A 57135-nucleotide genomic window follows, 5' to 3' on the forward strand; every position below is an offset into this window, starting at 1 on the left:
AGGCCGCCGCGATCAGACCCGTGCGCGCCGCCAGCCGGGCCAGCCGCTCCTGTTCCGCCTCCGCGGTCTCCGACATGGCCCGGAAGTGCCGTAGCAGGAACGGGCCGACACCGTGTACGCGGATCTCGGGCGCGGCCTCCGGCTCGGTGAGCAGATTGGCGATGAGATGTCCGGCGCGGGCGTGCTGCACCCAGGTGTGGAAGGACTCGTAGCGGCGTCGGGCGTTGGTCAGCGCGCCCCACGCGCTGGGCAGGGTCATGGTGATCAGCAGCGGCAGCAGCGCCGGGTGCAGCACGGTCAGCACGCCGGCCGCGGCGATCAGCGAGATCACGGCGTTCACCACCCGCGTCCCGTACATGATCATGCGGCGGGCGGACTGGGCGCCGTACTGCGCGGTGTCCAGCAGTTTGTGGAAGGCGTGGTCCTCGATGGCGGACAGTTCCACGGCTGCCGCCCGCTCCAGGTAGAGCTCGGTCGCCACCCGTTCCACCTTGGGTTCCAGGCGGCCGGTCGCATACGTCGACGCGGCCCGCAGCAGCGCGGCCACCAGCGTCACCGCGGCCATGGCGATCAGGGCCGGCAGGGCGCCGCGCAGCCGTTCCTCGATCGGACCCGTGCCGATCAGCCGTCCCAGCACGCTGTTGACGGCCAGCAGGCTCACCGCCTGCGCCGCGCCCCGGGCCGTCTCGGCGGCGAGCACCGTCCGCGCGGCGCGCGGATCGGCCCGCCTGGCCAGCCGGAAGCTGGACGCCAGCATTCCGGGCAGGCGGGTCACCATGGCCCGGAAGTCCAGTTCCAGGAAGGCGTCCCGGTGCTGGTTCCATCCCATGTCGTAGCGCAGCGGCCCCCCGAACAGCAGTCGCTCCGAATCGGACACCTCCGGCGTGATCCGATCGCGCGTCTTTCTCACCGACGACCTCCCCCGGACGCGGACGGACGGCCACTATCGCGGGACCGTCCGTCGCCGGGCAGAGCGCGGACAGGGAGACAGGGAGCACACGGGCGTACGCCGCCGCGGGCACACCGCGGCCCAGGTCCTGGGCGGGGTCGCGGAGTCGGGGCGGGCGCGCGTCCGGCGGATCGCGGCGGCCGGCGTCCGGATCCGGAGCCGGACCTGGGGTTACGCGCTGAGCCGGCGGGACCAGTCCGGGGTGGTCCCCGTCACCCGGCACAGGGCCAGGTAGAGCGGAATCGGCGGGGTGTACGGGACGGTGTCGTCCGGCCGGTGGATGAGGCGGGTGGCGGAGGGGAGGCGCGCGCCCGGCGCATAGTGCACGGGGGCCGGCCACACCAGCGCGTAGTCGGAGTCCGACGGCACGATCCACCACCAGTGCGACCCGTCGGCGTACACACAGCCGAGCCGCGGCAGCCGCGGGACGACGAGAGGACCGAACCGGGCGGGCACCGCGACCGCGTCGCAGCCCAGCGGCGTCGTCATGCCCTCGGGCAGCACGAGCGGCCCGCTCGCACCGGCCGTACCCGGTGAGCGCTGCTCACGCTGCAGGCGCACGAGGGTGTCGAGGCCGCGTACCTGACCGGGTTGGCAGCGCACCGCACCGGACTGGCCGCCTACGTGACCAGATTGGCTGCTTGCATGACCTGCTTGGCCTACAGGACCTACTTGACCTTGTTGGCCGCCTACATGACTGGACTGGCTGTTCGCTTGACCGGATACGCCGTACACAGGGCCGGACTGGCCGCGTACCTGGCCGGGTTGGGGGACACCGCTCACAGCCATTCGCGCCTCACAGACTGTCGTGTCTCCGGCTCGGACGTCCTGCGGTACTGCTTGCGCACCCGCTCCTCCTCACCGGGGCTCCGGGCGGTGCCCGGTTGCGGGCGGGCGCCCCAGCCCAGGTCGTTGCGCGGATCGTCCGTGTCCAGGGTGGTGTCCGCCTGACACGCCAGCTCGGCCCAGACCAGCAGGCCCGGCCCGTGCTCCTGGGCGCCCCAGGCCCGGCACATGGCCTCGACGAGGAGCAATCCCCGCCCGTGCTCCTCTTCTGCCTGCCGGGGGGACGGGTGGGGCGTACCGGGCGCGCAGCCCTCGTCACGCACCGCTATGCGCAGCACGTCGTCGTGGTCGTGCAGCTCGCAGACCACCAGGCGGCTTGCCGTGTGCACGATCGCGTTGGTGACCAGCTCGGATATCACCAGGACTGCGGTATCGCAGGTGTCCGCGCTCACCGACCAGCCGGACAGCCGGTCCCGCGTCAGGCGTCTCGCCTGGGCGGGGGAGCCCGGATGTGCGGCAAGCTCGAACCGGAACCGGCGCTCGGCAGCGGCCTGACCTGCGGCTGCTCCGGCGTCGGCGCTAAGACCCGGTGGGTCTGCGGCGGCCTCTGCTCCTAAGGGCACGGACGGAATCACGCTTGCCACTATCGCCCCGCCGTGAACACTTGGCAAGTGTCACTATGAAAATTGCAGAGTGCTGTATGACTCGGCCGAGGGCCGTGGCACACTGCTCGCAACAGCACGGCCGACGGCGCCAGTTCGGATCATCGGTGATTGAGTGGATCACCGATCGCTTCTTCGAATGGCGCCGTAGAACTGTCCGGATTCATACGTGTGCAGACGTGGAGGTCGAACGTGAGCGAACCGCGGTCCGCGCCGACCGTGGGCCAGGTGGTTCTTGGTCGGCGCCTGCTGGACCTGCGGGAACGCGCCGGTCTCAAGCGCGACGAGGCCGCTCACATTCTCCGGGTGGCTCCTGCCACCGTCCGTCGCATGGAGATGGCCGAAGTCACCTTCAAGATCCCCTACCTCCAGCTCCTGCTGAAGGCGTACGGGGTCACCGACGGCGAGGCCGAGCAGTTCATGCTGCTGGCCGAGGAGGCCAACAAGCCCGGCTGGTGGCAGCGGTTCCACGACATCCTGCCGGGCTGGTTCTCGATGCACGTGAGCCTCGAAGGCGCGGCCGGCCTGATCCGCTCGTACGAGCCGCACTTCGTGCCCGGCCTGCTGCAGACCGAGGACTACGCGCGCGGTGTCCTGGTGGCCGGGGCCATAGGCCAGGCTCAGCCCGAGGACATCGAGGGCCACGTCGCGCTGCGCATGCAGCGTCAGGACCTGCTCACCCGTACCGATGCGCCCCGTTTCTGGGCGGTGATGGACGAGACCGCCCTGGTGCGTCCGGTCGGCGGTCCCGGGGTGATGCGCGCGCAGATCGAAAAGCTGCTGGAGGCCGCCGAGCTCCCCAACGTGACCCTCCAGATCGCCCCGCATGCCAACGGGCCGCATCCGGGCACATTCGGGCCGTTCGTGCTGTTCCGATTCGCTATGTCGGAATTGCCGGACATGGTTTACAGCGAGTACCTGACCGGCGCCGTCTACCTGGACGCGCGCTCTGAGGTGGCGACCCACCTTGAGGTCATGGACCGCATGGCGGCGCAGGCCGCCACAGCACATCGCACCAAGGAGATCCTCCGGGATCTTCGCAAGGAGTTGTAATGGAACGTTTCAAGCCCCAGTCCAAGTCGCTGCTGCGTGGGCAGTGGATCTACAACGGCATGCCTGCGCGCGAACTGGGCAGCGAGGGCTGGCGCAAGCCGTGGAGCGGCGGCAACGGAGGCAACTGCCTGGAAGCCATGAAGCTCGCCGACGGCCGGATAGCCGTCCGTCAGTCGACCGACCCGGACGGGCCGGCGCTCATCTACACCTCGGACGAGATGACCGCCTTCATCGAGGGCGCGAAGGCAGGAGAGGCGGACTTCCTACTGTCCTGAAACCGGCTCGTTGATTTTTATCTGACCCGACTTCCCCTTCTTTGGCACGGACTTGGTACGGACTTGATCATTCACCGCGTCAGACACTTATGGAGTGCCGTATGACCGGGCAGGACCGCACGGCCGCCGAGATCGACACCAGCAGGCCACACCCCGCACGGATGTACGACTGGTACCTCGGGGGTAAGGACAACTACCCCGTCGACGAGGAGATGGGCCGGCAGATGCTGGCACTCGAACCCCGGGTGCCGGTGATGGCCCGGGTCAACCGCGCGTTCATGCACCGGGCCACCCGCTGGCTGACCCGGCAGGGCGTACGGCAGTTCCTGGACATCGGCACCGGCATACCCACCGAGCCGAACCTGCACCAGGTCGCCCAGGCGATCACGCCCGACGCCCGCGTCGTGTACTGCGACAACGACCCGATCGTGCTGGCCCACGCGGCGGCTCTGCTGCGCAGCACACGGGAGGGCGTCACCGAGTACCTCCAGGCCGACGTGCGTGATCCGGCCGCGATCATCGAGGGAGCCAGGCAGATCCTGGACCTCGGCCGTCCCGTGGCGCTGTCGCTCGTCGCGCTGCTGCACTTCGTCTCCGACGAGGACGGCGCGCACGAACTGGTCGGCCGGCTGCTGTCGGAACTCCCTTCCGGCAGCTACCTGATGATGACCCACGCCACCGCCGACTTCACCCCGGAGGAGTCGGCGGCGGCCACCGAGAAGCTCAAGGGAGCGGGCGTGACACTCGCGCTGCGCTCCCGCGAGGAGTTCAGCGCCTTCTTCGGCGGCCTTGACCTGGTGGAACCCGGGGTCGAGATCGTCCACAAGTGGCACCCCGAACTGGGCGAACCGGTCGCCGGTCAGGACGACGGCGTCATCCCCGGATACGGTGCGGTGGGTCGCAAGCGCTGACGGCCACCGACGGTCGCTGACGGCCATGGGTCACCATCGACGGCCGTTGGTGACCGCCGACGGTCATCGGCGACCATCGATGGTCATCGGCAACCGTCGACGGTTGTTGATGGCCAGTGCCGGGCACCGACGACCTCCGGCACTTTCTGACCAGCTCCGACGAGCGCCGGCGGGCTCTGACGGAACGGCCGCATCGGTCGCGGTCCGGCGGCCACCCTCGGCCGCCGGACCGCTCGCCTCGCCCGGGCACCCAAGCACCACGTACTCCCCAGACCTCACGCGGTCATCGGCCGGTCGTACGCGGATATCGGCGCCGGCAGCTGCGAACTCCCCGTCAGATACCGGTCGACCGCCGCCGCCACCGCCCGCCCCTCCGCGATGGCCCACACGATCAACGACTGCCCGCGCGCGGCGTCCCCCGCGGCGAACACGCCGGGAATGTTGGTCGTGAAACCGGCATCCCGGGCGATCGTCCCCCGTGGCGACATCGCCAACCCCAGCTGATCGACGAGCCCGTCCGTCCGATCGGGCCCGGAGAAGCCGAGCGCGAGCAGCACGAGGTCGGCCGGCAACGTCCGCTCGGTACCCGGCTGCGGACGTCGTGCCGTGTCCACCTCCATCAGCTGCAGCGCCCGCACATGTCCGCTGCTGTCCCCGATGAAGTGCAACGTCGATGCGGCGAACAGCCGCGCGTCCGCGTCCGCCGCCGGTGCCGTCACCAGATCGCGCGCCTCCTCGTGCGCAGCCGACAGCCGGTAGATCTTCGGATATATCGGCCAGGGCTCGATGTCCTCGTCCCGCTCGGCGCCGGGCTGGGCATAGATGTCCAGCTGGGTCACGGACGCGGCACCGTCCCGTACCGCGGTGCCCAGGCAGTCGGCCCCGGTGTCGCCGCCCCCCACGATGACGACGTGCTTCCCCGCCGCGGACAGCGGCGAGACCGGCAGGTCGCCTTCGCCCACCCGGTTGGACAGCGGAAGGTACTCCATCGCCTGGTGGATCCCCGCCAGCTCCCGCCCCGCCACCGGCAGTTCCCGCCACGCCGTGGCCCCCGTCGCGACCACCACCGCGTCGTACCGTGCCCGCAACTCGTCCGCTCCGACATCCCGCCCGACCACCGTGGAGGTGCGGAACCTGGTCCCCTCGGCCCGCATCTGCTCCAGCCGCCGTTCCAGATGCCGCTTCTCCATCTTGAAGGAGGGGATGCCGTACCGCAGCAGCCCGCCGATCCGGTCGTCCCGTTCGTACACCGCGACCGTGTGTCCGGCCCGGGTCAGCTGCTGTGCCGCGGCGAGTCCCGTCGGGCCCGACCCGATCACCGCCACCGTCCGACCGGACAGCCGGTCCGGCGGCCGGGGCGGTGCGAAGCCCTCCTCCCAGGCCCGGTCGGCGATGGCGCACTCGACGTTCTTGATGGTCACCGCCGGCTGGTTGATCGCGAGCACGCACCCCGCCTCGCACGGCGCCGGACACAACCGCCCCGTGAACTCAGGGAAGTTGTTCGTGGCGTGCAGCCGGTCGCCGGCTGCCCGCCAGTCCTCGCGCGACACCAGATCGTTCCACTCGGGTATGAGGTTCCCCAGCGGACAGGCGTCGTGGCAGAACGGTATGCCGCAGTCCATGCACCGGTCGGCCTGCCTGCTGATGATGGGCAGCAGCGCACCCGGGACATACACCTCGGCCCAGTCCCGGACCCGCTCCTCGACAGGCCGACGTGGCCACTCCTCGCGCGGCGTGGTCATGAAACCCTTGGGATCGGCCATGGTCGTCTTCCTTGCCTGCACGTACGACGGGCCATGCGTCGTCAGGTGGCGCCCTTCCGGCCACGATACGTCTCCCCAGCCGCCCGCGCAGAGCTGCCGACAGCATCTTTCCCGGGCCCTGACTCACCTCCCTTCCCGACTGCATCCAGCTCTCTGACCTGCTAAGAAGCCCGCCGTGAGACGCTCAGCTGAGCGCCAGTAGATACACCAGCGCGGCGGCGGCCGAGGCGACCGTACGGACGTGATTCCACAAGGTCCACTCGCGCACGTACGTCGGCCAGTAGGCGGCGGCCTCCGGAGTGCCCGGCTCCAGTCTGGCCAGGGCGTCGTTGCGCGGCACGTTGGCGACCAGCGTCAGCCCGAACGAACCGAACAGGAACAGCGCGCTGCCCAGGAGCAACTCCACCTTGCCCTCGTCCGGCCAGAGCACGAACGTCACCACGGCGATCATCGCGCACAGCACCGCGGTGCCCGCGAACACCAGCATGAAGGCGGGGGTCACGGCGGCCACGTTGATCGCGTTCATCGCGGCGACCCCCTGCCCGGGCGGCAGCGCGGCCAGCCCGCGCATGACGAACGTCGAGAACCCACAGAACACCCCGGCCACCATGCCGGTGCCCAGTACCCCCACCACGACCAGTACGAAGTACGGTCCATCGATCAGGTACACAACGCTCCCCCCTTGTACCGGGCTCAGCCGGCACCCTCCGTCACCTCAGTGCATGCCCCCGGCAGAACCGCGATCATCTCCCGAAGCGTGAACCGCGATCCCCCCGACTTGGGAGAGCCCTCGCGAGTACCCGCGCAAGAGCCAGGCCCGTCTGCCGTTCCCGTCTGCCGACTCGGTCCGTCGGCCCGGTCTGTCGTACCCGTCTACTGACCCTGTCTGCGATCCCGTCTGCCGGCCCGGTCTGCAGAGCTGTTCTGGTCGGCCTCACCCCACGTCCTTCGCTGCCTCCCGCCATCCGCACAGCACCATTTCCACGGCCGGTGTGATCCGCCGTCGCGCCTCATGCCGGGGCACGCCGCTCATCAGCAGCCGGTCGTACGGCGTGTCCAGATGCCGCACGGCCGCCACGACCGCCGACACCACAGCCCCCTCGGACAACGCCCGTCCCGCCGCGCTGCGCCCCACCCGGCCGCTGCCCCGCACCGACGCGTGCGCTGCGATCGCCTCCGCCCGGTGGGCCGGGCACCCGGGAAGCAGCCGCCGGATCTCCGCCGCGAACGCTTCGGCGAACCGCGCGTCCTGGACCACCCGGCGCCGTGCGTCCCGTGCCCGGCGCCGCCGCCGCGCCTCCGTGTCGGCAAGGCAGCGCTCCTCCGCCCGGGCGAAGCCACTTCCTCTACCAGGACGCCCTGCCGCTCGTACCGGCTCCTGCGCCGGTTGAACCGCACCACCACCGCCGACAGCCCGCTCTCCTCCCTCGATCTGCGCGTCAGCGCCGTGTCGCCGCGCGGCAGAAACACCAGATGGCCCAGGTCGGCACAGTCGAGGCAGCGCGGCGCCCCGTCCTCGAAGACGAGCAGCGACAACGGCCCGCGACGGCATGCGCCGCACTGCTTCTGCCGTAGCGGTTGGATGACCACAAGTCCGGTGTGGGACAAGTGGGTTGAGGGACGCGCCATACCTCGTACCTTCCCCGCGCGACCTCCGTTCTCCCGTCTGCAGCTGCCGGCCCGCGGCCGGGCGGCAATCGAACACTGCCCGACCGTCCGCCCGGCCCGCGGCCCCTGCGGCCACCGCAGTCCTCCTGTCCCCCGTAGCCGTGGCGAGGGTGTCGCCCGACTGGCTGGAGCCACGGATATCGGCGGGCGGCGGCGTGGGGCGATGGGCGTGCTGTGGCGTCGGCCGCTCCGTCGGGGCGGCCCGGGGGCCGCGGACCTCAGTGGCGCGGGTGCACTGGTCGGGAATGGCGCCCGCCGGCCCCGGACAGCCCCGGTCGGCGGGTCGGCCCTGGACCGCTTGACCGGCGGATCGATCCTGGAGCGCCCGACCGGCGAGCATGCTCCGGACGGCCCCGCGTCCGTGCACTCGGTGCCGCGCGGCATCATGGGGCCGTGCGACTCGAAGCGATCACGTGGGACCGGCTCGGCGAGCTGCTGGCTGACCGGTTGCTTGAGGTGCAGCCTGCGGACGGCGGCTCCGTGCCCCGTGTCGCCTTCGACGGTGCCCCGGCCGCCCGCCCGGGCGACCTCGCGGAGCGGGTTGCGCAGGCGCTGCAGGTGCGCGGGCGTCCCTCGCTCGTCGTGGGCGCGGAAGGGTTTCTGCGTCCGGCCTCGCTCCGGCTGGAGCACGGCCGCCGGGACGTGGAGTCGTACTACAGCGGCTGGTTCGACATCGCCGCACTGTGGCGCGAGGTCTTCGGCCCGCTCGAACCCGGCGGCGACGGCCGTGTCCTGCCCGACCTGTGGGACCCCGCCAGCGACCGCGCGACCCGCAGTTCCTACGTCCAACTCCCGCCCGGCGGAATACTGTTGCTCCACGGTCCCCTCCTCCTGCGGCACTGGTTTCCTTTCGACCTGACCGTTCACCTGCTCCTCTCGCCGGGCGCCCTGCGCCGCCGCACCCCCGAGGCTGAGCACTGGACGCTGCCCGCCTTCGACCGGTATGTGGACGAAACCGACCCCGCCACGACGGCCGACATCCTGGTACGCGCCGACGACCCCCTGCGCCCGGCCTGGAACGGCTGACCCCGCTGCCCTCCGGGTAGGTGTCCACACCACGCGTGGCGACCCGTGGTCCGCACCGCCTGCGGGTGCGGACACCGTCCCGCGCGCGGGACAATGAAATCGCCGGGACCCAGCGGTGTTTCCCGCGCCGCGCCGGCCCATCCGGTACCGGGAGGTGCACCATGACCACCGCCGGAGACATCATGCACCGTGGCGCCCAGTGGATACCCGCCCATGAGACCCTGGACCGCGCCGCCCAGTTGATGCGCGAGCTGAACGTAGGAGCGTTGCCCATCAGCGATGAGAACGATCGACTCTGCGGCATCCTCACCGACCGCGACATCGTGGTCGGCTGCGTGGCCATGGGCCACGACCCCGCCAAGATCACCGCAGGGGAGCTGGCCCACGGCACACCCCGCTGGATCGAGGCGAGCGCCGATGTCACCGAGGTGCTCCAGGAGATGCGGGAGCACCAGATCCGTCGCCTGCCTGTCATCGAGAACAAGCGCCTCGTCGGCATGATCAGCGAGGCCGACCTCGCCGAGCATCTGGAGGACGACCAGATCGCCGCCTTCACCGAGAGCGTCTACGCCCGGACCTCGCCGCCCCTCCACTGACCCCCCGTGATGCCCATCGCCGGGCGGGTCACAGCCAGCCGTTGCGCCTGAACCCGCGGTACAACGCCAGACACGCGATCGATATCACCCCGATGACCAGCGGATAGCCGTATCGCCACTCCAGTTCCGGCATGTGCTTGAAGTTCATGCCGTATACGCCGCACACCATGGTCGGTACGGCGACGATCGCCGCCCAGGCCGTGATCTTCCGCATGTCCGAGTTCTGCGCGACGGTCACCTGTGCCAGATGGGCTTGCAGGATCGAGTTGAGCAGTTCGTCGAAGGAGGCGATCTGTTCCCTGGCCCGTGTCAAGTGGTCGAGGACATCCCTGAAGTACGCCTGTATCTCCGGGTCGACCACCCGGATCGGGCGTGTGGCGAGGTCCTCGACCGGGCGGGCGAGCGGTACCACAGCCCGCTTCAGTTCCAGGAGTTCACGCTTGAGCTGGTAGATCCGCCCGGGGTCGGCCCGCGCCCCGTTCTCCGTGAACACATCCGTCTCGACCTGGTCGATGTCGGACTGCACGGCGTCCGTGACGTTCAGATACTCGTCCACCACGTGGTCCGCGATCGCGTGCAGTACGGTCGCCGGGCCCTTGGCCAGTTGCCGCGGCTCCGACTCCAGCTCCTCACGCAGCGGCCCCAGCGAGCCGTGCCGGCCGTGCCGGACCGTGATCACGAAGTCCTGGCCGAGGAACACCATGATCTCGCCCGTGTCGACCACCTCGCTGGTCGCCGTCAGCTCCTCGTGCTCCACGTAGCAGACCGTCTTGAACACCGCGAACAGCGTCTCCCCGTACCGCTCCAGCTTCGGGCGCTGATGGGCCTCCACTGCGTCCTCGACCGCCAGCGGGTGCAGGTCGAACAGCTCGGCGATGCCCGCGAACTCGTCGTCCGTCGGCTCGTGCAGCCCGAGCCAGACGAACCCGTCCCCGGTCTTGCGCACCCGCTCCACCGTGTCGACCAGGTCGCCGCAGCCAGGGACCCGGATGCCGTCCCGGTATGTGACGCAGTTGACCACCGAGGAGCCCAGGGGCGAGCGGGCGGGATGGCTCAGGTCGACGCGCGGGCGGCGCTGGGCCAGCCGTGCCACCTTGCGCAGACCCCCGACCCTGCTCAGGTCCTTGACCTTGCGCAGATTCCCTGCCATGGACATGCAGATCCCCCCTGCGTGGAACTTCTCGCGTCGTGCTGCCGTGCCTTGGTCAGAGAGTCTGCCAGCCCGGCGCAATGTGCGGGCAAGCCTGTGGGAACGAACTGTTCCGTTTGGTTCCCGGCTGTGGACAAGTCGGTTCCCGGCTGTGAACCGGCCGTCCGCCCGCCACGCTGCGGACCGCTCGTCAAGCCGGAGCGTCGCCCGTCCCCGGCAGACGGTACAACTGGGATGATCGCGGCATGACGCGATCCGACGGGTATCTCCTCGACAACCAGCAGACCGAGGCGGGGCAGCGTTTCGACGCCTTCGCCGCCCTCTTCGACCCCACCACCTTCCGGCACCTGGCAGGTTTCGGGCTGGGAGCCGGCTGGCGCTGCTGGGAGGTCGGCGCCGGCGGTACCTCCGTGGTGTCCTGGCTGGCCAAGAAGGTCGGCCCGACCGGCACGGTCGTCGCGACCGACATCGACACCTCGCTGCTCACCGAGGTCTCCCGCGCGCCGGTCGAGGTGCGCGTGCACGATGTCGGCGCGGAGGAGCCGCCCGGAGACGGCTTCGACCTGGTGCACGCCCGGCTGGTCCTGGTGCACGTCCCGGACCGGGAGCGGGCGCTGCGCTCGATGATCCAGGCGCTGCGGCCCGGTGGGCGGCTTCTGATCGAGGACGCCGATCCGGCCCTCCAGCCGCTCATCTGCCCGGACGAGTCCGGCCCCGAGCAGCAACTGGCCAACCGGCTGCGGAAGGGGTTCCGCAGCCTGCTCGCCGAGCGCGGCGCGGATCTGTCCTACGGCCGCAGGCTGCCACGCCTGCTGCGCGAGGCCGGCCTGCACGATGTGCAGGCCGACGCGTACTTCCCGCTCACCTCGCCCGCCTGCGCAGCCCTGGAGTCCGCCACCGTGCGGCAGATCCGGGACCGTCTCGTCACCGCGAAACTGGCCACCGACGAGGAGATCGATCAGCACCTCGCCAACGTCGCCGCCGACGGCATGGATCTGGCGACGGCACCGATGATCTCGGCATGGGGGCGCAAAGTGTAAGCAGAGGTACGTCCCCTTGGCGCGGTCATTTCCGTGCCGGCGGCCGGCCGCCTGTCAGCTCCACCGCCCGGGCGCCCGCCCGGCATCCCTGCGCCGCCGCGTCCTCGACGCCCGCGCCTGCGACGAGAGCGGCCAGGAACGCGCCGGTGAACGCGTCGCCCGCGCCCGTCGTGTCCCGGGGCGTCGCGGGTACGGCGGGTACGCGGGCGAGGACATCGCCGGACCGGGCCAGCAGCGCCCCGTCGGCGCCCAGCTTGGCGACCACCAGCGGAACGAAGCGGCTCAGCGCGGCCGCGGCGTCCGCCGGATCGGGCAGCCCGGCCAGCAGACACGCCTCGTCCCGGCTGGGCAGCAGGACGTCCAGCCCCTCGGCGAATGCCAGGAAGCGTTCCGTCCCCAGGGCCCGGAGGAATCCCGTCGACGCCGGGTCCAGGCTCACCGGCACGCCCCGTGCGCGAGCCGCCCGCAACGCCACCGCCGCCAGCGCCCGGCTCGACTCCGAGAACAGCAGATAGCCGGACAGATGAAGCCGGGCGACCCCGTCGAGCAGGGTGTCCGACCAGTCGGCGGGTTCGAGCCGCAGCGCGGCACCGCTGTCCGTGAGGAAGGTGCGTTCGGCCGCGGCGTCCATGTCCACCAGGCAGATCACCGTCGCGGTCGCCACCTCGGCGTCGAGCACGAGCCGCGGGCGCACTCCGGCCGCCACCAGCTCCCGTCTCTGCCACTGGGCGGTGTCCGCCCCCACCCGGCCCAGCAGCCGCACGTCGCAGCAGCCCGCGTGGGCGGCCCAACAGGCCACGTTGGCGCCCGCGCCGCCGGGCAGCGTCCGGATCACGGCCGCTGTGTCGGTGCCGGGTGCGAGCGGTCCCCGGTGCCGTGCGACGACATCGGTGACGACGTCCCCGACGACCAGCAGCGCTCCCGTCCGGTCAGCGGTCACCCCCGGGCCCAGGCCGCGGCGATCCTCGCGGCGAGCCGCACATTGCCACGGACGGCCGCCAGGTTGGCGCTCAGCGAGGCACCGTCGGTGTGCCGGACCAGGTAGTCCAGCAGGAAGGGCGTGACCGCCTGGCCCGTGATCCCCTCCGCCTCGCAGGCGCCCAGCGCCTCATCGAGCACGCGCGCGTGCAGCGCGGGATCAAGTTGCTCCTCCTCGGGCACGGGGTTCGCGACGATCAACGCCGACTCCGGTCCGTCCAGCGAGTCCTGGGCCCGCATGACCCCGGCCACCTCTTGCGGGCTGTGCAACGTCCAGTCGACAGGATGTCCGGAATCGGACAGGTAGAAGCCGGGGAAACGGTCCGTGCCGTACCCGGCGACCGCTACCCCCAGCGTCTCCAGACGCTGCAAGGTGGCCGGAACGTCCAGGATCGACTTCACCCCTGCGCACACCACCGTGATCCGCGTCCGTGCCAGCAGGCCCAGGTCCGCGGACTCGTCCTGCGTCACCGTCCACTGCCGGTGCACGCCGCCGAGCCCGCCCGTCGCGAACACCCGGACGCCGGCCAGGGCCGCCAGCAGCGCGGTCGCCGACACCGTGGTCGCCCCGCTCGCCCCGGCTGCCACGGCGAGCGGCAGGTCGCGATGGCCCAGTTTGCGGATCCCCTCCTCGCTCGCGATCCGCTCCAACTGCTCCTTGGCAAGGCCCACATGCGGCCGCCCGTCCAGCACGGCGATGGTCGCGGGCACGGCTCCCTCCCGCCGGACCGCCTCCTCCAACTCCTGCGCCACCCGCAGATTGCGCGGACGCGGCAACCCGTGCGCGATGATCGTGGACTCCAGGGCCACCACGGCGCGACGCGCGTCGATCGCCTCCCGCACTTCCTGCGACACCACCAGCACCACGCGTCAGCCTCCTGTCACTCGCTCTCCCCTCATACCTGGCGTTCCGCGTCCCGGGACAAACGCATGCGGGCCCGGGCACCCCGAACCGCGGCCGGGACCCGCCAAAGAACGCTCAGAACAGGGGCTCGGGCAGCACGCCCTCCAGAGCAAGCAGCTTCCGCTTGGTCTCCAGACCGCCCCCGAAGCCGCCGATGCCGCCGTCGCTCTCCACGACACGGTGACAGGGCACGACGACGGGCAGCGGATTCGAGCCCATGGCCACGCCCACCGCCTGCGCTGCGCCCGCCTGGCCGGCCCGCCCGGCCAGGTCGCCGTACCCGACGACCGTGCCGTACGGGACGCCGGACGCCAGCTCGCGCAGCACCTGCCGGTTGAACCCGGAGACCAGCGACCAGTCCAGCGGCAGCCGGAAGTCGTGCCGCTTCCCCGCGAAGTAGCCATCTACCTGGCGTATCGCCTCGGTCAGCAGCGGTGAGCCGGGATCTTCGACGGGCTCGGTGCCCAACCGGGTCGCGAGCCGCTCCAGTGCCCGGTCGCGCACGGTGCCGGTGGCGTGGAAGACGACGTTGACCAGGCCGTCGCGGGTCGCCGCCAGCAGCAACGGACCGATGTCGGTCGTCACGACGGCCCACACGACCCGCTGCTCGTACTGCCCATGGCTGTCCATGCGCCAACCGTACGACCCGTCACTGACAACGCCATGGCGCCGGTCCGCCGGGCCCGTTCCGCGGCCGGGGGCCAGCACCCGGGCTCAGGGCGTGCTCAGTGCCTCCCGCACCAGGTCCGGTCTGTTGGTGATGACGCCGTCCACGCCGTAGGAAGCCGCCTTCCGCGCGGTGGGCGCGTCGTCCACGGTCCAGGTGAAGACCCCGAGCGGCCTGCCGTGCGGCCCGTCACAGGCGTGGACTGCGGCGACGTAGTCGCTGGAAACGGACCGATAGTCGGGGTTGATCAGGTCCGTGAAGTTCGCGTACGCGTGCAGATCGGCCACCGGTGGCGCACCGAGGTAACCCGTCGTGAGGCCCGGCTTCAGGCCGTGCACGATCCGCAGGCTGTCCGCGTCGAAGCTCTGCACGACGAGCCGGCCGACGTGCCGCGGGTCGAGCCAGCCCTGGTCGCCCAGGAGCTTGAGGATCTCCCGCTCGATGCCCGGGTACAGTTCGGGGCTCTTGATCTCCAGGAGGAGTCTTTCGTGGTCGTGCTCGACCCGGTGCATGTATTCCTTGAGCGTCGGCACGCGCGTGCCCGCGTAGGAGGTCCGGAACCAGCTGCCCGCGTCCAGGCGGGCGATCTCGGCCGTGGTGAAGTCCTTCACCTTCCAGGGGGCACGGCCGGGGAACACCTCCTTGACGTTCGTGGTGCGCGTCAGGCTGTCGTCGTGGATGACGACCAGTTCGCCGTCCTTGGTCCGCTGCACGTCGTTCTCGACCCACGTGAAGCCCCTTCGGGCCGCCTCGTCGACGGCGGGCAGGGTGTTCTCCGGTGCGTAAGCGGAGGCTCCCCGGTGGGCGACGACCGTGACCCGTCCGCCGACCGCGCCGGCCTGTGCGTCGACGTCGCCGGCCCGTGCGCCGAGGGCGAGGGCGGCCAGTGCGGCGGCCGCCAGAAGCGCGGTGGTCGTGGCGGCAATGGCACGCACGCGCATGCGTACTCCTCACGTCCTGCGAAGTCGGGTGAATGCGGATGAGCACGGACGGCGTCCGAGTACGGAAAGCATCGGACGGACAGCAGAGAGTAGGTGATGGCGGGGTACGGGATGAGCACAGTTTGAACGGAGTTGCCCGCGGCCGCTCACTGATGCCGCACAAGTGGGGCAAGGGCGTGTTTCTTTGCCGGAAAATCGTTCGACCGTTCCGATGGGGGTCATACTCTCTGCGAAACCCTGACCGCCCGAGCGGTCCTGGGGCGGGGGCACGGTTCAGGTAATCCGGGACTTGAGAGGGCGGGAGGGCAGCCGGGCATGCAGGGCACGGTCGAGGAATTCAGTTACGGGGCCGTCACCCCGTTGGTGGGCTTCGTGATGGCCTGCCTCGGGGCTGCCCTCGGACTGCGCTGCACCGCCAGATCCCTGCTGGTGTCGCACTCCAGACGGCCGGCCTGGCTCGCCCTGGGTTCGGCCGCCATCGGCTCCGGCATATGGACCATGCACTTCGTCGCCATGATGGGGTTCACCGTCGCGGAGTCACCGGTCGACTTCGACATCCCGATCACCTTCGCGAGCCTCGGCATCGCCATCGTCATGGTGGGCGTCGGGATCTTCATCGTCGGCTACCGCGGGGCCACCGGAACGGCACTGTTCACCGGTGGAACGATCACCGGGTTGGGCGTCGCCTCGATGCACTACCTCGGCATGGCGGGCATCCGCCTGGACGGACGGCTGACGTACAACACCTTCACCGTCGCCGCCTCCGTGGTGATAGCGGTCGTGGCCGCCACGGCCGCCCTGTGGGCGGCGGGGCAGATCCGCGGCTTCCTGTGGAGCGTGGGCGCGAGCCTCGTCATGGGGCTCGCGGTCAGCGGCATGCACTACACCGGAATGGCCGCCCTCACCGTCCACCTGCACGGCGCCGAGGCCGCCACCGGCGACTCCACGGCCGCCGCCACGCTCGCGCCCATGCTGATCGGCCCCCTCGTCTTCCTCCTCCTCGCCGGTGCCGTCGTGATCTTCGACCCGCTGATGATCGCGGGCAGGCCCGTCCAGGTCCCGCAGGAGCGCAAACCAGGCATTCCGGCCGCCGCCGTCATCCCGCACCCGCACCGCCGCCCCGAGGTCACGGCCGGCCCGCCGCGGATCGGCCAGGGGGCTCATCCGGCATCCCACCACGGCTCACGCACCCCGCAGAACCGGTGAGCGGAGTCCGTTGTCAGTGCGGGGTCGTACGGTGGATGACATGCGGCCCGTTTCCCACATCGAACGCACGGTGGCGCCTTTCGAGGTCGTCAGCCCCTACCGGCCCAGCGGCGACCAGCCGACGGCCATCGCCGAGCTGGCCAAGCGCATCGAGGCAGGTGAGAAGGACGTCGTCCTGCTGGGCGCGACCGGCACCGGCAAGTCCGCCACCACGGCGTGGATGATCGAGCAGCTCCAGCGCCCCACACTGGTGATGGCACCGAACAAGACACTGGCCGCCCAGCTGGCCAACGAGTTCCGTGAGCTGCTCCCGAACAACGCGGTCGAGTACTTCGTCTCGTACTACGACTACTACCAGCCCGAGGCCTACGTCCCGCAGTCGGACACCTACATCGAGAAGGACTCCTCGATCAACGAGGAGGTGGAGCGCCTGCGGCACTCCGCCACGAACTCGCTGCTCACCCGGCGTGACGTCGTCGTGGTCGCCTCGGTCTCCTGCATCTACGGCCTCGGTACGCCACAGGAGTACGTGGACCGGATGGTCCCCCTCAAGGTGGGCGACGAGATCGACCGCGACGAGCTGCTGCGCCGCTTCGTGGACATCCAGTACACGCGTAACGACCTGGCCTTCACCCGCGGCACCTTCCGCGTCCGCGGCGACACCATCGAGATCTTCCCGGTGTACGAGGAACTGGCCGTCCGCATCGAGATGTTCGGTGACGAGATCGAGGCGCTGTCCACGCTCCACCCCCTCACGGGCGAGATCATCAGCGACGACGAGCAGCTGTACGTCTTCCCGGCGTCCCACTACATCGCAGGGCCCGAGCGCCTGGAGCGGGCCGTCAACGACATCGAGCAGGAACTGGCCGAGCGCCTCGCCGAGCTGGAGAAGCAGGGCAAGCTGCTGGAAGCCCAGCGCCTGCGGATGCGCACCGGGTACGACATCGAGATGCTCCGCCAGATCGGCAGCTGCTCCGGCGTGGAGAACTACTCGATGCACTTCGACGGCCGCCTGCCCGGCTCGCCGCCCAACACCCTGCTCGACTACTTCCCGGACGACTTCCTCCTCGTCATCGACGAGTCCCACAGCACCGTCCCGCAGATCGGCGCCATGTACGAGGGCGACGCCTCCCGCAAGCGCACCCTCGTCGACCACGGCTTCCGGCTGCCGTCCGCCCTGGACAACCGTCCCCTGAAGTGGGAGGAGTTCCAGGAGCGGATCGACCAGACCGTCTACCTGTCCGCCACGCCGGGCAAGTACGAGCTGTCGCGTGCCGACAGAGTCGTCGAACAGATCATCCGCCCCACCGGCCTCATCGACCCGGAGGTCGTCGTCAAGCCCACCGAGGGCCAGATCGACGACCTGGTGCACGAGATCCGCCGGCGCACCGAGAAGGACGAACGCGTCCTGGTCACCACACTCACCAAGAAGATGGCCGAGGACCTCACGGACTACTTCCTGGAACTCGGCATTCAGGTCCGCTACCTGCACAGTGACGTCGACACGCTGCGCCGCGTGGAACTGCTGCGCGAGCTGCGATCCGGCGAGTTCGACGTCCTGGTCGGCATCAACCTGCTGCGTGAGGGGCTCGACCTGCCCGAGGTGTCCCTCGTGGCGATCCTCGACGCGGACAAGGAGGGCTTCCTGCGCTCCGGTACGTCGCTGATCCAGACCATCGGCCGCGCGGCACGCAATGTCTCCGGCCAGGTCCATATGTACGCCGACAAGGTCACCCCGGCGATGGAGCGGGCCATCGACGAGACCAACAGGCGCCGGGAGAAGCAGATCGCCTACAACACGGCCAACGGCATCGACCCGCAGCCACTGCGCAAGAAGATCAACGACATCGTCGCGCAGATCGCCCGGGAAGAGGTCGACACCGAGCAGCTGCTCGGTTCCGGCTACCGCAAGGCGAAGGACGGCAGAGGTGCCAAGGCCCCGGTCCCCTCGCTCGGCGACAAGGCGGCCAAGGGCACCAAGTCCGCCAAGGGCAAGGCCAAGGACACGGTGCCGACGGACCGCCCCGCCGCGGAACTCGCCGAGCAGATCGAGGAGATGACGGAACGCATGCGTGCCGCCGCCGCGGACCTGCAGTTCGAGATCGCGGCCCGGCTGCGTGACGAGGTCTCCGAGATGAAGAAGGAACTGCGCCAGATGCGGGAGGCGGGGCTGGCCTGAGCCCCGAGACGGGTCCCGAACCCCGGTATGGGTGCAGAGTGTTGCAACACCGACACAAAGCGCGGACTGGGGTTCGGCACTGTCAGTGGCGCTGCGTAGGGTTCTGGTCAACCGCGGGTACCGCGGCAGCAGGGGAACGCCGAGAGGGGAAACAGCCGTGACCGTCAACTTGAGCAAGGGACAGGCCATCAGCCTGGAGAAGAAGGACGGGGGCACTCTCGCGGCGGTGCGGATGGGGCTGGGCTGGCAGGCGGCCCCGCGGCGTGGCCTGTTCGGATCGCGCACCCGGGAGATCGACCTGGACGCCTCCGCGGTGCTGTTCGCCGGAAAAGAGCCCGTCGACGTCGTCTTCTTCCGCCACTTGGTGAGCGACGACGGTTCGGTGCGGCACACCGGCGACAACCTCGTCGGCGGTGCCGGCCAGGGCGGCGACGACGAGTCGATCCTAGTCGACCTGCAGCGTGTGCCCGTTCACATCGATCAGATCGTCTTCACCGTGAACTCCTTCACGGGCCAGACCTTCCAGGAAGTGCAGAACGCCTTCTGCCGCCTCGTCGACGAGGCCAACGGCCAGGAACTCGCCCGCTACACGCTGGCCGGCGGTGGCGCCTACACCGCGCAGATCATGGCCAAGGTGCACCGTTCCGGCGGGGGCTGGACGATGACCGCCCTCGGCACCCCGGCCAATGGCCGTACTTTCCAGGACCTGATGCCGTCGATCCAGACGCATCTGTAGGACGACCGGGGCACCGGAGAGCGACGCACGACACCAGGACACAGGGGGAAGGCGATGACGGCCGAACTGGTGCGGGGGCAGAACCACCCGCTGTCCCGGGCCCGGTTCGGGATCCGGATCTCGGCCGGGGCGCCGGTCGTGGCGGGCGCCGTGCTCGGCAACGTGGACGGCCGGGCGCCCGGCGACGAGGGGGTCGCACACCCGGGCGCGCCCACGCTGCCGGGTATCGAGGTGTCCAGGCAGGCTGCCGCCGATCACCGGCTCGCCGTGGACCTGGCGGCCGTCCCCGAGGCCGTGCACCGGGTCAGCGTGCTGCTCGCCCTGCCGTCCGGCGCGGGCGGGCCGCTCCGCTTCGGCGGCCTCACCGCCCCGGCAGCGGCGGTCACCGGCCTCGACGGCACGGAGATCGCCCGCTACACCCTGACCGGCCTGGACACCGAGTCGGCCGTCGTCGCGCTGGAGCTGTACCGCAGACAGGACGCCTGGAAGGTGCGCGCCGTCGGACAGGGGTACGCGGGTGGTCTCGCCGAACTCTTCACGGACCTGGGCGTGCCCCGGGCCGACGAACTCGCGGGCGGCATCCAGGAGGCGGTGGCCCGGGGGGCGGCCCGGTCGGTCGCGGCGCCGCCGCGACCGGCGGACGGCGACCGCATCCGCCGGGCACCGGCACCCGCGGCCGGCACCGACCAGCCGGGCCCCGTGTCCCGAGCCGTCACCGAACCGGCCGCGCCGCGATCCGCCCATCCGTACGAGGCACCCAGCCCCGGCCCGGCACCGGTGTCCGGCGGACCGGGGGAGTACCCGAACGAGGGCGGAACGACAGGCGCGGTGCAGCCACCTGCGGACGGCAGCGGCCCGATCGACTACACCCACCCGAACCGCAGACACGCGATGCCGCCACCGCCTCCGCCGCAGGCGCCACCCGTTCCGCCGGGCTCGCCCGCACCTCCGATCGCCGGCGACGCGGCCGGTTGGTCCCTGAACGAGCGGCTGTACAACCAGGTCTGGGGCATGTTCGAGGACCTGGCCCGGACGACGGCCGCCTACCGCAGCGCGGTCGACTTCGCGGACTCCCGCATGGAGAAGGAACTGGACCAGATCCTCGCCGACCCGCGCAGCAGACTCGGCTCGGTGGGCGACGCCGCGCGGGAGGCGGCCCGTGCCGAACGTGCTCAGCTCGTCGACCAGGCCGCGGCGGCCCTCGACCGTGACCTGGTCCAGCTCACCGCCGAGGCCGAGGTCGTCGAACCCGCGCTCCCGCCTGCGTACGCCCGCTGGGACAACCCCGTCTGGCACGGCTACCGGGTACCGACCGAGCCTCCGATGGCCCTGCGGTTGGGCGACCTCCACCTGCCGGAGCGCCCGGCGCTGCGCATACCGTTGCTGGTCCGGTTGCCCCTGGAGCGGGGCATGTGGATCGACAGCGGGGCCGAGCCGGGGGGTGGCTTCTTCCTGGACGCCACCGATATGCGGCAGCGGGCGATGGAGACGGCAGTGGCGGTCGCGGCCCGGATGCTCGCCGCGCATCCGGCGGGTGAGGTCGCCGTCCACGTGATCGATCCGGCGGGTTCGGCGGCCCGGCCCCTCGCTCCGCTGGTTCGGGCCGGTGTACTGGCCGATCCGCCCGCCGCCGGTGCGGCGGGCGTGAGACAGATCCTGGGGCAACTCGCCCAGCGCGTCGACCTGGTGCAGATGGCGCTGCGCGGCGGTGCCGCCGATGCGCTGCCGCCGGACCTCGACACCGCCCAGCACCTGCTCATCGTCAACGACTTCCCGCACGGATTCGACGACCGGGCCGTCACAGCGTTGCGTTACCTCGCGGATGAGGGTCCGTCCGTCGGGGTGCACCTGCTGATGGTTGCGGCCCGTCAGGACGCCACCGCCTACGGACCTTTGCTGCATCCGCTGTGGCGTTCGCTCATGCGACTCACGCCGGTTCCCGACGACCATCTCGCCGACCCGTGGGTCGGTCATGCCTGGACGTACGAGCCATCGCTCGTCCCACCCGGCAGCCAGGTGCTCGACCATGTGCTCACTCAGGTGGTCAGCGCCCGAACCAAGATCAGGTAAAGGCCTCTGACCAGGTCATTTGATCAAATTTTTGCCAATTGCTTTACCTTTACTTGGTGATTGGGGTACTGTCTTCCGTACGGAGGGGAGTACTCCCTGTCTGCTGCGGCGTACCCGTCAATACGGATCGGACCAGATCCCGGGGCGTCGGCCCAACCCGGGTGGAAGAGACCTCCGACAGCGACCACGCCGACTCTTTGCCGTTCACGTATCGGAGGCGCAGTGGATGTATCCGTGGCCCTGTGGGTCCTGACCATCGCGGGGCTCGCCGCCCTGATCTCGGTCGACTTCTTCATCGGCCGCAAACCCCACGACGTGTCGATCAAGGAAGCGGGCATCTGGACGGTGGTCTGGATCGCCCTGGCCGGACTCTTCGGGCTCGGCCTGCTGGTCTTCGCCGGTGGTCAGCCGGCCGGCGAGTTCTTCGCGGGCTTCATCACCGAGAAATCGCTGAGCGTCGACAACCTCTTCGTCTTCGTCCTGATCATGGCGAAGTTCGCGGTGCCCTCGCGGTACCAGCAACGGGTGCTGCTCGTCGGTGTCCTCATAGCCCTGGTCCTGCGGGCGGTCTTCATTGCGGCCGGAGCCGCGATCATCGCGAGCTTCTCCTGGGTCTTCTACCTCTTCGGTGCCTTCCTGATCTGGACCGCCTGGAAGCTGATCCAGGAGGCCATGGCGGGCGAGGAAGAGGAGGAGTACGAGGAGAACAAGCTGCTCAAGGCCGTCGAGCGCAGATTCGGCGTGGCCGACCACTACCACGACACCAAGCTGTGGATCCGGCAGAACGGCAAGCGCGTCATGACGCCGATGCTCGTCGTGATGCTCGCGATCGGTACGACCGACGTGCTGTTCGCGCTGGACTCCATCCCCGCGATCTTCGGTCTGACGCAGGACCCGTACATCGTCTTCACCGCCAACGCCTTCGCCCTGATGGGTCTTCGCCAGCTGTACTTCCTCATCGGCGGACTGCTGAGGAAGCTGGTTCACCTCTCCTACGGCCTGTCCGTCATCCTCGGCTTCATCGGCGTCAAGCTGGTACTGCACGCCCTGCACGAGTCCGGGGTGCACGTCCCGGAGATCAGCATTCCGGTCTCGCTCGCCGTGATCTGCGGTGTCCTGATCGTCACCACGGTCACCAGCCTGATGGCCACCAGGAGACAGGCTGCGGCCGAAGCGGCGAAATCGCCCGGCGAAGGCTCGAAGAACAGCGTCGACGCATGACCGGGGCGAACGCCGACCTCTGACCGCGACGAACGCCGTAAGAGCCGGAGGCGGGGGCGGTGCGTCTCGCAGGACCGCCCCCGCCGCCAGAGCCGCGCGTGGCGGTGGGGCTCCCCGCCCGACCGTGGGAGACCGGGCGGATTCAGACCACCGCGCCGGACACCCCGAAAACCGAACACCCTGAGTCGCGCCCCGCCCCGTACCGACTTGGCTATGCGCGGAAAAAGACCGGAATGCGAACCATGTAAGCCTCTGCAACGATCACCGCATGATCTCTCGGCTCAGGCCGCTCACTCAGTGGACGTTCCTCGTGCCGGTGCTCGCGGTCGTCCTGCTCGTCTTCACCTGGGGCCGCAGTCTGCCCGGCGCGCTCGTCGCGCTGATGACCGTGGTCCTCGCCGGGTCCGTCCTGGCAGCCGTGCACCACGCCGAGGTGGTCGCCCACCGGGTGGGCGAACCGTTCGGTTCCCTCGTCCTCGCCGTCGCCGTCACGATCATCGAGGTCGCCCTGATCGTCACCCTCATGGTCGACGGCGGTGACAAGAGTTCAACGCTTGCCCGAGACACCGTCTTCGCCGCGGTGATGATCACCTGTAACGGAGTGGTGGGCCTCTCCCTCCTCGTCGGTTCCCTGCGCCATGGCACCGCCGTCTTCAACCCGGAGGGCACGGGAGCCGCCCTCGCCACGGTTGCGACCCTGGCGACCCTCAGCCTGGTGCTGCCGACCTTCACCACCAGCAAACCGGGCCCCGAGTTCTCCGGGGTGCAACTGACCTTCGCGGCGCTTTCCTCGCTGATTCTCTACGGACTGTTCGTGGCCACGCAGACCGTCCGGCACCGTGACTACTTCCTGCCGATCACCCGCCACGGCGAGGTGATCTCAGCGGAAGACCACGCGGTGGCGCCCTCCGCGCGCACGGCCTTTACCAGCCTCAGCTTTCTGGGTCTGGCCCTGGTCGGCGTGGTCGGTCTCGCCAAGGGCGTGTCGCCGACCATCGAGTCCGGTGTGGCGGCCGCGGGCCTGCACCACGCCGTCGTCGGCGTGATCATCGCGCTGCTCGTGCTGCTTCCCGAGACCATCGCCGCGCTCCGCTCCGCCCGTCGTGACCGTGTGCAGACCAGCCTCAACCTCGCCCTCGGCTCGGCGATGGCAAGCATCGGGCTGACCATCCCGGCCGTCGCCCTTGCTTCCATCTGGCTCTCCGGACCGCTGGTGCTCGGCCTCGGTGCCACGCACATGCTGCTGCTCGCCCTGACCGTGGTCGTCAGCTCCCTGACCGTAGTGCCGGGCCGGGCCACGCCCCTGCAGGGCGGGGTGCACCTGGTGCTGTTCGCGGCGTATCTGGAACTGGCGATCAACCCGTGACCGGCTCGGTCGCCACCGCGGGCACCGGCCGGGTCTCCGGCAGCAGGGCGAAGCACCCGAGGCTGAGCAGCGCAACCCCGGTCAGGTAGGCGCCCACGCCCCAGGGCACACGTCCCGAGTTCTCGGCGAGCGCCGTGGCCACGATCGGCGTGAGCGCGCCCCCGAGGACGCCGCCGAGGTTGTAGCCCACCGCGGCGCCGGTGCAGCGCAGCCGGGCCTCGTACAACTCCGGCAGGTACGCGGCGATCACCGCGAACATGGTGATGAACGCGATCAGCGCGCCGAGGAAGGCGAGGAAGATGAGCAGCGGCTCGCCGGTGGCCAGGAGCGCGACCATGGGGAACATCCACAGGGCGGCGGCCGCGCACCCGGTCAGGCACATGGACCGCCGTCCGTAGCGATCGCCGAGCAGGGCCATCAGGGGTGTCAGCGCCCCCTTGACCACCACGGCGGCCATGACACAGGTCAGCATGACGGTGCTGCTCACTCCGAGCCGCTCCGTCCCGTAGGCGAGGGACCACGTGGTCACGGCGTAGAACACGGCGTACCCCACCGAGAGCGCCCCCGCCGTCAGCAGGACCAGCCGCCAGTGGTGCCGGAAGACGTCGAGGAGCGGTACGCGCGCGTGCTCCTCGATGTCCAGGAACCGGGGGCTCTCGGCGAGCGACGACCGCAGCCACAGTCCCCCCAGGGCGAGCAGCCCGGCACTCCAGAACGGCACGCGCCAGCCCCACTGCGCGAACTGGGCATCGGACAGTGACGTCGACAGGGCGAGCATCACGCCGTTGGCGAGTGTGAAGCCCAGTGAGGGGCCCACCTGGGGAAAACTCGACCACAGGACGCGCCGCTCGGGGGGTGCGTGCTCCGCGGTCAGCAGGACCGCCCCGCCCCACTCCCCGCCGAGCCCCAGCCCCTGCAGGAAGCGCAGCAGGAGCAGCAGCACCGGAGCGGCCACCCCGATCGTCGAGTACGTCGGCAGACATCCCACCCCGACCGTCGACACGCCGGTGAGCAGCAGCGAGAGGATGAGGACCGGTCGCCGGCCGCGACGGTCTCCCATGTGCCCGAACAGGACGGAACCCAGTGGCCGGGCCACGAACCCGACGCCGAACGTCGCGAACGCCGCCAGGGTGCCCGCCAGTGGCGAGAACGTCGGGAAGAACAGCGGGCCGAGGACGAGGGCCGCCGCGGTCCCGTAGACGAAGAAGTCGTAGAACTCGATCGCGCTCCCGACGAGTGAGGCGGCAGCGAGCCGCAGCATGGAAGGTGCCCTGACGGTGTGTACATCGTGCATGCCGCGTCAACTACCCACAGTGACGGGCAGTTACGGGGGCGCGCGGAGGTGAGGCGTGCGTCAGTAGGTGACTGTGATGCGCCGGGCCGGGCCGTCGACGCGAATCGTTCCTCCATAGGGGAGCACGAGCTGAGGGTCGGTGTGGCCGAAGTCGACGTCGAAGACGACGGGCATGTCCGGGGCGTACGCCCGCAGCGCGCGGCACACGGCCTCGCGCTGCTCCGCGACATGACGCGCCGCCTCCTGCGGGCTGTTGGGCCGCTGGAGCGACCATGCCTTGGCACGGCCCATCAGCAGGGCGGAGAACCGTTGCAGCAGACCGCGCTCGCCGAAGTTCCGCAGGGCGCGGAACACCTCCGTGCCGCTGGGCAGGTCCTCGGAGGTCTCCAGGAACAGCACTCCGCCGTCGTACTCCGAGAGGTCGTGTGCGATCTCCCGGTCGGCCATCAGCAGCCAGCCGAGGATCTCCAGGTTCCCGCCCCAGCCGCGGCCCTCGACCACCTGGCCGGTGTTCAGCCACGTCCATCCGGTGCCGGGACGGCTGGCCGGCTCCGCGCCGAAGGTGGCCGGGTCGGCCCAGTCGCCGTTGACATCCGTCCAGTGCTCGGCGGGCCGCAACTCGTAGGCCCCGGACGTGAACAGTGCGGCTCTCAGGGACTTCGCGGTCTGCGGGTGCATGGTGCCCGGCCGGCCCAGTTCGCACATCACCGACGCTCCGTGGTAACCGACGATCCCGGTGTTGTACAGGAACGCGAGCAGGTTCGTGTTGTCGCTCATCCCGAAGAACGGCTTCGGGTGAGCCCGGATCAGTTCCCGGTCCAGCAGCGGCAGCACGGTGATCTGGTCGTCCCCGCCGATCGAGGCGATGACCGCCCGGACGTCCGGGTCGGCGAAGGCGGCGTGGATGTCGTCGGCCCGCTCCTGAGGCGTTGCGCCCATCTTCCGGGTCGTCGGATACTCGACCGGCACAAGTCCATAGTCCTCACGCAGCCGTTCCAACCCCAGTTCGTACGGGCGCGGGAAGAGTTCTGGCAGGCCGGCCGAGGGCGAGACCACCGCGATGCGGTCGCCGGGCGAGGGCTTCGGGGGGTACGCGATCGTGGGCATGCCGCGAGAGTAGGGCCGGCCGCGGCGCCGGCGCACCGTGATAAACCGGGTCCGAGCGGCGGTCGCCGTCGTACCGCCCACCCCGACGGACCGGAGGAACCGTGCCCCGCACCCTGGCCAACGCCCCGATCATGATCCTCAACGGGCCCAACCTGAACCTGCTCGGCCGACGCCAGCCCGAGATCTACGGCTCCGACACACTCGCCGACATCGAGGCCCTGTGCGCCAAGGCCGCGGGAGCGCACGGCGGCACGGTGGACTTCCGGCAGTCCAACCACGAGGGCGAGCTGGTCGACTGGATCCACGAGGCCCGGCTCGACCACTGCGGGATCGTCATCAACCCGGGTGCCTACTCGCACACGTCCATCGCGATCCTGGACGCGCTCAACGCCTGCGACGGGCTGCCCGTGCTGGAGGTCCACATCTCCAACATCCACAAGCGTGAATCGTTCCGTCACCACTCGTACGTCTCCCTGCGTGCGGACGGCGTCATCGCGGGATGCGGAGTACAGGGGTACGTGTTCGGTGTGGAGAGGGTCGTCGCGCTGGCCGGTGCGGCACAGGCCGACGCATAGGTTTGAAAGCCGGCCGACGTCTTAATGCGGTCGATGACTCGGACGGTGTCCTTCTTGGAGGACACCGACTGCCGTTCCGAAGCCGTCCCTCAAGGCGACCGGTGTCCTGAGGGCGACCGAAGGGTCAAAGGCGGCCTGCCTCCACGATCCGCCGCAGGAAGCGCCGGGTGCGCTCCTGGCGGGGGTCCTCGAAGACCTGCTCGGCGGTGCCCCGTTCCAGCACGACACCTTCGTCCAGAAAACAGACCTGGTCGGCCACGTCCCGGGCGAAGCCCATCTCGTGCGTCGCGAGCACCATCGTCATCCCGTCGTCCTTCAAATCCCGGACCACGGTGAGCACCTCGCCCACCAGCTCGGGATCGAGAGCCGCGGTGATCTCGTCGAGCAGCAGCAGCCGCGGACGCACCGCCAGAGCGCGCACGATCGCCACGCGCTGCTGCTGGCCGCCGCTCAGCCGGTCCGGGTACGCCCGGGCCTTGTCGCCCAGACCGAGCCGCTCCAGCAGCTCAACGGCGCGCTCCTGGGCCGCCGCGCGCGACACGCCGTGCACCCGGCGTGGTGCGAGCGTGATGTTGTCCAGCACCGTCATGTGCGGAAAGAGGTTGTACGCCTGGAAGACCACGCCGATCCGGCGTCGTACCGCGTCCTGGTCGGTCCGGGGGGCGGTGATCTCCTCGCCGTCCAGCCAGATCGCCCCGTCGTCGATCTCCTCCAGGAGGTTGGCGCAGCGCAGCAGCGTGGACTTGCCGGAGCCGGAGGCGCCGATCAGCGCCGTCACGGTGTGCGGGGCGACCTCCAGATCGACGTCCCGCAGGACGACCGAGCCTCCGAAGGTCTTGCGGACGGACTCCATCCGCAGCACGGGGGAGCCGTCGGCCTGTGGGGTGCTCATGTCGTGCCTCCCTGGGTCCGCTGCTGGTCCATCCGTGCCGTCACCCAGTCCGTGAAGCGGGTCATCGGGATGGTCAGCGCGACGAACAGCAGCCCCGCGACGATGTACGGCGTGTAGTTCAGACTGCGGCCCACGATGATGTCGGCGGCCCGCACGGCGTCCACCGCGCCGCCGATGGAGACGAGACCGGTGTCCTTCTGGAGCGACACGAGATCGTTGAGCAGCGGCGGCACCTGGCGGCGCACGGCCTGCGGCAGCACCACGTGGCGCAGCGCCTGCCGGTTGGTCAGGCCGAGCGAACGGGCGGCGGCCCGCTGCGAGGGGTGCACGGACTCGATGCCGGCGCGGAACACCTCGGCGACGTACGCCGCATACGTCAGTGTCAGCGCCGTGCCGCCCAGCAGCACGGGGTCGACCGTCACGCCCTGGAGGCGCAGCGCCGGGACGCCGAGCACCACGATCATCAGATTGATGATCAGCGGCAGTCCGCGGAAGAAGTCGGTGTACGCGGCGGCCAGTACCCGCAGTGGGAAGAACACCGGTCCGCGCAGCGTACGCGCGACGGCGATCAGCATGCCGAGGACCAGGACGGCCACGCCGCAGACGAGCAGCAGCCGGACGTTCAGCCACAGCCCTTCGAGGATCTTGGGGAACGCCTCGCGCGCGTACTGCCCGTCGAAGAACGTTTCCCTGGTACGCGGCCAGCCGGGCGCGTTGACGACGACCAGATACAGGACGACACCCGTGGCCAGTGTCGACAGCGCCGCGACGGCCGTGGCGCGTCGCGCCCGGACCCGCTTGTGGCGCTCACGGTCGAGCCGCCGCCACGACGGGACGTAGACGTCGCCTGCCTGCGTGCCGCCACCGGAGAGGTCGCCCTCGCCGTACGCGTCCTCCCGGCCGGACTGGTCCTTTGCCACGGTCACTTGAGCACCGGGGCGTCGACCGCGTCCGACAGCCACTGCTTCTCGATGCCGGCGAGCGTGCCGTTCTCACGCAGCGCGTCGACGGCCTGGGTGACACATGGGGTGAGTGCGCTGCCCTTGTCGAGGACCAGGCCGAACTGCTCGGGCGTGCCGCCCTGGTTCTCGAACTGGCCGACTGTCTCGGCGTTCGTGATCTCGGCGGCGGTGATGTAGAAGGCGGTGGGCAGGTCGGTGACGACGGCGTCGACCTGGCCGTTCTTCAGGGCGGACTTGGCCTGGTCGTTCTTGGCGTACACGGCCGGTTCCTGCGTCGGCCGCACCAGGTCGGTGATGTAGTCGAGGCTGGTGGAACCCACCTGGGCGCCCAGCTTCAGGCCCCTCAGACCGGCGATGCCGGTCGTCCTCGCGGCCTTCGAGCCCTTGAGCGCGATGACGGCCTGGCGCACGTCGTAGTAGCCGGAGGAGAAGTCCACGGCCTTGGTGCGCTCGGTGCTGACGGACACCTGGTTGATGTCGAAGTCGAAGGTCTTGACCCCGGGCGCGAATGCCTTGTTGAAGGGGACCCTCTGCCAGACGACGGAATTCCTGTCGTACCCGAGTTGTCGCGCCACGGCGTAGGCGACCGCCGACTCGAAGCCCTTCCCGTTGGCGGGCTCGTCGTCCTTGAACCATGGCTCGTAGGCGGGTTCGTCCGTCGCGACGGTCAGTCTGCCGGGTTTCTTGGTGTCCAACCCGCCCTTGGCGCAGGCGGCTCCGGAAGAACCGGACGGCGTGGTGGCCGCCTCGTCCTCCGGCTGCGGAGCGCAGCCGACGGCGGTGACCAGCAGGGCTAAGGCGGCGGCGACGGCGCCGTACAGCGCACGGGGGGCAAGGTACATGGCGGGAGAGTGGCAGCGAACGGCACGTTTGTCGAGGTCATGACGGTCCTTGTCCGCATGCTGGGAACGGGTGTTGCCGGTGTGTGAACGCCGCGCGTGACCCGCCCGCTGCCCGGGCTCCCTGCCGTCCGGGCCGCCCGCCGCCTGGGCCGCCGGCCGAGGGCGGGATGGAAGTGGCCGACGGCCCGTACCGCTCAGGAGCCGTCATCCTGCGCGGGGCTGCTTCCAGTTGACTGCGCATCGGCGCGCTCCGGGAGCGCGCAGAGGGAGTCGGCGTGTGTGAAGGGTTCACACGGGGCGCGCACCGTGAACTCGCGCGGGGCGTGCGTGCCGGGTGCGCGCCGGATGCAGGGCAAGGGATCGCGCGCTGTGTGCTCGTGGCAGGCGCGTGCGCGGGGCATGACTAGCGTCGAGCTCGCGCCGGTCGTGCGCCTCCGCGCTTCCCGCGGGCCTCCCCGCGCGCGGCCGAGTCTCCGGCGAGGTGGTCGGCCGCGGCGGAGAAGACCGTCGGCCTCCCCACGCGCGGGTCTCCGCCGATCCGGCCCTGCCGATCCGCGGTCGATTCCGGTTGCTCCTGAGGCGGGATTTCTCTCATCCCGCCCGGCCGATCACCACCCGCGCGCGTGCCACTCCGGAAGATGCGGCCGTTCCGCACCCAGCGTGGTGCAGTTGCCGTGGCCCGGGTAGACCCAGGTCTCGTCCGGCAGCGCGTCGAAGATCTTCGTCTCGACGTCGTGGATCAGGCTCGCGAACGCCTCGGGGTCCTTGCGCGTGTTGCCCACGCCGCCCCGGGAAGGCCGGGGGAGCGAGCCGGGCCCACCGAGCTGATCGGCCTGTTGGCCGCGGCGGTGGCGCTGGTTATGCGCGGCCGGGGCCCAAGTGCGACCCTGGCGCCTCGCCCTGCCGAAAGGCGATGCGGGGATGCCGGGTCAACGCCGGGGAGCAGGCTCCGGGTCCACGAGCACGCAGCGGGTGCCGCTGTAGATGGTGGGCATGCAGCGGTTGCAGTGGACGCACAGGGACGTGCTGCTGGTTCCGGCCGTGTAGCGGTTGACCAGGTCTGGCTCGCGCAGCAGGGCGCGGCCCATGGCCACGAAGTCGAAGCCCTCGGACATGGCCCGCCATGCGGTGTCGAGGTCGGCGATGCCGCCGAGCAGGATCAGCGGCAGGTCGAGTGCAGCGCGGAACTGGCGGGCCGACTCCAGCAGGTACGCCTCCTGGTAGGGGTACTCGATCAGGAAGCGTCTGCCGAACGCCTGCACCCCGAGCCGCTGCGGCTGCGGGAAGGCGGCGGCGAAATGGCGTACTGGCGCTTTGCCACGGAAGAGGTACATCGGATTGAGCAGGGAGCTGCCTGCGGTGAGCTGCAGCGCGTCGACCGTACCGTCGTCCTGGAGCCACCGTGCGACCTGCAGACTCTCGTCCAGCCAGATGCCCCCGGGGACGCCGTCGTCCATGTTCAGCTTGGCGGTGATGGCGAGCCGGTCGCCGACCGCGTCGCGCACCGCGCGGGCGGCCCCGCGCGCCACCGCGGCCCGGTTGGCGAGGCTGCCGCCGTACCGGTCCCGGCGCCGGTTGAGTTTGGGGCTGAGGAACGCGCTGGCGAAGTAGTTGTGCCCGAGATGGATCTCCACGGCGTCGAAGCCGGAAGCGACGGCGACCTTCGCGGCCTCACCGTGCGCCCGGATGATCCGGGAGATGTCGGCCTCGGTGGCGGCCCTGGTCGTCCTCATGCTCAGTGGACTGAACCGGCGTGTGGGGCCGAGCGCCGGGGCGCGGTTGGAAGCGGCGTCGGCGACCGGTCCGGCGTGGCCGATCTGGGCCGACACCGCGGCGCCTTCGGCGTGCACAGCGCCTGTCAGGCGGCGCAGGCCGGGGACGGCTTCGGGGCGCATCCAGATCTGGCGACGCTCGGTGCGGCCCTCCGGGGCCACCGCCAGATAGGCGACGGTGGTCATGCCCACTCCGCCGGCTGCGGGTCTGCGGTGGTACTCGATCAGCCGGTCGGTGACCAGCGCGTCCGGGGTGGCGCCCTCGAAGGTCGCAGCTTTGACAATGCGGTTGCGCAGAGTCAGCGGCCCGAGCCGCGCCGGGGCGAGGACATCGGGGACATCACGAGGAGCCGATGTGACCATCAGTCAGACATCCTTTCTGCGCGCACAGACGACGGAACGGATCCCGCACCAGCAGCGCAATGACGGCATATCAGTTCGGGTCGTTCGGAGCTCCGACTGCCGAAGACTGGTCCGTGCCAGGCCGGGCAGTCGCGCCCCGCAGGAGACCACAGTCTTCGTGCACTTTCAATAACGAGTCGGGATGTGCAGACGCCGAACCGCACGGCAGCCTGGGAGCTGGGCAGCGGAGCGGTGCGGGTGCGGCCGATCGGTGAGGTCTGTTCTGGTTCCCTGCCTGAAACCGGTAGTGGTAAGTGCGGGCAGCACGTAAGCCGTTCACGTCGATGTGCACTGTGTGGTCGCGGTCGGCATCGGTTCGGACCGTGCCGGTTCGTACGGTGCGCTGGAAGGCAGGGTCTTCGGAGACCTTCCATTTCACGTCGGTGGCTGGTCCGCTGTTGTGGCCGGGCATGCTCGCCGGCGTAGGGGTGACGCGCGTCCAGATGATCACGCGATCGTGCATCGGGTCTCCGGAAGCGACGCCGTGCGCGAACATCTGCGGCGTCGCGGCGGTTCAGGCCGGGGGCGGGCTCGGCGGCTGAAGCTTCGGACGCGTGGGGCGCGCCGATGGCGGCGGCGCCCGAAGCGGCGGTCACGAGGCGAATAAACACACGGCGGCGCAGTGGAAGAGCCGGCATGCCGAGAAACGTAGCCTCAAAGATCAATTACAAGGCGATCGGCGGGAAAACTCTCTGGAAGTTGTAAGCCATTCTCAAGAAGTCATAAGGGAGTGGTGCCAACCGGATTGGTGAACGATCACCGGACAACACCGGTGCCGATCTCACCTCCGTGCACTGGCGAGATACTCGGTGAACTTCCTGTGAATTACGGCATGGTGATTGCGACCATGCCTGCGATGCCGCCGCCTCGGTTGTGCGGTGACGGCCGGATCTCTCAGGAAGCTCCCAGAATCTCTGAGGATGTGGTCAGGGAGGGCTGACAGCGTCGGTGCCTGTTCCGATGAGCCTCGATCTGACTTGGAGCTCTTGCTTTGGCCACGTTCCTTTCCAGACTGGGCCGGTTCTCCTACCGGAGGCGCTGGCTGGTCGCGTTGCTGTGGGTGGTACTGCTCGTGGGGGCGGGGGTGCTGGCCGGGCGGGCTCCCGCCGCCCCGCCGAACGACTTCTCGATGCCGGGTACGGAGGCGCCGCCGCGGCCGGTACGGTCGTCGTCGCGGTGCTGATCGCCGTCACCCTGGTCCCTGCGCTGCTCGGGATCTGCGGCCGCCGGATCGGTCCGGCCCGCCCGAGGCGCCGAGGGAAGGACAAGGAGGGCCCGCCGCGACCGAGCATGGGCGTGCGCTGGGCCCGGTTCGTCGTCAAGCGGCCCGTTGCTGTCCTCCTGGGCGGTGTCGCCCTGCTCGGCGTGATCGCGGTTCCGGCGGCTTCCCTGAAGATGGGCCTGCCGGGCGACGACAGCAAGCCCGTCTCGACGACACAGCGCCGAGCCTACGACCTGGTCGCCGAAGGCTTCGGCCCAGGCTTCAACGGCCCGCTGACGGCGGTCGTCCAGGCCGACGACGGCGGCAGCGCCCAGGCTGCAGCCAAGAGCGTCGCCAAGCAGATCGACGGCAGGAAGGATGTCGCCGCGGTGGGGCAGCCGCAACTGAGCAAATCCGGCGACACCGCAGTAGTGACCATCGTCCCAGCGGCGTCGCCGGCCGGCTCGGAGACGGCCGACCTCGTGCACGCGCTGCGCGCCCGGCGCTCGCGAGCGGGAGCGATGCCCGCGTGCTGGTCGCCGGTACGACGGCGATGAACGTCGACGTCTCGCAGAAACTGTCCGACGCCCTGATCCCGTACCTCGCACTCGTGGTCGGTCTGGCGTTCCTGCTCCTCATCGCCGTCTTCCGGCCGCTCCTCGTCCCGCTCAAGGCGGCCCTGGGATTCCTGCTCTCGGTCCTGGCCGGCCTCGGCGCGGTGGTTGCGGTCTTCCAGTGGGGCTGGCTGGCCGCTGCCTTCGGCGTTGCGGAACCGGGACCGGTGATGTCGATGATGCCGATCTTCATGGTGGGCGTCGTCTTCGGCCTCGCCATGGACTACGAGGTGTTCCTGGTGACCAGGATGCGCGAGGCGTACGTGCACGGGCAGTCGCCGTCGGACTCCGTGATCAGCGGATTCGAGCACAGTGCGCGCGTGGTGACCGCCGCTGCTGTGATCATGATCTCGGTGTTCGCCTCGTTCATGGGCTCCGACGAGCAGATGCTCAAGACCATCGGCTTCGGTCTCGCGGTCGCTGTCCTCTTCGACGCGTTCGTCGTCCGCATGGCGCTTGTACCGGCCGTCCTGGCCCTGCTCGGCCGAGGCCCTGGCGCCTGCCCAGATGGCTGGACCGACTTGTGCCCGACCTGGATGTCGAGGGCGAGCGGCTCGAACGAGAACCTGGCAAGCCCACGGCGACGGACCTCGAAGCGCTGTACGGCGGAGGACCGGACTCCGTCGTCGAAACCGCGGGAAGCGGATTCGGGCCCGGCTCCGGCAGCTGAGCCCGCCCTCCGCCAGGGCCCGTACGCCCGCACCGAGGCTCATGCGTCTCGATCCCGCGTCCGCGTCCACGGGGCGGCGGCCCCCTCCCGCCGCCCCGTACTCCCTCCCGAACCCGCTACACAGGAGCTTGCCCATGTCCTCCGCCCCGCCGTACTCCGCTCCTCCCGGTTCGCCCTGGCGCCACGCCCTCGAAGGAGCCCTCTCCGTCGCGATCGCCGTCGTGGCCATGGCCGCCGTCGCGTGGGCGGCGGTGACCCTGCTCGGTGCCGACGCAGTCGCACCGGTCTCCCGCCTGGTGCCGATGACGGTGAGCATGGCCGTCGGCGGCGGCGTCGTTGTGGAGTCGGCTCCCCCCGCCGAGTCCGCCCACGGCGGAGGGCTGGGCGGCGGCGGCCTCGGGGGGGCTGCTCGGAGGACTCGGCGGACGTGGCGGCATGAGTCTCGGGCTGACCGGTGAGGCCGCGCTGACCCCGCTGACCCTGACCTTCCTGGGCATGGCCGTCCTGACGATCGCCTTCTTCCGGCCCCTGCGCCGGCGGCAGAGGACCGCCCCTGCGCTGCTGTGGGCCCGGTGCGGCGGGGCACTGGCGACCACGGCGGTGGCCTTCCCGGTCGTTGCCGCGATGGCCCAGGGCACGGCTCGGCTGCCCGAGAGCGTGACTGAACGGTTCGGCAAGGGTGCGTCGTCCGGAGCGCTCAGCCGGTTCACCGGTGGCGGTGGCGGTGGCGGGGGTCTCACCAAGGGACTGTCCTCGGTGATGTTCGAGACCGATGCCGTGGCGACCGCCTTCCTCGGCCTGCTGTGGGTGGGCGTCGTCCTCGCCGTCGGCTGCGTCGCGGCCCGCCGTACGACACTGCCCCGCCCTCTCGCCCTGAGCCGGATGCGGCTGAAGTGGAACGCCGTCACCTCCACTCTGACCGGGACCGCCGCAGTGCTGTGCTGCTCGACCCTCGCTGTCGCGGTTCTGGCCGGGGCCGTTGCCCTGACCGGCCGGGACCAGGCGGCGAAGGCGGCGGGCCTGTTGCTGCTCGTCGGCCCCAACCTGATCGCCGTATTGCTCACCACCGGCCTCGGCAAGTTCTGGGAGGCGGGCATGCACCGCCTGCAGTCCGACGGCGGAGGGATGCTCGGCATGCTCGGCGGCGGAGCCCAGGGCGACACGGCGGGCACGGACAGGTCCGTCGACGTCAGCGGATGGTCAGGTGCCGGCGTGCCGCTGTGGCTGATCGCCGTGGTCCTCATGCTGTTCCTCCTGACGATCGCCGGGTACGTGGCCGCCGCCCGCACCCCGGCGCGCACACCCCGGGAGGACTCCGAGGCCCTGCTCGACCGGCACGTGGAGATCGCCCTGCGCATGGGCATCGTGGTCGGCATCGCTGCCCTGGCGCTCCCGTGCACCGCGCAGCAGCTCCCGGACGGTGGGCTCGTCGTCGACGACGAGCAGGCGGTCGGGGCGACCCGAGGAGTGCGAGGGAGGCATGGGTGCCGCCATGGTGTGGATCGCCGCCTTCACGGACACGGGACTGGGCTGACAAGGTCTTCGTCGGCATCAAGGGCTACACCGACCTCTACCGCATGGGAGCACTGCCCACCCGCGAGGACATCGACCAGACCATGACACGGATCGCCGCGGAGTCCGAACGCCTCACCCGGCTCGTCGAGGAGATGTTCCTCCTCGCCCGCCTGGACGAGGACATTCACCTGCCGGCCACCTACACCGGCCGGGAACCGGCCTTCGCTCTCGACCTAGCCCCCATGGACCTGCGCACCCTCGCCGCCGACGCCCTCCACGACGTACGCGCCCTGGACACCACCCGCCCGGTCACCCTCACCGGCCCCGGCGGCGGCAAGCCCGTCACCGCTCCCGCCATCGCCGACGAGGCCCGGCTCCGCCAGGTCGTCCCCCACCTCATCGGCAACGCCGTCACCCACACCCCGCCCGGCACCCCCATCCGCATCTGTGTCGGCACCGTCGGCCCCCACGCCGTCCTAGAAGTCGCCGACCAGGGCCCCGGCCTCACCCCCGCCGAACGCGAACGGGTATTCGGCCGCTTCTACCGCACCGACGACTCCCGCACCCGCACCACCGGCGGCTCCGGACTCGGCCTCTCCATCGCTCACGCACTCGTCACCGCCCACGGCGGCCGCATCAGCCTCGACACCGCACCCGGGCAAGGCTGCACCTTCCGCATCACGCTGCCCCTGCCCGACCCGTCACATCACGGGATCGCCGACGAGATGACATGAGACAAGACGCTGGGGCAGGCCTCTTTCAGAGTGAGGGCGGGTATCCGACGTGCGCCTTCGAGCGTGACGCTCGTTTGACGCACTCAATACCGCCGCGGAACCGGTGCGGGTGCGGGTGCGGGTGCGGGAACACCAAAGCGGGGCCAGCCCTTTTCAGGGCAGCCCCGCTTGTACGAGGTTCCGGTTCACCAGCCTCGGGCTCTCCACTCCGCCAGGTGCGGGCGTTCGGCACCGAGCGTGGTGTCGTGACCGTGGCCCGGGTAGACCCATGTCTCGTCTGGCAGCTGGTCGAAGAGCTTGGTCTCGATGCCGTTCATCAGCGACTCGAAATCTTCCGGAAGCGTTGTCCTCCCAGGACCGCCCGGGAAGAGGCAGTCCCCGGTGAAGACGTGCGGGTGACCGTGCGGATCGTCGTAGACCAGTGCGATCGAACCCGGGGTGTGCCCCACCAGATGGCGCGCGGTCAGCTCGACCTGCCCCACCCTGATGACATCGCCGTCGTCGACGAGGACGTCGGTCGGTACCGGGATGCCGGAGGCGTCCTCGCGGCCAGCGAACGTACGCGCGCCGGTGGCCGTCACGACCCGGCCGAGGGCCTGCCAGTGGTCACCGTGCCGGTGCGTGGTGACGACGGACGCGATGCCGTCGTCACCGATCATGCCGAGCAGTGTCTCCGCGTCGTTGGCGGCGTCGATCAGCAACTGCTCGTCCGTGGCCCGGCAGCGCAGCAGGTAGGCGTTGTTGTCCATCGGCCCGACCGCGATCTTGGTGATCATCAGGTCCTTGAGCTCGTGCACGTCCGCCGGTCCGCCGACCGTCACCTCTCCCCTGTACATCATGGCCGTCAGCCTATAGCGGTCAGGCCGCCCGAGAACCCCGCCCGGGCTACAGCGGAGGCAGCGCGGGCAGCGGACCGCCCTCGGTCCTGAGCGCGGCGCCGTCGCGCCGGCCGGCGAGCCAGCCGAGCAGGTCGGCGGCCGGACCCTCGACGGCGACCGGACCGCCGCCGGCGCCGCCGCCGGTGGTCCAGATCCGGCCCGCGCCGTCGCCGAGGCGGGTGGCGGGCACGTCCGGGTGACCGCGGAAGCGCTCCGTGAGGAAGTCGATCTCACGGGCCGTGAACTCCGCCGGAACGTCCTCCAGCTCGTACCCGATCCCGAGGTCCACGTGGTGCAGCTCGACCTCGGCCCAGCGCCGGAACGGCACCCGGGACGCCGAGTCGACGACCCCGTTGCGCAGCTCCACCGTCCGCGACCAGTCCGCGGGCACGGCACCCGCGTCCTGGAAGCGGGCCGCGCTCTTGCCGAGATCGGCGAGCTGGGCGTCGAGGGGACGAGGGGCGTCGCGCTCGATGTCGGCGTCGCGGACCTCGGCGGAGAGGTACATGGGCCGCCCCTCCAGGACGTTCACGAGCGCGTCCGCGTTGCGGGCGAGGTGGGCCAGGAGGTGGCCGCGGGTCCAGCCGGGCAGCCGTGACGACTCGCTTACGGCCGCGTTGTCAAGAGCGGCGGCTGCGGTGAGCAGCCGCTCGGACGCGGTACGTACAGACACCAGGTCGTGGACGTGATCAGTCATGGTGCCGACCCTAGTCCGGCCACTCCTTCGGGTGAAGGTTGTGAGCTGGTACCGCAAATCGAATGTGCGTGCTATATCGTCGGGGCTGGCGTCGGGCATGCTGGATGGCCGGGGATTGTTATGCAACCTGGAATCCGACCGGCGTTGTCAGTGGCTCCCCCTAGTCTGAAGAAGCACGGGGGCTCCGCCCCTGTCACTTCTCCGAAGAAAGGTGCGGACCGGCGTGGCCGACCGTCTCATCGTCCGTGGCGCGCGCGAGCACAACCTGAAGAATGTCTCGCTCGACCTGCCGCGTGACTCGCTCATCGTCTTCACGGGCCTGTCGGGGTCGGGCAAGTCCTCGCTGGCCTTCGACACCATCTTCGCCGAGGGGCAGCGGCGCTACGTGGAGTCGCTGTCCTCGTACGCCCGGCAGTTCCTCGGGCAGATGGACAAGCCGGACGTCGACTTCATCGAGGGCCTCTCGCCGGCGGTCTCGATCGACCAGAAGTCGACCTCGCGCAACCCTCGCTCCACGGTCGGCACCATCACCGAGGTCTACGACTACCTGCGGCTCCTCTTCGCCCGCATCGGCAAGCCGCACTGCCCCGAGTGCGGCCGCCCCATCTCGCGTCAGTCGCCGCAGGCCATCGTCGACAAGGTCCTGGAGCTGCCGGAGGGGAGCCGTTTCCAGGTGCTCTCGCCCCTGGTGCGCGAGCGCAAGGGGGAATTCGTCGACCTCTTCGCCGATCTCCAGACCAAGGGCTACAGCCGCGCGCGCGTGGACGGCGATACCATCCAGCTCTCCGACCCGCCGACGCTGAAGAAGCAGGAGAAGCACACCATCGAGGTGGTCGTCGACCGCCTGACGGTGAAGGACTCCGCCAAGCGCCGCCTCACCGACTCCGTGGAGACCGCCCTCGGCCTGGCCGGCGGCATGGTGGTGCTCGACTTCGTCGACCTCCCCGAGGGCGACCCGGAGCGCGAGCGCATGTACTCGGAGCACCTGTACTGCCCGTACGACGACCTGTCCTTCGAGGAACTGGAGCCCCGCTCCTTCTCCTTCAACTCGCCCTTCGGCGCGTGCCCCGAATGCACCGGCATCGGCACGCGCATGGAGGTCGACCCGGAACTGATCGTTCCGGACGAGGACAAGTCCCTCGACGAGGGCGCCATCCACCCCTGGTCGCACGGGCACACCAAGGACTACTTCGGCCGCCTGGTCGGCGCTCTGGCGGATGCGCTGGGGTTCCGCACGGACATCCCCTTCGCCGGCCTCCCGCAGCGCGCGCGCAAGGCCCTGCTGCACGGCCACAAGACGCAGATCGAGGTGCGCTACCGGAACCGATACGGGCGCGAGCGCGTGTACACCACGCCCTTCGAGGGGGCCGTCCCCTTCGTCAAGCGCCGGCACAGCGAGGCCGAGAGCGACGCGAGCCGGGAGCGCTTCGAGGGCTACATGCGTGAGGTGCCCTGCCCGACCTGTGAGGGCACGCGCCTCAAGCCGATCGTCCTCGCGGTCACGGTCATGGGGAAGTCGATCGCCGAGGTCTCCGCGATGTCGATCAGCGACTGCGCGGACTTCCTGGGCGAGCTGACGCTGAGCGCCCGCGACAAGAAGATCGCCGAGCGAGTGCTGAAGGAGGTCAACGAACGACTGCGGTTCCTGGTCGACGTCGGCCTGGACTACCTCTCGCTGAACCGCGCGGCAGGCACGCTCTCCGGCGGCGAGGCCCAGCGCATCCGCCTGGCCACCCAGATCGGCTCCGGACTGGTCGGCGTCCTGTACGTCCTCGACGAACCGTCGATCGGCCTGCACCAGCGCGACAACCACCGGCTGATCGAGACCCTGGTCCGGCTGCGCGACATGGGCAACACGCTGATCGTCGTCGAGCACGACGAGGACACCATCAAGGTCGCAGACTGGGTCGTCGACATCGGCCCCGGCGCGGGCGAGCACGGCGGCAAGGTCGTGCACAGCGGCTCACTGAAGGAACTGCTCGCCAACGAGGAGTCGCAGACCGGTCAGTACCTGGCGGGCAGGAAGTCCATCCCGCTGCCCGATGTCCGGCGCCCGCAGGACCCGTCCCGCCGTCTCACGGTGCACGGTGCCCGGGAGAACAACCTCCAGGACATCGACGTGTCCTTCCCGCTGGGCGTGTTCACCGCCGTCACGGGCGTGTCCGGCTCCGGCAAGTCGACCCTGGTCAACGACATCCTCTACACCCACCTGGCCCGTGAGCTGAACGGCGCGCGCAGCGTGCCGGGCCGGCACACGCGTGTGGACGGCGACGACCTCGTCGACAAGGTCGTTCATGTCGACCAGTCGCCCATCGGCCGTACCCCGCGGTCCAACCCGGCGACCTACACCGGCGTCTTCGACCACGTCCGCAAGCTGTTCGCCGAGACGACCGAGGCGAAGGTCCGCGGCTACCTGCCCGGCCGCTTCTCCTTCAACGTCAAGGGCGGCCGCTGCGAGAACTGCGCGGGCGACGGCACGATCAAGATCGAGATGAACTTCCTCCCGGACGTGTACGTGCCGTGCGAGGTCTGCCACGGCGCCCGGTACAACCGGGAGACCTTGGAGGTCCACTACAAGGGCAAGTCCATCGCCGAGGTCCTGAACATGCCGATCGAGGAGGCCCTCGACTTCTTCGAGGCGGTCCCCGCGATCGCCCGCCACCTCAGAACCCTGCACGACGTCGGTCTCGGCTACGTCCGGCTGGGTCAGTCCGCGACCACCCTGTCCGGCGGTGAGGCGCAGCGCGTCAAGCTCGCCAGCGAACTCCAGCGCCGCTCCACCGGCCGCACGGTCTACGTCCTGGACGAACCGACCACCGGTCTGCACTTCGAGGACATCAGCAAGCTGCTCAAGGTCCTGTCCGGCCTGGTCGACAAGGGCAACACGGTCATCGTCATCGAGCACAACCTCGACGTGATCAAGACTGCTGACTGGGTCGTCGACATGGGCCCCGAGGGTGGTGCCGGCGGTGGACTCGTCGTCGCCGAAGGCACGCCGGAGGCGGTCGCCGGGGTGCCCGCGAGCCACACCGGCAAGTTCCTGCGCGAGACCCTCGGCGCGGACCGCATCAGCGACGCGGCCCCGCTTCCGGCACCGCGGCGGGCCGCGGCCAAGAAGACCGTCGCGGCCAAGGCGACCGCGAAGAAGACGGCCACGGCCAGGACGGTGAAGTCCGCCAACAACACGGCGACGAAGAAGGCCGCCGGAGTCACCAAGAAGAAGGCGGCCGGAGTCACCAAGAAGGCGGCACCCGCGAAGAAGGCGACCCGGACGCGCGACGAATGACCATGCGTCCGGCCGTTGCCCAGGTGGCGGCCGGATCCTGACAAGTCCTCAGAAAGCGGTGCCCCGCGGGAACTTCCCGCGGGGCACCGCTCGTTCCATCAACAACCAGCCTGGCTCTGTGGCTTCACCGATGACATGAACCCCAGCACCGGCCGATCCTTGACAACAACACAGAGAAAACAGCCCTTGACGGCACATGTGCTCCCTGCCCCCGCCGCGCCTACAGCTCCCCCAGTTCGGCGGCGTACGGCGGTTCCGCCCCCGCACGCGAGCACGTGATCGCCGCCGCACGCGCCGCCAGCCGCAGCAGCCGCGTCCAGCCGTCCGCCTCCAGACCGGCCAGCCCCTCGGGAGAGAGGGCGTCCTGTGCGGACAGGCCGTGCAACAGGGCGGCGTTCACCGTGTCACCCGCACCGATCGTGTCCACGACGTCGACCTTCTCACCCGGCACGGAGTACTCCGCGCCGTCCCGGGTGAAGGCGGTGAGCCCGTCGCCGCCCCGGGTGATCACCACCGCCGACGGCCCCGCGGCCAGCCACTCCTGCGGGCCGCCGCCCAGCCAACCGGCGTCCTCCTCCGAGAGCTTCAGCAGCGTCACGTGAGGCAGCCAGCTCCGAAAGCGGGCCCGGTAGGCATCCGGGTCCGCGATCAGGCCGGTACGGATGTTCGGGTCGAGCGTGGTGAACAGTCCCTGTCCGGAAGCGGACCGCATCAGTTCCTCATAGGCACTCGCCCCCGGTTCCAGGACGAGTGAACAGGTACCGAAGGACAGGGCACGTGCCCCGGCCGGGAGGGCGGTCGGCGCCGCGAAGAAGCGGTCGGCGGTGCCCTCGACGTAGAACGAATAGGAGGCCGACCCGCTCCCGTCGACGGTGGCGACCGCGAGCGTCGTCGGCTCCGTGCCGCGCTGTACGCCCGAGACGTCCACGCCGGCCCCGCGCAACCCGTCGAGCAGGGCCTCGCCGAACGCGTCGTACGAGGTGCGGGAGCAGAAGGCGGTCGGGGAGCCGAGACGGCCGAGGGCCACGGCCGTGTTGTAGGGGCCGCCGCCTAGCGCCGGCTTCAGGTCCGCCAGGGCTCCCGCACCCTGCGGTACCAAGTCGATCAGGGCCTCACCGGCGACGACGATCACGAGGCGCTTCCTTTCCGAGGCTGCTCGGGGTGATCCGATTGCTGGGACTGCTGTGATGGCTGTGGTCTCTGAGGGGGCTCCAGCGGCCACGGCCTCCTGGAAGGCTCCGGGCAGCCGCACGACGTACGGTGCACCACGGTGCAGGGGAGCCGGATCGTCCGTGCGGGACGGTCCGGTGCGGCCAGGCGGTCCAGCAGCACTCGGATGGCCCGCGCACCGATCTCCCTGCTGGGCTGGGCGATCGCGGTGAGCCGGGGCGAGAACAGGTCGGCCCAGGCGAAGTCGTCGAAGCAGCACAGGGCGAGGTCGTCCGGCACCCGCAGGCCGCGATTGCGGAGGGTCTGCAGGGCGCCGATGGTCATCGCGTTGTTGGCGGTGACCAGTGCCGTGGGCGGAGCGGCGAGGGCCAGCAGCGTCGCCGTCGCGCGCTCGGCGCCGGCCGACTCGGAGTTGCCGTGCACCACAAGGCGTTCGTCATGGGGCAGACCGGCCGCGGCGAGGCCGTGCCGGTAGCCGGTGATTCGCTCGCCGGTGGTGCTGAGCCCGGGCAGGCCGGCGACCAGGCCGATTCGTCGATGGCCGAGTCCGGCAAGGTGGGCGACGACCTGGGCCACGGGCTCCGAGTTCTCGGCGCAGACCTGGTCGAAGGGCGGCACGCCGACGGAGGAATCGTCGAGGGGCTCGTCGATCAGCCGGTCCAGGAACACGGTGGGTACGGCGTGACGGCCCAGGTAGGCGACGAGGTCGCGTGGCTCGGCGGACGGGGCGACGATCACGCCGTCGACGCGCCGCTCGTGAAGCAACCGGACGGCATCGAGTTCGTGCCGTGGGTCGTCGTGGGGGTCGGCGATCAGCAGGCCGTAGCCCTCCGCCAGGGCACCGGCCTCGACGCCCTGCAGGATCTCTGTGAAATAGGGGTTGCTGATCGCCGACACCGCGATCCCGACGGAGCGGGTCCGGGAGGTCACCAGGGAGCGGGCGAGCGTGTTGGGCGTGTAGCCGAGCAGGTCGATCGCGTCCAGCACCGCCTGACGGGTGTGCGGCAGCACCGGGCGCGTGCCGTTCAGCACATGGGAGACGGTGGCCACGGAGACTCCGGCGCTCCGTGCCACGTCGGCCATCGTGGGCATCGCGCTTCCTTCCTGGCGCCGCGGCGGACCTTCTGGCGGGGAAGGTATCTCATTCGGCGGTGCGCGTAAACGCTTGCGTAAGCGTTTACGCGGGGCAACCTTCGGCTGGTGGCTGGTGGCTGGTGGCTGGTGGCTGGTGGCTGGTGGCTGGTGGCTGGTGGCTGGTGGCTGGTGGCTGGTGGCTGGTGGCTGGGTTGCGGGTCCCGGGGCCCGCAACCCGGAGTGCGGTCCGGGGGATCACGCCGGATAGGGTCGACCCCGCACCCCCCTCTGATCCAGTGGAGATCCCCATGGCCGACCAACCCTCCGCGAGCCGACGTACCGTCCTTCGAGGTGCAGCAGTCCTTCCGGTCGCCGGGCTCGGGCTCGCCGCCTGTTCGGTCTCCGGTGCGGGGACGACGGACGCGGAGCCCACCGCTCCGGTCGAAGTCGGCGCCGAGAGCGAGGTCGCCGAGGGCGGCGCCCGGCTGTACCTGGATCACAACGTCGTGGTCAGCAAGGACGCGCAGGGAAAGTACAAGGCCCACAGCGTGATCTGTACGCATGGGCAGTGCCCCATCAACAAGCTGGAGGGGACGAAATTGATCTGCCCCTGCCACGGGAGCGAGTTCGACGCCCTGACGGGCAAGGTGCTGCATTCGCCGGCCACCGAGCCGCTCCCCGAACTGCCGGTGAAGGTGTCCGGCGGCAAGCTCATCGTGGGGCCCGGCGCCTGATCAAGGGACCGCCCCACCGGGGCGCAGCGGCGCGCTCATTCCCAGTCCCAGCCGATCCCGACGATGCCCGGCCGTGTCCGTGGCTCGACCAGGTGCACCGAGTGGTGCACCCCGCTGAGTGGCAAGTCCTGGCGGCCGCTGCGCGGCGCCGCGGCGGAGTGCTGGGTGAAGCGGTGGCAGTGGGTCGGGAGGGATTCCGCGTCGAACCGTACCTGGAGGGCGTACTGGCCGCCGGGGAAGGCGAAATCACCCGTGTACTCGTGCGAGGTCCCGGCGGTTCCGTCCTCGACGCCGTACCGGAAGAGGAAGGTGTCGCCGGACCGCAACCGGGTGCCGAAGAGGAGTTCGGCGACCAGGACGCCGGTCTCATGGTCCCAACGGACGCGTCCCGTACGGCAGTTCTCCAGGGCGTGCACGGTCATCCGGCCGGGCACGCAGCCGGGATCGCCGTGGTGGACGGCCACGAAGCGGTCGACTCCGTCCCTGTGTGCCCGCACGATGTGGTGCGACTCGCGGGCCGCCAGTTCGCGGCGAGCACCGACCCGGACCCGGTCGTGGTGGCCCAGGGCGTGCAGCCCGCCGTCCAGGGTCCAGCCCAGTTCGTTACGGAGGCGGTCCAAGACGCCGGATGCCTCGATCTGGGAGCGGTACGAGCGGGCCGCGGGGCGTCCGGCGGCCGAACCGTCATCGGTCTGGGCGAGCAGCCGGATCAAAGACTCCTCCGGCAGTTTGAGTATCTCCTCCAGCGCGCGCACGGCGCGTAGCGACTCCGGGCGCTGGGGGCGTCGGGCGCCCTGCTGCCAGTAACTCAGGCTCGTCACACCGACCTTGACCCCGTGCCGCGACAAGTGGTGCTGGACGCGCTGGAGCGGCAGGCCGCGGGCGGCGATCGCGGCGCGCAGCGCGACATGGAAGGGGCCGCCCCGCAGGGCCGTGTCCAACTCCTCGCTGGGGAGGTCCGCGTGCTGTGTGCCGTGCAGCATGCACAGGGGCCTTTCTGTGAAGGTTCGCTACGGCTGGTCAGACCGTTACACGTGGGTCTTCAGGGTCTTCGGGGTCACCGGGGCGGGCGCCGGGGCGCCCATGTAGCCGTACGCCGATCCGTACGCCGTCGTTCACGCCCCCGAGTTCCACCGCATTGAAGCGTGTTGACCAATCCCCGACAACCACTTGGCAACACCTGGGCGTCGGCGTGGGGGCAACCGCGGCCCGCGTACCGCGGCCCGGATCGCGTACGTTTCGTTCGGACGGCGGCCCCGACTGCACGTCGTCCTGTTCGATCGGCGGTGCTGAGCGCGCCGTCCGAGTGCCAGGATCAGCCGAAGCCGAAGCCGAAGCCGAAGCCGAAGCCGAAGCCGAAGCCGAAGCCGAAGCCGAAGCCGAAGCCGAAGCCGAAGCCGAAGCCGAAGCCGAAGCGCGCTCGCCCCCTCGGCCGACGGCGCTGAGTGGGCGATAGTGGGGTCGCTCGGACCGGGAGAGGCGCCCGGAGGCGTACGGGGGCGCCGCCGCCGCAGGGCACGTCCGTCGATCCGATACGGGCCCCGGCCGGCGGTACGAGCACAGACTCGGCCGGTGTGGCGACCGGCGGCTCCGCTCACCGCCCGCGGGCGGGTAGGGCGGTCGACGCGTGCCCCAGCCGGGACGCCATGCCCCTGACCGGAGTCTTCCGGATCACCCGTGGGCGGACCGTCGGGTGCCGCATGCGGGCTTCCAGGTGGGCCATGGGCGGCCGGGGCGGGGACAGAGCGCGGTTGTCCACAGCCTCGCCTGGCTGTCACCGCACGACAGTAGGGTGTGAGACATGGCCGACCCCTCCAGCTACCGTCCCAAGCCGGGAGAGATTCCGGACTCTCCCGGGGTGTACAGGTTCCGGGATGAGCACCGCCGGGTGATCTACGTCGGAAAGGCCAAGAGCCTGCGCCAGCGCCTGGCGAACTACTTCCAGGACCTGGCGAACCTCCACCCGCGTACCCGGACGATGGTGACCACGGCCGCGTCCGTGGAGTGGACCGTCGTGTCCACGGAGGTCGAGGCGCTGCAGCTGGAGTACTCCTGGATCAAGGAGTACGACCCTCGGTTCAACGTCAAGTACCGCGACGACAAGAGCTACCCCTACCTCGCGGTGACGATGAACGAGGAATTCCCGCGCGTTCAGGTGATGCGCGGTCACAAGAAGAAGGGCGTACGGTACTTCGGGCCGTACGGGCACGCCTGGGCCATCCGTGACACGGTCGACCTGCTGCTGCGGGTCTTCCCGGTGCGTACCTGCTCGGCCGGTGTCTTCAAGAATGCCGCCCGCACCGGACGCCCCTGCCTGCTCGGCTACATCGGCAAGTGCTCCGCCCCCTGCGTCGGCCGGATCGACGCGGAGGACCACCGGGAACTGGCCGACGAGTTCTGCGATTTCATGGCCGGCCGTACGGGCACGTACCTGCGCCGCCTGGAGAAGCAGATGATGGAGGCGGCCGAGGAGATGGAGTACGAGCGGGCCGCCCGGCTGCGTGACGACGTAGAGGCCCTGAAGAAGGCCATGGAGAAGAGCGCGGTCGTGCTCGCCGACGCGACCGACGCCGACCTGATCGCCGTCGCCGAGGACGAGTTGGAGGCGGCTCTGCAGATCTTCCACGTCCGTGGCGGACGGGTGCGCGGCCAGCGCGGCTGGGTGACCGACAAGGTCGAGGAGGTCACCACCGCCGCCCTCGTCGAACACGCGCTTCAGCAGCTCTACGGAGAGGAACGGGGGGACGCCGTGCCCAAGGAGGTCCTGGTCCCCGCGTTGCCTGAGCCGGTCGAACCGGTGCAGCAATGGCTCGCCGAGCGCCGTGGGTCCAACGTCTCCCTGCGCATCCCGCAGCGCGGCGACAAGAAGGCCCTGATGGAGACGGTGCAGCGCAACGCTCAGCATTCGCTCGCCCTGCACAAGACCAAGCGCGCCTCCGACCTCACCACGCGCTCGCGCGCCCTGGAGGAGATCGCCGAGGCCCTCGACCTGGACAGCGCCCCCCTCAGGATCGAGTGCTACGACATCTCGCACCTCCAGGGTGACGACGTGGTGGCCTCCATGGTCGTCTTCGAGGACGGGCTCCAGCGCAAGAGCGAGTACCGGCGCTTCCAGATCAAGGGCTTCGAGGGCCAGGACGACGTCCGCTCCATGCACGAAGTGATCACCCGGCGCTTCAAGCGCTACCTCGCCGACAAGGAGAAGACCGGCGAGTGGGTGGACGAGGACGGGGAAGGCGGCCTCAAGGACGAGGACGGGCGCCCCAGGAAGTTCGCCTATCCGCCGCAGCTCGTCGTCGTCGATGGTGGCCCGCCGCAGGTCGCGGCCGCCAAGCGGGCCTTGGACGAACTGGGTATCGACGACATCGCCGTCGCCGGCCTCGCCAAACGGCTGGAGGAGGTCTGGCTGCCGGACGACCAGGACCCGGTGGTCCTGCCCCGGACCAGCGAGGGCCTCTACCTGCTCCAGCGTGTCCGTGACGAGGCGCACCGTTTCGCCATCACCTACCAGCGCACCAAGCGCGCCAAGCGGTTCCGCGCGAGCCCCCTGGACGACGTGCCGGGCCTCGGCGAGACCCGCAAACAGGCACTGCTCAAGCATTTCGGCTCGGTGAAGAAGTTGCGGTCCGCCACAATCGACCAGATCCAGGAGGTGCCGGGCATCGGCCGGAAGACGGCCGAGACCATTGCCGCGGCATTCGCCCGGGCGGCCCCGCCCGTACCCGCCGTGAACACGGCGACAGGAGAGATCATTGATGACGAGGAACCCGATACGACGGGGGGTTCCTCGGGGGAGCCCGTGGCCGCGGGCGCCCCGGACGAACGACGGGGGCAGGAGAGATGACTGAGCACGACGCACAACACACAGGCGAACGAGATCAGACGCACAACGAAGCGAGCGAGCATCAGCCGCGGCACGCGGTCCAGGAAAGCGAAGCTGCAGTGAGTACGGACATCACGTCGGCCGGGGTCCCAGAGTCGGCCATCCCCGAGCTGGTGATCATCTCCGGCATGTCCGGAGCGGGCCGGTCGACGGCCGCGAAATGCCTGGAGGACCTCGGCTGGTTCGTCGTCGACAACCTTCCGCCCGCCCTGATCCCCACCATGGTCGAGCTGGGCGCCCGCTCCCAGGGCAACGTGGCCCGGATCGCGGTCGTCGTCGACGTACGAGGACGTCGCTTCTTCGACAACCTGCGCGAATCCCTCGCCGACCTCGACACCCGGGGTGTCACCCGGCGCATCGTCTTCCTGGAGTCCTCCGACGACGCCCTGGTGCGCCGCTTCGAGTCGGTGCGCCGCCCGCATCCCCTCCAGGGCGACGGCCGTATCGTCGACGGGATCGCCGCCGAGCGTGAGCTGCTGCGCGAGCTGCGCGGTGACGCCGATCTCGTGATCGACACCTCCAGCCTCAACGTGCACGAACTGCGCGCGAAGATGGACGCGCAGTTCGCCGGCGAGGAGGAGCCCGAGCTGCGGGCCACCGTGATGTCCTTCGGGTTCAAGTACGGCCTTCCGGTCGACGCCGACCTGGTCGCGGACATGCGCTTTCTGCCCAACCCGCACTGGGTACCGGAGCTGCGTCCGTACAGCGGGCTCAACGAGGAGGTCGCCGCGTACGTCTTCAACCAGCCCGGCGCCAAGGAGTTCCTCGACCGGTACGCCGAACTGCTGCGCCTCATCGCGGCCGGCTACCGCCGCGAGGGCAAGCGCTATGTGACCATCGCCATCGGCTGCACCGGCGGCAAGCACCGCTCGGTGGCCATGTCGGAGAAGCTCGCCGCGCGGCTCGCGGCCGAGGGCGTGGAGACGGTCGTCGTGCACCGGGACATGGGCCGGGAATGACACCACGGACTCCGCGGCTGAGCAGGCTGCGTCTGGCGGTCCCCGAGACACGTGCGGGCCGCCCCACCGAGGCCCGTGGCGCCCGCCCGCGGCGCCGGGGCGCCCAGCCCAAGGTGATCGCCCTCGGCGGCGGCATGGGCCTGTCCGCCTCGCTCGCCGCACTGCGCCGGATCACCGGCGACCTCACGGCCGTCGTGACCGTGGCCGACGACGGCGGTTCCAGCGGGCGGCTGCGCGACGAATTGGGAGTGCTGCCGCCCGGCGACCTGCGCAAGGCGCTGGCCGCGCTGTGCGGGGACGACGACTGGGGCCAGACCTGGGCCAGGGTCATCCAGCACCGCTTCCACTCCCAGGGCGACCTGCACGACCACGCGGTCGGCAACCTGCTGATCGTCGCCCTGTGGGAGCAGCTCGGCGACCATGTCCAGGCGCTGGACCTGGTCGGCAAGCTGCTCGGCGCGCACGGCCGGGTGTTGCCCATGTCTGCGGTGCCGCTGGAGCTCCAGGCCCTGGTCAAGGGGCATGACCCGGCCCGGCCGGAGGACGTCGAGACGGTGCGTGGGCAGGCGACGGTGGCGCTCACCCCGGGCGAGGTGCAGTCGGTGCACGTCGTGCCGAACGATCCGCCCGCCGTACCCGAGGCCGTCGCGGCGGTCCTGGACGCGGACTGGGTGGTGCTGGGTCCCGGCTCCTGGTTTTCCTCGGTCATCCCGCACCTTCTCGTGCCCGAGCTGCTGGAGGCCCTGACCAAGACCAAGGCACGCCGGGTCCTGTCCTTGAACCTCGCTCCACAGCCGGGAGAAACAGAGGGCTTTTCCCCGCAGCGTCATTTGGAGGTTTTGGGGCGACACGCCCCTAAACTCGCCCTGGACGTGGTGCTGGCCGACGAGGCCGCCGTGCCCGACCGGGACTCGCTCACCGAGGCTGCCAAGCGGCTCGGAGCCGCGGTCGAGCTGGCGCCGGTGGCCCGGACCGACGGTTCTCCCCGGCATGACCCGGAGCTGTTGGCCGCCGCGTACGACCGTATTTTTCGGATGCATGGAAGGATCGGCCCATGGCGATGACGGCAGCGGTGAAGGACGAGATCTCCCGGCTTCCCGTCACCCGGACCTGCTGCAGAAAGGCGGAGGTCTCCGCCATTCTGCGGTTCGCCGGCGGCCTTCACCTGGTGAGCGGGCGCATCGTGATCGAGGCGGAGCTGGACACCGCGATGGCCGCCCGGCGACTCAAGCGGGACATCCTGGAGATCTTCGGCCACAGCTCCGAGCTGATCGTGATGGCACCCGGCGGGTTGCGCCGCGGGTCGCGTTACGTCGTACGGGTGGTCGCCGGCGGTGACCAGCTGGCGCGGCAGACGGGCCTCGTCGACGGCCGGGGCCGTCCGATCCGGGGCCTGCCCCCGCAGGTGGTCTCGGGGGCCACCTGCGATGCGGAGGCGGCCTGGCGCGGCGCCTTCCTCGCGCACGGCTCGCTGACCGAGCCCGGCCGGTCCTCCTCCCTGGAGGTGACCTGCCCCGGCCCGGAGGCCGCGCTCGCCCTGGTCGGCGCCGCCCGTCGGCTCTCGATCGCAGCGAAGGCCCGCGAGGTGCGCGGTGTGGACCGGGTGGTGGTGCGCGACGGCGACGCCATCGGCGCTCTGCTCACCCGCCTCGGCGCCCATGAGTCCGTGCTGGCTTGGGAGGAACGGCGGATGCGCCGCGAGGTCCGTGCCACGGCCAACCGGCTCGCCAACTTCGACGATGCCAATCTGCGGCGCTCGGCTCGGGCGGCCGTCGCCGCGGGTGCCCGGGTCCAGCGGGCCCTGGAGATCCTCGGCGAAGAGGTCCCGGAGCATCTCGCCGCCGCCGGACGCCTGCGTATGGAGCACAAGCAGGCGTCCCTGGAGGAACTGGGCGCGCTCGCCGACCCGCCGCTGACCAAGGACGCCGTGGCCGGCCGGATCCGCCGCCTGCTCGCCATGGCCGACAAGCGCGCCTCCGATCTGGGCATCCCGGGTACCGAGGCCAACCTGACCGAGGAGATGGCGGACAACCTGGTGGGTTGATCGGTCCGGTCCGGTTCGGCGCGACCGGCCCCGGCATCGGCATCGGTACCGGTACCGGTATCTGTACCGGCTTCGCGGGTGGCGCAGGTAGGCGGCCCGCCCCGCCGAGTGGATGGCGGACAACCGGGCGCGTCGACCGGTCCACTGGGCCGCAGCCGCAGCCGCAGCCGCAGCCGCAGCCGCAGCCGACACGAGACGCGGCCACCTCCCACGTGCCACCAGCTGCCCGCGGCCGGTCTGTACGGGGGCCTGGCCACTGCGGCAGCCCGCACCGGACGCAGTACCGCGTCTGCACGGGACGCGGTCACCGTGTCCGTCCGTATCGGAGGCCATATCGGACGCGGCGATCGGCAGCCGACCTGCCTGGAATTCGGCAGGCCGACAGGGAGCGAGAGACGGCGGGCGGCTGACGCCAGGGCGAGTGCGCCCGCCTGACGGGTGGTCGCGTCGAGGAGCCGCGCGGGCGGCGGGGAGGGGCCGGGTCACGATCCGGGCGCCGAACCGGGAGAGGGCTGTCCGAACCGGACGCAACACAAACCGGCGCAACGCGTGACCCCGCGCCGAACACCACACCGCAGCCGATGACTCACGCGCGAGCCGAGCGCTGGTCGCCCCGCGTGTCCGGCAGTTGTGTGCTCGCCGCCCGCGCTCCTGGCGTCCGTGCTCCGGTGCCCATGAGCCTCTTGCTCACGGCTCCCGGCATCCAAACGCCTGCCGTCCACGTGCCCACACCGCCCCAACAACCCGCCACCGCCCACACTTTCGAGCACCCTGCCCAGGGCCCAGGGCCCAGGGGCCAGGAGCCCGGGCCCGCATAGCTCGAACCAGTGATATCCGCGGAATCAGCAAATTCAGTGAAATGCGTGAAATCGCCAAAATCGGTTGCACGGTGCCCCGGTCCCGTCAGTCAGTGCGTCCGGTCAGTCGCGAAATGAGCAAGGGGAGGGGCACGGGGGAGGGGTACGGGGAAGGGCCACAGCGAAGAGGCAAAGTGAAGGGCAAGGTGGGGGCGAGGCCGGAGGTGAGACGCGGGCGTGGTGCGGGTGGCCCGTGCCCTTACTGGCGGGTACGAGCCGTCGTGTCGTGTATGGGGCGTCTCGATGCCACGACTGGGGCATCGGGAGGGTAGGGTCGGGGGTGGTCGGGGACATCCCATACAGCTCGCCGGCATACGAAGGCCGGCGTACCAACGAGGAGATCGGTTCGTGACGATCCGCGTAGGCATCAACGGCTTTGGCCGCATCGGTCGTAACTACTTCCGCGCGCTGCTGGAGCAGGGTGCAGACATCGAGATCGTGGCTGTCAACGACCTGGGTGACACCGCGACCACCGCTCACCTGCTGAAGTACGACACCATCCTGGGCCGCCTCAAGCAGGAGGTCACCCACACCGCCGACACGATCACGGTTGGCGGCCACACCATCAAGGTGCTCTCCGAGCGCGACCCCGCCAACATCCCGTGGGGCGAGCTGGGCGTCGACATCGTCATCGAGTCGACCGGTATCTTCACCAAGCGCGAGGACGCGGCCAAGCACCTCGCGGGCGGCGCCAAGAAGGTCATCATCTCGGCTCCGGCCAAGGATGAGGACATCACCATCGTGATGGGCGTCAACCAGGAGAAGTACGACGCCGCCAACCACCACGTCATCTCCAACGCCTCCTGCACCACCAACTGTGTGGCGCCGATGGCGAAGGTCCTGGACGAGAACTTCGGCATCGTCAAGGGCCTGATGACGACGGTGCACGCGTACACGAACGACCAGCGCATCCTGGACTTCCCGCACAAGGACCTGCGCCGCGCCCGGGCCGCTGCGGAGAACATCATCCCGACCACCACCGGTGCCGCCAAGGCCACCGCCCTGGTGCTGCCGCAGCTCAAGGGCAAGCTGGACGGCATCGCGATGCGCGTCCCGGTCCCGACCGGCTCCGTCACCGACCTGGTCGTCGAGCTGGGCCGCGAGGTCACGAAGGAAGAGGTCAACGCCGCCTTCCAGAAGGCCGCCGAAGGCGAGCTGAAGGGTCTGCTCGACTACACCGAGGACCAGATCGTCTCCTCCGACATCGTCAACGCCCCGGCGTCCTGCACCTTCGACTCCTCCCTGACCATGGTCCAGGAGGGCAAGAACGTGAAGATCATCGGTTGGTACGACAACGAGTGGGGCTACTCCAACCGCCTCGTGGACCTGACGGTCTTCGTCGGCGACCAGCTCTGATCGGCCACCGCAGGCACCTGATGCGATGAAACAGGGCTCGGGCAGCGCGCCACCGCACTGCCCGAGCCCTGACGCGCGTCCAGGCCGACCCCGGCCGACCTGCGAAGCAACAGCCCTCGTAGGATCAAGAGCCTCCTCAGGAGCCCCACTCATGAAGACCATCGACGAACTTCTCAGCGCGGGCGTGGACGGCAAGCGGGTCTTCGTCCGCGCCGACCTCAACGTCCCGCTGGCGGACGGCGTCATCACCGACGACGGCCGCATCCGTGCCGTCCTGCCCACGATCAAGGCCCTCGCCGAGGCGGGCGCCAAAGTGGTCGTCGCCTCCCACCTGGGCCGCCCCAAGGGCGCCCCGGACCCCGCCTTCTCGCTGCTGCCCGCAGCCGAGCGGCTCGGTGAACTCCTCGGTGCGCCGATCGCGTTCGCCCAGGACACCACCGGCCCCGCCGCTCACGACGCCGTCGACGGCCTGCAGCCCGGCCAGGTCGCGGTCATCGAGAACCTGCGCTTCAACCCCGGTGAAACGTCCAAGGACGACACCGAGCGCGGTGAGTTCGCCGACCGGCTGGCCGCTCTCGCGGACGCCTACGTCGGCGACGGTTTCGGCGCCGTGCACCGCAAGCACGCGTCCGTCTTCGACCTGCCGGCCCGGCTGCCGCACTACGCCGGATATCTCATCGCCACCGAGGTCGGCGTCCTGAAGAAGCTCACCGAGGACGTCAAGCGCCCCTACGCCGTCGCGCTGGGCGGCGCCAAGGTCTCCGACAAGCTCGCCGTCATCGACGAACTGCTCGGCAAGGCCGACCGTCTCCTCATCGGCGGCGGCATGGCCTACACCTTCCTCAAGGCGAAGGGCTACGAGATCGGCAGCTCGCTCGTCCAGGAGGACCAGATCCCGGCGGTAGCCGAGTACCTGGAGCGCGCCGAGAAGCTGGGCGTCGAGCTGGTGCTCCCGGTCGACGTCGTGGTCGCCCCCGCGTTCCCGGACCTGAAGACCAAGGCGGCCACCGAGCACTCCGTGGTCGACGCGGACAAGATCCCCGCCGGACAGATGGGCCTGGACATCGGCCCGCGGTCCGGCGACCTGTACGCCGCGAAGCTCGCCGACGCCGCGACCGTCTTCTGGAACGGTCCCATGGGCGTCTTCGAGCACCCCGACTACGCCGAGGGCACCAGGGTCGTCGCCCAGGCCCTCGTCGACTCGGACGGCTTCACCGTCGTCGGCGGCGGAGACTCCGCCGCGGCCGTGCGCACGCTCGGCTTCGACGAGACCGCATTCGGCCACATCTCGACCGGCGGCGGCGCTTCCCTCGAATACCTTGAGGGCAAGACGCTCCCCGGCCTCGCCGCACTGGAGGACTGACCAAGCATGAGCACGCGCACGCCGCTGATGGCGGGGAACTGGAAGATGAACCTCAACCACCTTGAGGCCATCGCGCACGTCCAGAAACTCGCCTTCGCCCTGGCCGACAAGGACTACGAGGCCGTCGAGGTCGCCGTCCTGCCGCCCTTCACCGACCTGCGCTCCGTGCAGACCTTGGTCGACGGCGACAAGCTCAAGATCAAGTACGGTGCCCAGGACGTCTCGGCGCACGACTCGGGCGCCTATACCGGTGAGATCTCCGGACCGATGCTGGCCAAGCTGAAGTGCACGTACGTGGTCATCGGCCACTCCGAGCGCCGCCAGTACCACCAGGAGACCGACGAGCAGGTCAACGCCAAGGCCAAGGCCGCCTACAAGCACGGCCTGACCCCGATCCTGTGCGTCGGCGAGGAACTGGACGTCCGCGAGGCGGGCAACCACGTCTCCCACACCCTCGCCCAGGTCGAAGGGGGTCTGAAGGACCTCACCGCCGAGCAGGCCGAGACCATCGTGATCGCCTACGAGCCCGTGTGGGCCATCGGCACGGGCAAGGTCTGCGGTGCCGCGGACGCCCAGGAGGTCTGCGCCGCCGTCCGCGCCAAGATCGCTGAGCTGTACTCACAGGACGTGGCCGACAAGGTACGCATCCAGTACGGCGGCTCCGTGAAGTCGGGCAACGTCGCCGAGATCATGGCGCAGGCCGACATCGACGGTGCCCTGGTGGGCGGCGCTTCGCTGGACTCCGACGAATTCGTCAAGATCGTCCGTTTCCGCGATCAGTGAGCAACCGGGGGGCGCCGCGCCGGTGCGGTGCGCCCCCGGGGCGACCTGGCAGAACCGTGAGTAGGCGGCAGCCGGGATCCGTCGTACCCTTGCGGGGGCCGGCAGGTGGCTGCCGGCCCCCGTCGTCCATCCGAATCCGAGGAAGTTGGTCCAGCCGTGGTTTTGGGGTTCTCGATCGCCCTGATCGTCTTCAGCCTGCTGCTGATGCTGCTGGTGCTGATGCACAAGGGGAAGGGCGGCGGTCTCTCCGACATGTTCGGTGGCGGCATGCAGTCCTCTGTCGGCGGCTCGTCGGTCGCCGAGCGCAACCTCGACCGGATCACCCTGGTGATCGGTCTGCTGTGGTTCGCGTGCATCGTCGTCCTCGGCCTCGTCCTGAAGACGAGCTGAATGACGCAATACGTGGCAAACGTGAAGCCCCATGGTCGGTACGCGCCCCGGAGCGCGGCCTATCATGGGGCTTGCGTCTGGTTGAGGGGGACGGTAACTCCAATCACCGGACGCGCGTTGGGCCTTACGTAGACTGTGGCGCTCGCAGCGAAGCGGAACGCCGACTCGCTTCGCGGCACCATCACGCAGGGAGTTACGACCGTGGCAAGTGGCAACGCGATCCGAGGAAGCCGGGTCGGGGCGGGGCCGATGGGCGAGGCCGAGCGGGGAGAATCCGCCCCGCGTCTGCGCATCTCCTTCTGGTGCTCCAACGGGCACGAGACGCAGCCCAGCTTCGCCAGCGACGCGCAGGTACCCGAAACCTGGGACTGCCCGCGTTGCGGATTCCCGGCCGGACAGGACCGGGACAACCCGCCGGACCCGCCGCGTACCGAGCCGTACAAGACGCACCTCGCGTACGTACGGGAGCGGCGCAGCGACGCGGACGGTGAGGCGATTCTCGCCGAGGCGCTCGCCAAACTGCGGGGCGAAATCTAGGAGTTGCGGACCGGCCGGACGCCCTCGGGCGTCTGGCCGGAGCTGTTTCGCACCTCCGCCGCCCGGCGACCGCGGACCGATTGTCAGTGGTGCCCTCTACGGTGTCCTCATCGGCGCATCGTGAGGGGGGAGCAGTGGCGGCGGTCGACGCGGCGGGCAGGAACACGCCCGCATGGCGCGGAGGTTTCGGACGGCTGTGGACGGCCGCGGTGGTCTCCCGGTTCGGGGACGCGCTGCGGACCACCGCGCTGCCCTTGCTCGCCGTGCGCCTGACCGACAACCCCCTCGTCATCGCGTCCGTGACCGCCTGCGGCTACGTTCCGTGGCTGCTGTTCGGACTGCTCGGCGGCGCCGTGGCGGACCGGGTGGACCAGCGGCGGGCGATGTGGGCCGTGGA

51 protein-coding genes and 4 pseudogenes (2 of these 55 running past the window's edge) are annotated in these 57135 nt (G+C 70.1%); 30 read left to right on the forward strand and 25 right to left on the reverse strand.

Annotated elements, in window-relative coordinates:
- The 3 genes from ACFYPJ_RS18940 to ACFYPJ_RS18950 all read right to left on the reverse strand — a co-directional run.
- On the reverse strand, window positions 1–829 hold the 5' portion of the coding sequence (locus ACFYPJ_RS18940) for an ABC transporter ATP-binding protein (protein ID WP_389018194.1). The gene continues 1040 nt to the left of window position 1, outside the view; only the first 829 of its 1869 coding nucleotides appear in the window; it begins with the start codon at window positions 827–829; its stop codon lies beyond the left edge, outside the window.
- Window positions 830–1120: 291 nt separating this feature from the next.
- The gene (locus ACFYPJ_RS18945; protein WP_389018032.1) at window positions 1121–1552 is read right to left on the reverse strand and encodes a hypothetical protein; all 432 of its coding nucleotides are present in this window, start codon (window positions 1550–1552) and stop codon (window positions 1121–1123) included.
- Window positions 1553–1728: 176 nt separating this feature from the next.
- A complete protein-coding gene (locus ACFYPJ_RS18950; protein WP_389018035.1) occupies window positions 1729–2379 on the reverse strand; it encodes an ATP-binding protein in 651 nt (216 codons plus the stop codon).
- A gap of 210 nt (window positions 2380–2589) precedes the next feature.
- On the opposite strand from ACFYPJ_RS18950, the gene ACFYPJ_RS18955 reads away from it, so the two are divergent.
- The 3 genes from ACFYPJ_RS18955 (at window position 2590) to ACFYPJ_RS18965 (ending at window position 4636) form a co-directional block, all read left to right on the forward strand.
- Window positions 2590–3450, forward strand: a complete 861-nt coding sequence (locus tag ACFYPJ_RS18955) for a helix-turn-helix transcriptional regulator (protein ID WP_389018038.1) — start codon at window positions 2590–2592, stop codon at window positions 3448–3450.
- Window positions 3450–3725 (forward strand): DUF397 domain-containing protein, encoded by a 276-nt coding sequence (locus tag ACFYPJ_RS18960; protein WP_389018040.1) that lies wholly within the window; start codon window positions 3450–3452, stop codon window positions 3723–3725. The genes ACFYPJ_RS18955 and ACFYPJ_RS18960 overlap by 1 nt, the downstream gene beginning before the upstream one ends.
- 101 nt (window positions 3726–3826) lie before the next feature.
- On the forward strand, window positions 3827–4636 hold the full coding sequence (locus tag ACFYPJ_RS18965) for an SAM-dependent methyltransferase (RefSeq protein WP_389018043.1): 810 nt from the start codon (window positions 3827–3829) through the stop codon (window positions 4634–4636).
- Window positions 4637–4911: 275 nt separating this feature from the next.
- On the opposite strand, the gene ACFYPJ_RS18970 is transcribed toward ACFYPJ_RS18965, so the two are convergent.
- The 3 genes and pseudogenes from ACFYPJ_RS18970 to ACFYPJ_RS18980 all read right to left on the reverse strand — a co-directional run bounded on the left by ACFYPJ_RS18970 (window position 4912) and on the right by ACFYPJ_RS18980 (window position 8028).
- Window positions 4912–6399 (reverse strand): glutamate synthase subunit beta, encoded by a 1488-nt coding sequence (locus tag ACFYPJ_RS18970; RefSeq protein ID WP_389018046.1) that lies wholly within the window; start codon window positions 6397–6399, stop codon window positions 4912–4914.
- A 184-nt stretch (window positions 6400–6583) separates the two neighbouring features.
- On the reverse strand, window positions 6584–7063 hold the full coding sequence (locus ACFYPJ_RS18975; RefSeq protein ID WP_389018197.1) for a DUF1772 domain-containing protein: 480 nt from the start codon (window positions 7061–7063) through the stop codon (window positions 6584–6586).
- Window positions 7064–7333: 270 nt separating this feature from the next.
- Window positions 7334–8028, reverse strand: a pseudogene (locus ACFYPJ_RS18980) (DUF2293 domain-containing protein).
- 432 nt (window positions 8029–8460) lie between these two features.
- Between ACFYPJ_RS18980 and ACFYPJ_RS18985 the strand changes: the two are divergent.
- Together ACFYPJ_RS18985 and ACFYPJ_RS18990 are read left to right on the forward strand one after the other, a co-directional pair.
- On the forward strand, window positions 8461–9093 hold the full coding sequence (locus ACFYPJ_RS18985; RefSeq protein ID WP_389018049.1) for a uridine kinase: 633 nt from the start codon (window positions 8461–8463) through the stop codon (window positions 9091–9093).
- 161 nt (window positions 9094–9254) lie between these two features.
- Complete coding sequence (locus ACFYPJ_RS18990) at window positions 9255–9689, forward strand: CBS domain-containing protein (RefSeq protein WP_389018052.1); 435 nt, start codon at window positions 9255–9257, stop codon at window positions 9687–9689.
- Between the two features lie 28 nt (window positions 9690–9717).
- Here ACFYPJ_RS18990 and corA read toward each other — a convergent pair whose 3' ends face one another.
- Window positions 9718–10845: a magnesium/cobalt transporter CorA gene (gene corA / locus ACFYPJ_RS18995; RefSeq protein WP_389018055.1), complete on the reverse strand. Its 1128-nt coding sequence runs from the start codon at window positions 10843–10845 to the stop codon at window positions 9718–9720.
- A 239-nt stretch (window positions 10846–11084) separates the two neighbouring features.
- On the opposite strand from corA, the gene ACFYPJ_RS19000 reads away from it, so the two are divergent.
- Entirely contained in the window at window positions 11085–11879 is a 795-nt protein-coding gene (locus ACFYPJ_RS19000) for a methyltransferase domain-containing protein (RefSeq protein ID WP_389018057.1), read from the forward strand.
- A gap of 25 nt (window positions 11880–11904) precedes the next feature.
- Here ACFYPJ_RS19000 and ACFYPJ_RS19005 read toward each other — a convergent pair whose 3' ends face one another.
- From ACFYPJ_RS19005 to ACFYPJ_RS19020, 4 genes are all read right to left on the reverse strand, one after another.
- Window positions 11905–12819, reverse strand: coding sequence for a carbohydrate kinase family protein (locus tag ACFYPJ_RS19005; protein WP_389018060.1), 915 nt, complete (start codon window positions 12817–12819; stop codon window positions 11905–11907).
- Window positions 12816–13724: a pseudouridine-5'-phosphate glycosidase gene (locus ACFYPJ_RS19010; RefSeq protein WP_389018063.1), complete on the reverse strand. Its 909-nt coding sequence runs from the start codon at window positions 13722–13724 to the stop codon at window positions 12816–12818. The genes ACFYPJ_RS19005 and ACFYPJ_RS19010 overlap by 4 nt, the downstream gene beginning before the upstream one ends.
- 112 nt (window positions 13725–13836) lie before the next feature.
- Entirely contained in the window at window positions 13837–14391 is a 555-nt protein-coding gene (locus ACFYPJ_RS19015) for a methylated-DNA--[protein]-cysteine S-methyltransferase (RefSeq protein WP_389018065.1), read from the reverse strand.
- Between the two features lie 84 nt (window positions 14392–14475).
- On the reverse strand, window positions 14476–15369 hold the full coding sequence (locus ACFYPJ_RS19020) for a glycerophosphodiester phosphodiesterase (RefSeq protein WP_389018068.1): 894 nt from the start codon (window positions 15367–15369) through the stop codon (window positions 14476–14478).
- A 315-nt stretch (window positions 15370–15684) separates the two neighbouring features.
- Here ACFYPJ_RS19020 and ACFYPJ_RS19025 point away from each other — a divergent pair, with 315 nt between their 5' ends.
- From ACFYPJ_RS19025 to ACFYPJ_RS19050, 6 genes are all read left to right on the forward strand, one after another.
- Window positions 15685–16575, forward strand: coding sequence for an MHYT domain-containing protein (locus tag ACFYPJ_RS19025; protein ID WP_389018071.1), 891 nt, complete (start codon window positions 15685–15687; stop codon window positions 16573–16575).
- A gap of 40 nt (window positions 16576–16615) precedes the next feature.
- Window positions 16616–18754 carry an excinuclease ABC subunit UvrB gene (uvrB, locus tag ACFYPJ_RS19030; RefSeq protein ID WP_389018074.1) on the forward strand — a complete coding sequence of 713 codons (2139 nt, stop codon included), beginning with the start codon at window positions 16616–16618 and terminating at the stop codon, window positions 18752–18754.
- A 157-nt stretch (window positions 18755–18911) separates the two neighbouring features.
- Entirely contained in the window at window positions 18912–19490 is a 579-nt protein-coding gene (locus ACFYPJ_RS19035; protein WP_389018077.1) for a TerD family protein, read from the forward strand.
- Between the two features lie 54 nt (window positions 19491–19544).
- Entirely contained in the window at window positions 19545–21560 is a 2016-nt protein-coding gene (locus ACFYPJ_RS19040) for a TerD family protein (RefSeq protein WP_389018080.1), read from the forward strand.
- Window positions 21561–21782: 222 nt separating this feature from the next.
- Entirely contained in the window at window positions 21783–22781 is a 999-nt protein-coding gene (locus tag ACFYPJ_RS19045) for a TerC family protein (protein ID WP_389018082.1), read from the forward strand.
- Window positions 22782–23049: 268 nt separating this feature from the next.
- Window positions 23050–24147 carry a calcium:proton antiporter gene (locus ACFYPJ_RS19050; RefSeq protein WP_389018085.1) on the forward strand — a complete coding sequence of 366 codons (1098 nt, stop codon included), beginning with the start codon at window positions 23050–23052 and terminating at the stop codon, window positions 24145–24147.
- Here the strand turns inward: ACFYPJ_RS19050 and ACFYPJ_RS19055 are convergent.
- A complete protein-coding gene (locus tag ACFYPJ_RS19055; RefSeq protein ID WP_389018088.1) occupies window positions 24137–25441 on the reverse strand; it encodes an MFS transporter in 1305 nt (434 codons plus the stop codon). The two genes, ACFYPJ_RS19050 and ACFYPJ_RS19055, sit on opposite strands and share 11 nt — an antisense overlap.
- A 60-nt stretch (window positions 25442–25501) precedes the next feature.
- Window positions 25502–26548, reverse strand: a complete 1047-nt coding sequence (locus ACFYPJ_RS19060; RefSeq protein ID WP_389018091.1) for a S66 peptidase family protein — start codon at window positions 26546–26548, stop codon at window positions 25502–25504.
- A 101-nt stretch (window positions 26549–26649) separates the two neighbouring features.
- Between ACFYPJ_RS19060 and aroQ the strand changes: the two genes are divergently transcribed.
- Entirely contained in the window at window positions 26650–27123 is a 474-nt protein-coding gene (gene aroQ, locus ACFYPJ_RS19065) for a type II 3-dehydroquinate dehydratase (protein ID WP_389018094.1), read from the forward strand.
- A gap of 124 nt (window positions 27124–27247) precedes the next feature.
- On the opposite strand, the gene ACFYPJ_RS19070 is transcribed toward aroQ, so the two are convergent.
- The 6 genes and pseudogenes from ACFYPJ_RS19070 to ACFYPJ_RS19095 form a co-directional block, all read right to left on the reverse strand.
- Entirely contained in the window at window positions 27248–28015 is a 768-nt protein-coding gene (locus ACFYPJ_RS19070) for an amino acid ABC transporter ATP-binding protein (RefSeq protein WP_389018097.1), read from the reverse strand.
- On the reverse strand, window positions 28012–28941 hold the full coding sequence (locus ACFYPJ_RS19075; RefSeq protein ID WP_389018100.1) for an amino acid ABC transporter permease: 930 nt from the start codon (window positions 28939–28941) through the stop codon (window positions 28012–28014). The genes ACFYPJ_RS19070 and ACFYPJ_RS19075 overlap by 4 nt, the downstream gene beginning before the upstream one ends.
- Entirely contained in the window at window positions 28938–29819 is an 882-nt protein-coding gene (locus ACFYPJ_RS19080) for an ABC transporter substrate-binding protein (protein ID WP_389018103.1), read from the reverse strand. The genes ACFYPJ_RS19075 and ACFYPJ_RS19080 overlap by 4 nt, the downstream gene beginning before the upstream one ends.
- Before the next feature lie 608 nt (window positions 29820–30427).
- Window positions 30428–30607: pseudogene (locus tag ACFYPJ_RS19085) on the reverse strand (MBL fold metallo-hydrolase); the annotation flags it as partial.
- Between the two features lie 141 nt (window positions 30608–30748).
- The gene (locus tag ACFYPJ_RS19090; RefSeq protein ID WP_389018105.1) at window positions 30749–31954 is read right to left on the reverse strand and encodes an NADH:flavin oxidoreductase; all 1206 of its coding nucleotides are present in this window, start codon (window positions 31952–31954) and stop codon (window positions 30749–30751) included.
- A gap of 70 nt (window positions 31955–32024) precedes the next feature.
- Window positions 32025–32489, reverse strand: coding sequence for a PhoD-like phosphatase N-terminal domain-containing protein (locus ACFYPJ_RS19095; RefSeq protein WP_389018108.1), 465 nt, complete (start codon window positions 32487–32489; stop codon window positions 32025–32027).
- 495 nt (window positions 32490–32984) lie between these two features.
- Between ACFYPJ_RS19095 and ACFYPJ_RS19100 the strand changes: the two genes are divergently transcribed.
- The 5 genes and pseudogenes from ACFYPJ_RS19100 to ACFYPJ_RS19120 form a co-directional block, all read left to right on the forward strand.
- Window positions 32985–33176, forward strand: coding sequence for a hypothetical protein (locus ACFYPJ_RS19100; protein ID WP_389018203.1), 192 nt, complete (start codon window positions 32985–32987; stop codon window positions 33174–33176).
- Window positions 33137–34478 (forward strand): annotated as a pseudogene (locus tag ACFYPJ_RS19105) (MMPL family transporter); the annotation flags it as partial. The gene ACFYPJ_RS19100 and the pseudogene ACFYPJ_RS19105, both read left to right, overlap by 40 nt.
- A 134-nt stretch (window positions 34479–34612) precedes the next feature.
- Window positions 34613–34936 carry a hypothetical protein gene (locus tag ACFYPJ_RS19110; protein ID WP_389018111.1) on the forward strand — a complete coding sequence of 108 codons (324 nt, stop codon included), beginning with the start codon at window positions 34613–34615 and terminating at the stop codon, window positions 34934–34936.
- Entirely contained in the window at window positions 34914–36098 is a 1185-nt protein-coding gene (locus tag ACFYPJ_RS19115) for a streptophobe family protein (protein WP_389018114.1), read from the forward strand. The genes ACFYPJ_RS19110 and ACFYPJ_RS19115 overlap by 23 nt, the downstream gene beginning before the upstream one ends.
- Window positions 36026–36727: pseudogene (locus ACFYPJ_RS19120) on the forward strand (sensor histidine kinase); the annotation flags it as partial. The gene ACFYPJ_RS19115 and the pseudogene ACFYPJ_RS19120, both read left to right, overlap by 73 nt.
- Window positions 36728–36912: 185 nt before the next feature.
- Here the strand turns inward: ACFYPJ_RS19120 and ACFYPJ_RS19125 are convergent.
- Entirely contained in the window at window positions 36913–37566 is a 654-nt protein-coding gene (locus ACFYPJ_RS19125; protein ID WP_389018117.1) for an MBL fold metallo-hydrolase, read from the reverse strand.
- A gap of 46 nt (window positions 37567–37612) precedes the next feature.
- Entirely contained in the window at window positions 37613–38302 is a 690-nt protein-coding gene (locus ACFYPJ_RS19130; protein WP_389018120.1) for a maleylpyruvate isomerase family mycothiol-dependent enzyme, read from the reverse strand.
- A gap of 223 nt (window positions 38303–38525) precedes the next feature.
- Between ACFYPJ_RS19130 and uvrA the strand changes: the two genes are divergently transcribed.
- On the forward strand, window positions 38526–41588 hold the full coding sequence (uvrA, locus tag ACFYPJ_RS19135) for an excinuclease ABC subunit UvrA (protein WP_389018122.1): 3063 nt from the start codon (window positions 38526–38528) through the stop codon (window positions 41586–41588).
- Between the two features lie 220 nt (window positions 41589–41808).
- Here uvrA and ACFYPJ_RS19140 read toward each other — a convergent pair whose 3' ends face one another.
- A complete protein-coding gene (locus tag ACFYPJ_RS19140) occupies window positions 41809–42720 on the reverse strand; it encodes a carbohydrate kinase (RefSeq protein ID WP_389018124.1) in 912 nt (303 codons plus the stop codon).
- Entirely contained in the window at window positions 42717–43850 is a 1134-nt protein-coding gene (locus ACFYPJ_RS19145; protein ID WP_389018126.1) for a LacI family DNA-binding transcriptional regulator, read from the reverse strand. The genes ACFYPJ_RS19140 and ACFYPJ_RS19145 overlap by 4 nt, the downstream gene beginning before the upstream one ends.
- A gap of 290 nt (window positions 43851–44140) precedes the next feature.
- Between ACFYPJ_RS19145 and ACFYPJ_RS19150 the strand changes: the two genes are divergently transcribed.
- Window positions 44141–44566, forward strand: coding sequence for a Rieske (2Fe-2S) protein (locus ACFYPJ_RS19150; RefSeq protein WP_389018128.1), 426 nt, complete (start codon window positions 44141–44143; stop codon window positions 44564–44566).
- Between the two features lie 35 nt (window positions 44567–44601).
- Here ACFYPJ_RS19150 and ACFYPJ_RS19155 read toward each other — a convergent pair whose 3' ends face one another.
- Together ACFYPJ_RS19155 and ACFYPJ_RS19160 are read right to left on the reverse strand one after the other, a co-directional pair.
- Entirely contained in the window at window positions 44602–45549 is a 948-nt protein-coding gene (locus ACFYPJ_RS19155) for a hypothetical protein (protein ID WP_389018131.1), read from the reverse strand.
- 332 nt (window positions 45550–45881) lie between these two features.
- Window positions 45882–46127 carry a hypothetical protein gene (locus ACFYPJ_RS19160; RefSeq protein WP_389018134.1) on the reverse strand — a complete coding sequence of 82 codons (246 nt, stop codon included), beginning with the start codon at window positions 46125–46127 and terminating at the stop codon, window positions 45882–45884.
- A 240-nt stretch (window positions 46128–46367) separates the two neighbouring features.
- Between ACFYPJ_RS19160 and uvrC the strand changes: the two genes are divergently transcribed.
- The 10 genes from uvrC to ACFYPJ_RS19210 form a co-directional block, all read left to right on the forward strand.
- A complete protein-coding gene (gene uvrC, locus ACFYPJ_RS19165) occupies window positions 46368–48410 on the forward strand; it encodes an excinuclease ABC subunit UvrC (protein ID WP_389018137.1) in 2043 nt (680 codons plus the stop codon).
- A complete protein-coding gene (rapZ, locus tag ACFYPJ_RS19170) occupies window positions 48407–49408 on the forward strand; it encodes an RNase adapter RapZ (protein WP_389018139.1) in 1002 nt (333 codons plus the stop codon). The genes uvrC and rapZ overlap by 4 nt, the downstream gene beginning before the upstream one ends.
- A complete protein-coding gene (gene yvcK / locus ACFYPJ_RS19175; RefSeq protein ID WP_389018142.1) occupies window positions 49405–50472 on the forward strand; it encodes a uridine diphosphate-N-acetylglucosamine-binding protein YvcK in 1068 nt (355 codons plus the stop codon). Before rapZ ends, yvcK begins: the two co-directional genes overlap by 4 nt.
- Window positions 50463–51452, forward strand: a complete 990-nt coding sequence (gene whiA / locus ACFYPJ_RS19180; protein WP_389018145.1) for a DNA-binding protein WhiA — start codon at window positions 50463–50465, stop codon at window positions 51450–51452. Before yvcK ends, whiA begins: the two co-directional genes overlap by 10 nt.
- A gap of 1205 nt (window positions 51453–52657) precedes the next feature.
- Window positions 52658–53665 carry a type I glyceraldehyde-3-phosphate dehydrogenase gene (gap, locus tag ACFYPJ_RS19185; protein WP_389018148.1) on the forward strand — a complete coding sequence of 336 codons (1008 nt, stop codon included), beginning with the start codon at window positions 52658–52660 and terminating at the stop codon, window positions 53663–53665.
- 151 nt (window positions 53666–53816) lie between these two features.
- Window positions 53817–55028: a phosphoglycerate kinase gene (locus ACFYPJ_RS19190; protein ID WP_389018151.1), complete on the forward strand. Its 1212-nt coding sequence runs from the start codon at window positions 53817–53819 to the stop codon at window positions 55026–55028.
- A gap of 6 nt (window positions 55029–55034) precedes the next feature.
- On the forward strand, window positions 55035–55811 hold the full coding sequence (gene tpiA, locus ACFYPJ_RS19195; protein ID WP_389018154.1) for a triose-phosphate isomerase: 777 nt from the start codon (window positions 55035–55037) through the stop codon (window positions 55809–55811).
- A gap of 156 nt (window positions 55812–55967) precedes the next feature.
- Entirely contained in the window at window positions 55968–56201 is a 234-nt protein-coding gene (gene secG / locus ACFYPJ_RS19200) for a preprotein translocase subunit SecG (RefSeq protein WP_389018157.1), read from the forward strand.
- Between the two features lie 201 nt (window positions 56202–56402).
- A complete protein-coding gene (locus tag ACFYPJ_RS19205) occupies window positions 56403–56738 on the forward strand; it encodes an RNA polymerase-binding protein RbpA (protein WP_003976875.1) in 336 nt (111 codons plus the stop codon).
- Window positions 56739–56872: 134 nt separating this feature from the next.
- Window positions 56873–57135, forward strand: the start of a protein-coding gene (locus tag ACFYPJ_RS19210; protein WP_389018159.1) for an MFS transporter. 1006 nt of this gene lie beyond the right edge of the window; the window shows 263 of its 1269 coding nt (coding positions 1–263); the start codon lies at window positions 56873–56875; its stop codon lies off the right edge, out of view.

This window comes from Streptomyces sp. NPDC006012 (assembly GCF_042871185.1).
In the GTDB taxonomy this organism is placed as follows: Bacteria; Actinomycetota; Actinomycetes; order Streptomycetales; family Streptomycetaceae; genus Streptomyces.

Excerpts from the sequence above, each read along its gene's own strand:
- ACFYPJ_RS19130 (WP_389018120.1), bottom strand. The coding sequence starts at position 38,302 with ATGACTGATCACGTCCACGACCTGGTGTCTGTACGTACCGCGTCCGAG.
- ACFYPJ_RS18970 (WP_389018046.1), bottom strand. The coding sequence starts at position 6,399 with ATGGCCGATCCCAAGGGTTTCATGACCACGCCGCGCGAGGAGTGGCCA.
- ACFYPJ_RS19095 (WP_389018108.1), bottom strand. The coding sequence starts at position 32,489 with ATGTTCGCGCACGGCGTCGCTTCCGGAGACCCGATGCACGATCGCGTG.
- ACFYPJ_RS19155 (WP_389018131.1), bottom strand. The coding sequence starts at position 45,549 with ATGCTGCACGGCACACAGCACGCGGACCTCCCCAGCGAGGAGTTGGAC.
- ACFYPJ_RS19125 (WP_389018117.1), bottom strand. The coding sequence starts at position 37,566 with ATGATGTACAGGGGAGAGGTGACGGTCGGCGGACCGGCGGACGTGCAC.
- ACFYPJ_RS19150 (WP_389018128.1), top strand. The coding sequence starts at position 44,141 with ATGGCCGACCAACCCTCCGCGAGCCGACGTACCGTCCTTCGAGGTGCA.
- yvcK (WP_389018142.1), top strand. The coding sequence starts at position 49,405 with ATGACACCACGGACTCCGCGGCTGAGCAGGCTGCGTCTGGCGGTCCCC.
- ACFYPJ_RS18960 (WP_389018040.1), top strand. The coding sequence starts at position 3,450 with ATGGAACGTTTCAAGCCCCAGTCCAAGTCGCTGCTGCGTGGGCAGTGG.
- corA (WP_389018055.1), bottom strand. The coding sequence starts at position 10,845 with ATGTCCATGGCAGGGAATCTGCGCAAGGTCAAGGACCTGAGCAGGGTC.
- ACFYPJ_RS19025 (WP_389018071.1), top strand. The coding sequence starts at position 15,685 with ATGCAGGGCACGGTCGAGGAATTCAGTTACGGGGCCGTCACCCCGTTG.
- uvrC (WP_389018137.1), top strand. The coding sequence starts at position 46,368 with ATGGCCGACCCCTCCAGCTACCGTCCCAAGCCGGGAGAGATTCCGGAC.
- ACFYPJ_RS19115 (WP_389018114.1), top strand. The coding sequence starts at position 34,914 with ATGAGTCTCGGGCTGACCGGTGAGGCCGCGCTGACCCCGCTGACCCTG.
- ACFYPJ_RS19060 (WP_389018091.1), bottom strand. The coding sequence starts at position 26,548 with ATGCCCACGATCGCGTACCCCCCGAAGCCCTCGCCCGGCGACCGCATC.
- tpiA (WP_389018154.1), top strand. The coding sequence starts at position 55,035 with ATGAGCACGCGCACGCCGCTGATGGCGGGGAACTGGAAGATGAACCTC.
- ACFYPJ_RS19000 (WP_389018057.1), top strand. The coding sequence starts at position 11,085 with ATGACGCGATCCGACGGGTATCTCCTCGACAACCAGCAGACCGAGGCG.
- ACFYPJ_RS19110 (WP_389018111.1), top strand. The coding sequence starts at position 34,613 with ATGTCCTCCGCCCCGCCGTACTCCGCTCCTCCCGGTTCGCCCTGGCGC.
- ACFYPJ_RS19015 (WP_389018065.1), bottom strand. The coding sequence starts at position 14,391 with ATGGACAGCCATGGGCAGTACGAGCAGCGGGTCGTGTGGGCCGTCGTG.
- ACFYPJ_RS19090 (WP_389018105.1), bottom strand. The coding sequence starts at position 31,954 with ATGGTCACATCGGCTCCTCGTGATGTCCCCGATGTCCTCGCCCCGGCG.
- uvrB (WP_389018074.1), top strand. The coding sequence starts at position 16,616 with ATGCGGCCCGTTTCCCACATCGAACGCACGGTGGCGCCTTTCGAGGTC.
- ACFYPJ_RS19070 (WP_389018097.1), bottom strand. The coding sequence starts at position 28,015 with ATGAGCACCCCACAGGCCGACGGCTCCCCCGTGCTGCGGATGGAGTCC.
- ACFYPJ_RS19055 (WP_389018088.1), bottom strand. The coding sequence starts at position 25,441 with ATGCACGATGTACACACCGTCAGGGCACCTTCCATGCTGCGGCTCGCT.
- rapZ (WP_389018139.1), top strand. The coding sequence starts at position 48,407 with ATGACTGAGCACGACGCACAACACACAGGCGAACGAGATCAGACGCAC.
- ACFYPJ_RS18990 (WP_389018052.1), top strand. The coding sequence starts at position 9,255 with ATGACCACCGCCGGAGACATCATGCACCGTGGCGCCCAGTGGATACCC.
- ACFYPJ_RS19050 (WP_389018085.1), top strand. The coding sequence starts at position 23,050 with ATGATCTCTCGGCTCAGGCCGCTCACTCAGTGGACGTTCCTCGTGCCG.
- ACFYPJ_RS19040 (WP_389018080.1), top strand. The coding sequence starts at position 19,545 with ATGACGGCCGAACTGGTGCGGGGGCAGAACCACCCGCTGTCCCGGGCC.
- whiA (WP_389018145.1), top strand. The coding sequence starts at position 50,463 with ATGGCGATGACGGCAGCGGTGAAGGACGAGATCTCCCGGCTTCCCGTC.
- ACFYPJ_RS19020 (WP_389018068.1), bottom strand. The coding sequence starts at position 15,369 with ATGCGCGTGCGTGCCATTGCCGCCACGACCACCGCGCTTCTGGCGGCC.
- ACFYPJ_RS19190 (WP_389018151.1), top strand. The coding sequence starts at position 53,817 with ATGAAGACCATCGACGAACTTCTCAGCGCGGGCGTGGACGGCAAGCGG.
- ACFYPJ_RS19145 (WP_389018126.1), bottom strand. The coding sequence starts at position 43,850 with ATGCCCACGATGGCCGACGTGGCACGGAGCGCCGGAGTCTCCGTGGCC.
- ACFYPJ_RS18965 (WP_389018043.1), top strand. The coding sequence starts at position 3,827 with ATGACCGGGCAGGACCGCACGGCCGCCGAGATCGACACCAGCAGGCCA.
- ACFYPJ_RS19080 (WP_389018103.1), bottom strand. The coding sequence starts at position 29,819 with ATGTACCTTGCCCCCCGTGCGCTGTACGGCGCCGTCGCCGCCGCCTTA.